The 57112-nt window shown below is 36.8% G+C and carries 66 protein-coding genes and 1 pseudogene (2 of these 67 running past the window's edge); 17 read left to right on the forward strand and 50 right to left on the reverse strand.

Annotated features, from left to right (window positions below):
• Positions 1-45, reverse strand: the start of a protein-coding gene (gene bshC, locus QRE67_RS18095) for a bacillithiol biosynthesis cysteine-adding enzyme BshC (RefSeq protein ID WP_286121614.1). Its footprint begins 1572 nt before the window's first position; the window shows 45 of its 1617 coding nt (coding positions 1-45); the start codon lies at positions 43-45; the stop codon falls past the left edge of the window.
• A gap of 79 nt (positions 46-124) precedes the next feature.
• The gene (locus QRE67_RS18100; RefSeq protein ID WP_286121615.1) at positions 125-1006 is read right to left on the reverse strand and encodes a 2-dehydropantoate 2-reductase; all 882 of its coding nucleotides are present in this window, start codon (positions 1004-1006) and stop codon (positions 125-127) included.
• 337 nt (positions 1007-1343) lie between these two features.
• On the opposite strand from QRE67_RS18100, the gene QRE67_RS18105 reads away from it, so the two are divergent.
• Positions 1344-1817, forward strand: coding sequence for an N-acetyltransferase (locus QRE67_RS18105; RefSeq protein WP_286121616.1), 474 nt, complete (start codon positions 1344-1346; stop codon positions 1815-1817).
• Between the two features lie 28 nt (positions 1818-1845).
• Here QRE67_RS18105 and QRE67_RS18110 read toward each other — a convergent pair whose 3' ends face one another.
• From QRE67_RS18110 to QRE67_RS18130, 5 genes and pseudogenes are all read right to left on the reverse strand, one after another.
• Positions 1846-2367 (reverse strand): RsfA family transcriptional regulator, encoded by a 522-nt coding sequence (locus tag QRE67_RS18110; protein ID WP_286121617.1) that lies wholly within the window; start codon positions 2365-2367, stop codon positions 1846-1848.
• 86 nt (positions 2368-2453) lie between these two features.
• Complete coding sequence (locus QRE67_RS18115) at positions 2454-2771, reverse strand: hypothetical protein (RefSeq protein WP_286121618.1); 318 nt, start codon at positions 2769-2771, stop codon at positions 2454-2456.
• Positions 2755-3159, reverse strand: a pseudogene (locus QRE67_RS18120) (enoyl-CoA hydratase/isomerase family protein). Before QRE67_RS18120 ends, QRE67_RS18115 begins: the two are co-directional and overlap by 17 nt.
• A gap of 161 nt (positions 3160-3320) precedes the next feature.
• Positions 3321-3494, reverse strand: a complete 174-nt coding sequence (gene rpmF / locus QRE67_RS18125) for a 50S ribosomal protein L32 (protein WP_001984764.1) — start codon at positions 3492-3494, stop codon at positions 3321-3323.
• Positions 3495-3556: 62 nt separating this feature from the next.
• Positions 3557-4066: a YceD family protein gene (locus QRE67_RS18130; RefSeq protein WP_286121619.1), complete on the reverse strand. Its 510-nt coding sequence runs from the start codon at positions 4064-4066 to the stop codon at positions 3557-3559.
• Between the two features lie 153 nt (positions 4067-4219).
• Here QRE67_RS18130 and QRE67_RS18135 point away from each other — a divergent pair, with 153 nt between their 5' ends.
• On the forward strand, positions 4220-5461 hold the full coding sequence (locus QRE67_RS18135) for a nucleotidyltransferase (RefSeq protein WP_286125314.1): 1242 nt from the start codon (positions 4220-4222) through the stop codon (positions 5459-5461).
• A 219-nt stretch (positions 5462-5680) separates the two neighbouring features.
• Here QRE67_RS18135 and QRE67_RS18140 read toward each other — a convergent pair whose 3' ends face one another.
• Together QRE67_RS18140 and QRE67_RS18145 are read right to left on the reverse strand one after the other, a co-directional pair.
• On the reverse strand, positions 5681-6706 hold the full coding sequence (locus QRE67_RS18140; protein WP_286121620.1) for a SepM family pheromone-processing serine protease: 1026 nt from the start codon (positions 6704-6706) through the stop codon (positions 5681-5683).
• On the reverse strand, positions 6699-7490 hold the full coding sequence (locus QRE67_RS18145; RefSeq protein ID WP_286121621.1) for a patatin-like phospholipase family protein: 792 nt from the start codon (positions 7488-7490) through the stop codon (positions 6699-6701). The genes QRE67_RS18140 and QRE67_RS18145 overlap by 8 nt, the downstream gene beginning before the upstream one ends.
• A gap of 111 nt (positions 7491-7601) precedes the next feature.
• On the opposite strand from QRE67_RS18145, the gene spoVV reads away from it, so the two are divergent.
• Positions 7602-8834 carry a dipicolinic acid transporter SpoVV gene (spoVV, locus tag QRE67_RS18150; protein ID WP_286121622.1) on the forward strand — a complete coding sequence of 411 codons (1233 nt, stop codon included), beginning with the start codon at positions 7602-7604 and terminating at the stop codon, positions 8832-8834.
• Here spoVV and coaD read toward each other — a convergent pair.
• Together coaD and rsmD are read right to left on the reverse strand one after the other, a co-directional pair.
• On the reverse strand, positions 8826-9317 hold the full coding sequence (coaD, locus tag QRE67_RS18155) for a pantetheine-phosphate adenylyltransferase (protein WP_286121623.1): 492 nt from the start codon (positions 9315-9317) through the stop codon (positions 8826-8828). The genes spoVV and coaD overlap by 9 nt on opposite strands.
• The gene (gene rsmD / locus QRE67_RS18160) at positions 9305-9880 is read right to left on the reverse strand and encodes a 16S rRNA (guanine(966)-N(2))-methyltransferase RsmD (protein ID WP_286121624.1); all 576 of its coding nucleotides are present in this window, start codon (positions 9878-9880) and stop codon (positions 9305-9307) included. Before rsmD ends, coaD begins: the two co-directional genes overlap by 13 nt.
• Positions 9881-10428: 548 nt before the next feature.
• On the opposite strand from rsmD, the gene QRE67_RS18165 reads away from it, so the two are divergent.
• Positions 10429-10818, forward strand: a complete 390-nt coding sequence (locus QRE67_RS18165; RefSeq protein WP_286121625.1) for a DUF7147 family protein — start codon at positions 10429-10431, stop codon at positions 10816-10818.
• A 239-nt stretch (positions 10819-11057) separates the two neighbouring features.
• Here QRE67_RS18165 and QRE67_RS18170 read toward each other — a convergent pair whose 3' ends face one another.
• The 6 genes from QRE67_RS18170 to QRE67_RS18195 all read right to left on the reverse strand — a co-directional run bounded on the left by QRE67_RS18170 (position 11058) and on the right by QRE67_RS18195 (position 14712).
• Positions 11058-11324, reverse strand: coding sequence for a YlbG family protein (locus QRE67_RS18170; protein ID WP_286125315.1), 267 nt, complete (start codon positions 11322-11324; stop codon positions 11058-11060).
• A 138-nt stretch (positions 11325-11462) separates the two neighbouring features.
• On the reverse strand, positions 11463-11912 hold the full coding sequence (locus QRE67_RS18175) for a YlbF/YmcA family competence regulator (RefSeq protein WP_286121626.1): 450 nt from the start codon (positions 11910-11912) through the stop codon (positions 11463-11465).
• 351 nt (positions 11913-12263) lie between these two features.
• Positions 12264-12836 (reverse strand): histidine phosphatase family protein, encoded by a 573-nt coding sequence (locus QRE67_RS18180; protein ID WP_286121627.1) that lies wholly within the window; start codon positions 12834-12836, stop codon positions 12264-12266.
• Between the two features lie 77 nt (positions 12837-12913).
• The gene (locus QRE67_RS18185; RefSeq protein ID WP_286121628.1) at positions 12914-13159 is read right to left on the reverse strand and encodes a YlbE-like family protein; all 246 of its coding nucleotides are present in this window, start codon (positions 13157-13159) and stop codon (positions 12914-12916) included.
• Between the two features lie 12 nt (positions 13160-13171).
• On the reverse strand, positions 13172-13585 hold the full coding sequence (locus QRE67_RS18190) for a YlbD family protein (RefSeq protein ID WP_286121629.1): 414 nt from the start codon (positions 13583-13585) through the stop codon (positions 13172-13174).
• A gap of 89 nt (positions 13586-13674) precedes the next feature.
• On the reverse strand, positions 13675-14712 hold the full coding sequence (locus tag QRE67_RS18195) for a CAP domain-containing protein (RefSeq protein ID WP_286121630.1): 1038 nt from the start codon (positions 14710-14712) through the stop codon (positions 13675-13677).
• 208 nt (positions 14713-14920) lie between these two features.
• Here QRE67_RS18195 and QRE67_RS18200 point away from each other — a divergent pair, with 208 nt between their 5' ends.
• Positions 14921-15286 (forward strand): YugN family protein, encoded by a 366-nt coding sequence (locus QRE67_RS18200; protein WP_286121631.1) that lies wholly within the window; start codon positions 14921-14923, stop codon positions 15284-15286.
• 38 nt (positions 15287-15324) lie between these two features.
• Here QRE67_RS18200 and ctaG read toward each other — a convergent pair whose 3' ends face one another.
• From ctaG to cyoE, 6 genes are all read right to left on the reverse strand, one after another.
• Positions 15325-16230: a cytochrome c oxidase assembly factor CtaG gene (ctaG, locus tag QRE67_RS18205; protein ID WP_286121632.1), complete on the reverse strand. Its 906-nt coding sequence runs from the start codon at positions 16228-16230 to the stop codon at positions 15325-15327.
• 88 nt (positions 16231-16318) lie between these two features.
• Positions 16319-16657, reverse strand: a complete 339-nt coding sequence (gene ctaF / locus QRE67_RS18210) for a cytochrome c oxidase subunit IVB (RefSeq protein ID WP_286121633.1) — start codon at positions 16655-16657, stop codon at positions 16319-16321.
• Between the two features lie 3 nt (positions 16658-16660).
• A complete protein-coding gene (gene ctaE, locus QRE67_RS18215; RefSeq protein ID WP_286121634.1) occupies positions 16661-17284 on the reverse strand; it encodes a cytochrome c oxidase subunit III in 624 nt (207 codons plus the stop codon).
• Positions 17284-19119 carry a cytochrome c oxidase subunit I gene (gene ctaD, locus QRE67_RS18220; protein ID WP_286125316.1) on the reverse strand — a complete coding sequence of 612 codons (1836 nt, stop codon included), beginning with the start codon at positions 19117-19119 and terminating at the stop codon, positions 17284-17286. The genes ctaE and ctaD overlap by 1 nt, the downstream gene beginning before the upstream one ends.
• A 60-nt stretch (positions 19120-19179) precedes the next feature.
• On the reverse strand, positions 19180-20229 hold the full coding sequence (gene coxB / locus QRE67_RS18225; protein ID WP_286121635.1) for a cytochrome c oxidase subunit II: 1050 nt from the start codon (positions 20227-20229) through the stop codon (positions 19180-19182).
• A gap of 92 nt (positions 20230-20321) precedes the next feature.
• Positions 20322-21245: a heme o synthase gene (gene cyoE / locus QRE67_RS18230; RefSeq protein ID WP_286125317.1), complete on the reverse strand. Its 924-nt coding sequence runs from the start codon at positions 21243-21245 to the stop codon at positions 20322-20324.
• 503 nt (positions 21246-21748) lie between these two features.
• Between cyoE and QRE67_RS18235 the strand changes: the two genes are divergently transcribed.
• A complete protein-coding gene (locus QRE67_RS18235) occupies positions 21749-22696 on the forward strand; it encodes a COX15/CtaA family protein (RefSeq protein WP_286121636.1) in 948 nt (315 codons plus the stop codon).
• Positions 22697-22888: 192 nt separating this feature from the next.
• Here QRE67_RS18235 and pyc read toward each other — a convergent pair whose 3' ends face one another.
• The 3 genes from pyc to QRE67_RS18250 form a co-directional block, all read right to left on the reverse strand.
• The gene (gene pyc / locus QRE67_RS18240; RefSeq protein ID WP_286121637.1) at positions 22889-26335 is read right to left on the reverse strand and encodes a pyruvate carboxylase; all 3447 of its coding nucleotides are present in this window, start codon (positions 26333-26335) and stop codon (positions 22889-22891) included.
• Between the two features lie 328 nt (positions 26336-26663).
• Complete coding sequence (locus QRE67_RS18245; RefSeq protein ID WP_286121638.1) at positions 26664-27851, reverse strand: FtsW/RodA/SpoVE family cell cycle protein; 1188 nt, start codon at positions 27849-27851, stop codon at positions 26664-26666.
• A gap of 136 nt (positions 27852-27987) precedes the next feature.
• Positions 27988-28275, reverse strand: coding sequence for an Fpa/YlaN family protein (locus tag QRE67_RS18250; protein ID WP_286121639.1), 288 nt, complete (start codon positions 28273-28275; stop codon positions 27988-27990).
• A gap of 154 nt (positions 28276-28429) precedes the next feature.
• On the opposite strand from QRE67_RS18250, the gene QRE67_RS18255 reads away from it, so the two are divergent.
• Positions 28430-28927, forward strand: coding sequence for a molybdopterin-binding protein (locus tag QRE67_RS18255; RefSeq protein WP_286121640.1), 498 nt, complete (start codon positions 28430-28432; stop codon positions 28925-28927).
• Positions 28928-29109: 182 nt separating this feature from the next.
• Here QRE67_RS18255 and QRE67_RS18260 read toward each other — a convergent pair whose 3' ends face one another.
• Positions 29110-30438, reverse strand: a complete 1329-nt coding sequence (locus tag QRE67_RS18260) for a PhoH family protein (protein ID WP_286121641.1) — start codon at positions 30436-30438, stop codon at positions 29110-29112.
• 212 nt (positions 30439-30650) lie between these two features.
• Complete coding sequence (locus tag QRE67_RS18265) at positions 30651-31106, reverse strand: pyridoxamine 5'-phosphate oxidase family protein (protein ID WP_286121642.1); 456 nt, start codon at positions 31104-31106, stop codon at positions 30651-30653.
• Between the two features lie 141 nt (positions 31107-31247).
• On the opposite strand from QRE67_RS18265, the gene QRE67_RS18270 reads away from it, so the two are divergent.
• Positions 31248-31448, forward strand: a complete 201-nt coding sequence (locus tag QRE67_RS18270) for a YlaI family protein (RefSeq protein WP_286121643.1) — start codon at positions 31248-31250, stop codon at positions 31446-31448.
• 36 nt (positions 31449-31484) lie between these two features.
• Here the strand turns inward: QRE67_RS18270 and QRE67_RS18275 are convergent, their stop codons facing one another.
• The 3 genes from QRE67_RS18275 to typA form a co-directional block, all read right to left on the reverse strand.
• Complete coding sequence (locus QRE67_RS18275) at positions 31485-31760, reverse strand: hypothetical protein (RefSeq protein WP_286121644.1); 276 nt, start codon at positions 31758-31760, stop codon at positions 31485-31487.
• A gap of 14 nt (positions 31761-31774) precedes the next feature.
• The gene (locus tag QRE67_RS18280; RefSeq protein WP_286121645.1) at positions 31775-32077 is read right to left on the reverse strand and encodes a YlaH-like family protein; all 303 of its coding nucleotides are present in this window, start codon (positions 32075-32077) and stop codon (positions 31775-31777) included.
• Between the two features lie 274 nt (positions 32078-32351).
• Positions 32352-34196 carry a translational GTPase TypA gene (gene typA, locus QRE67_RS18285; RefSeq protein WP_286121646.1) on the reverse strand — a complete coding sequence of 615 codons (1845 nt, stop codon included), beginning with the start codon at positions 34194-34196 and terminating at the stop codon, positions 32352-32354.
• Between the two features lie 139 nt (positions 34197-34335).
• Here typA and QRE67_RS18290 point away from each other — a divergent pair, with 139 nt between their 5' ends.
• Positions 34336-34515 (forward strand): DUF5325 family protein, encoded by a 180-nt coding sequence (locus QRE67_RS18290; protein ID WP_286121647.1) that lies wholly within the window; start codon positions 34336-34338, stop codon positions 34513-34515.
• Between the two features lie 44 nt (positions 34516-34559).
• Here QRE67_RS18290 and QRE67_RS18295 read toward each other — a convergent pair whose 3' ends face one another.
• Both QRE67_RS18295 and QRE67_RS18300 read right to left on the reverse strand, forming a co-directional pair.
• The gene (locus QRE67_RS18295; RefSeq protein WP_286121648.1) at positions 34560-35351 is read right to left on the reverse strand and encodes an inositol monophosphatase family protein; all 792 of its coding nucleotides are present in this window, start codon (positions 35349-35351) and stop codon (positions 34560-34562) included.
• Between the two features lie 88 nt (positions 35352-35439).
• Positions 35440-35628 carry a YkzI domain-containing protein gene (locus QRE67_RS18300; protein WP_286121649.1) on the reverse strand — a complete coding sequence of 63 codons (189 nt, stop codon included), beginning with the start codon at positions 35626-35628 and terminating at the stop codon, positions 35440-35442.
• 205 nt (positions 35629-35833) lie between these two features.
• Between QRE67_RS18300 and QRE67_RS18305 the strand changes: the two genes are divergently transcribed.
• Positions 35834-36460, forward strand: a complete 627-nt coding sequence (locus QRE67_RS18305; RefSeq protein ID WP_286121650.1) for a YktB family protein — start codon at positions 35834-35836, stop codon at positions 36458-36460.
• 81 nt (positions 36461-36541) lie between these two features.
• Here the strand turns inward: QRE67_RS18305 and QRE67_RS18310 are convergent, their stop codons facing one another.
• The gene (locus tag QRE67_RS18310) at positions 36542-36811 is read right to left on the reverse strand and encodes a UPF0223 family protein (RefSeq protein ID WP_286121651.1); all 270 of its coding nucleotides are present in this window, start codon (positions 36809-36811) and stop codon (positions 36542-36544) included.
• A 450-nt stretch (positions 36812-37261) separates the two neighbouring features.
• On the opposite strand from QRE67_RS18310, the gene QRE67_RS18315 reads away from it, so the two are divergent.
• Both QRE67_RS18315 and QRE67_RS18320 read left to right on the forward strand, forming a co-directional pair.
• The gene (locus tag QRE67_RS18315) at positions 37262-38734 is read left to right on the forward strand and encodes an aminotransferase class I/II-fold pyridoxal phosphate-dependent enzyme (RefSeq protein ID WP_286121652.1); all 1473 of its coding nucleotides are present in this window, start codon (positions 37262-37264) and stop codon (positions 38732-38734) included.
• A gap of 75 nt (positions 38735-38809) precedes the next feature.
• Positions 38810-39640 (forward strand): protein-glutamine gamma-glutamyltransferase, encoded by an 831-nt coding sequence (locus tag QRE67_RS18320; RefSeq protein WP_286121653.1) that lies wholly within the window; start codon positions 38810-38812, stop codon positions 39638-39640.
• Between the two features lie 37 nt (positions 39641-39677).
• On the opposite strand, the gene QRE67_RS18325 is transcribed toward QRE67_RS18320, so the two are convergent.
• From QRE67_RS18325 to QRE67_RS18335, 3 genes are all read right to left on the reverse strand, one after another.
• Positions 39678-39806, reverse strand: a complete 129-nt coding sequence (locus tag QRE67_RS18325; protein ID WP_017151126.1) for a GapA-binding peptide SR1P — start codon at positions 39804-39806, stop codon at positions 39678-39680.
• A 62-nt stretch (positions 39807-39868) separates the two neighbouring features.
• Positions 39869-39997, reverse strand: a complete 129-nt coding sequence (locus tag QRE67_RS18330; protein ID WP_286121654.1) for a GapA-binding peptide SR1P — start codon at positions 39995-39997, stop codon at positions 39869-39871.
• A gap of 198 nt (positions 39998-40195) precedes the next feature.
• Positions 40196-40492: a DUF3055 domain-containing protein gene (locus QRE67_RS18335; RefSeq protein ID WP_286121655.1), complete on the reverse strand. Its 297-nt coding sequence runs from the start codon at positions 40490-40492 to the stop codon at positions 40196-40198.
• Between the two features lie 137 nt (positions 40493-40629).
• Between QRE67_RS18335 and QRE67_RS18340 the strand changes: the two genes are divergently transcribed.
• Positions 40630-41022 (forward strand): DUF1885 family protein, encoded by a 393-nt coding sequence (locus tag QRE67_RS18340; protein WP_286121656.1) that lies wholly within the window; start codon positions 40630-40632, stop codon positions 41020-41022.
• Positions 41023-41026: 4 nt separating this feature from the next.
• Here QRE67_RS18340 and QRE67_RS18345 read toward each other — a convergent pair whose 3' ends face one another.
• The 5 genes from QRE67_RS18345 to pdhA all read right to left on the reverse strand — a co-directional run bounded on the left by QRE67_RS18345 (position 41027) and on the right by pdhA (position 46346).
• Positions 41027-41254: a hypothetical protein gene (locus QRE67_RS18345; protein WP_286121657.1), complete on the reverse strand. Its 228-nt coding sequence runs from the start codon at positions 41252-41254 to the stop codon at positions 41027-41029.
• 198 nt (positions 41255-41452) lie between these two features.
• Positions 41453-42865, reverse strand: a complete 1413-nt coding sequence (gene lpdA, locus QRE67_RS18350; protein ID WP_286121658.1) for a dihydrolipoyl dehydrogenase — start codon at positions 42863-42865, stop codon at positions 41453-41455.
• A gap of 5 nt (positions 42866-42870) precedes the next feature.
• A complete protein-coding gene (locus QRE67_RS18355; RefSeq protein ID WP_286121659.1) occupies positions 42871-44157 on the reverse strand; it encodes a dihydrolipoamide acetyltransferase family protein in 1287 nt (428 codons plus the stop codon).
• 92 nt (positions 44158-44249) lie between these two features.
• Positions 44250-45227: a pyruvate dehydrogenase complex E1 component subunit beta gene (pdhB, locus tag QRE67_RS18360; protein ID WP_286121660.1), complete on the reverse strand. Its 978-nt coding sequence runs from the start codon at positions 45225-45227 to the stop codon at positions 44250-44252.
• A gap of 3 nt (positions 45228-45230) precedes the next feature.
• Complete coding sequence (gene pdhA, locus QRE67_RS18365) at positions 45231-46346, reverse strand: pyruvate dehydrogenase E1 component subunit alpha (RefSeq protein WP_017151120.1); 1116 nt, start codon at positions 46344-46346, stop codon at positions 45231-45233.
• A 510-nt stretch (positions 46347-46856) separates the two neighbouring features.
• On the opposite strand from pdhA, the gene QRE67_RS18370 reads away from it, so the two are divergent.
• Both QRE67_RS18370 and def read left to right on the forward strand, forming a co-directional pair.
• Entirely contained in the window at positions 46857-47006 is a 150-nt protein-coding gene (locus QRE67_RS18370; protein WP_286121661.1) for a YjcZ family sporulation protein, read from the forward strand.
• A 339-nt stretch (positions 47007-47345) separates the two neighbouring features.
• A complete protein-coding gene (def, locus tag QRE67_RS18375) occupies positions 47346-47900 on the forward strand; it encodes a peptide deformylase (RefSeq protein ID WP_286121662.1) in 555 nt (184 codons plus the stop codon).
• A 132-nt stretch (positions 47901-48032) separates the two neighbouring features.
• Here def and QRE67_RS18380 read toward each other — a convergent pair whose 3' ends face one another.
• Positions 48033-48806, reverse strand: a complete 774-nt coding sequence (locus tag QRE67_RS18380; RefSeq protein ID WP_286121663.1) for a Cof-type HAD-IIB family hydrolase — start codon at positions 48804-48806, stop codon at positions 48033-48035.
• A 597-nt stretch (positions 48807-49403) separates the two neighbouring features.
• On the opposite strand from QRE67_RS18380, the gene QRE67_RS18385 reads away from it, so the two are divergent.
• Both QRE67_RS18385 and rnjA read left to right on the forward strand, forming a co-directional pair.
• Complete coding sequence (locus QRE67_RS18385) at positions 49404-49616, forward strand: DNA-dependent RNA polymerase subunit epsilon (RefSeq protein ID WP_286121664.1); 213 nt, start codon at positions 49404-49406, stop codon at positions 49614-49616.
• 3 nt (positions 49617-49619) lie between these two features.
• Positions 49620-51287 (forward strand): ribonuclease J1, encoded by a 1668-nt coding sequence (rnjA, locus tag QRE67_RS18390; protein ID WP_286121665.1) that lies wholly within the window; start codon positions 49620-49622, stop codon positions 51285-51287.
• A 188-nt stretch (positions 51288-51475) separates the two neighbouring features.
• On the opposite strand, the gene QRE67_RS18395 is transcribed toward rnjA, so the two are convergent.
• From QRE67_RS18395 to ccpC, 7 genes are all read right to left on the reverse strand, one after another.
• Positions 51476-52141, reverse strand: coding sequence for a potassium channel family protein (locus tag QRE67_RS18395; protein WP_286121666.1), 666 nt, complete (start codon positions 52139-52141; stop codon positions 51476-51478).
• 224 nt (positions 52142-52365) lie between these two features.
• Entirely contained in the window at positions 52366-53232 is an 867-nt protein-coding gene (locus QRE67_RS18400) for a cytochrome C oxidase assembly protein (RefSeq protein ID WP_286121667.1), read from the reverse strand.
• 305 nt (positions 53233-53537) lie between these two features.
• On the reverse strand, positions 53538-53996 hold the full coding sequence (locus QRE67_RS18405) for a TlpA family protein disulfide reductase (RefSeq protein WP_286121668.1): 459 nt from the start codon (positions 53994-53996) through the stop codon (positions 53538-53540).
• 74 nt (positions 53997-54070) lie between these two features.
• Positions 54071-54619 carry a peroxiredoxin gene (locus QRE67_RS18410; protein WP_286121669.1) on the reverse strand — a complete coding sequence of 183 codons (549 nt, stop codon included), beginning with the start codon at positions 54617-54619 and terminating at the stop codon, positions 54071-54073.
• A gap of 210 nt (positions 54620-54829) precedes the next feature.
• Positions 54830-55960, reverse strand: a complete 1131-nt coding sequence (locus tag QRE67_RS18415; RefSeq protein WP_286121670.1) for an N-acetyldiaminopimelate deacetylase — start codon at positions 55958-55960, stop codon at positions 54830-54832.
• Positions 55961-56019: 59 nt separating this feature from the next.
• Entirely contained in the window at positions 56020-56742 is a 723-nt protein-coding gene (gene dapD / locus QRE67_RS18420) for a 2,3,4,5-tetrahydropyridine-2,6-dicarboxylate N-acetyltransferase (RefSeq protein ID WP_286121671.1), read from the reverse strand.
• A gap of 71 nt (positions 56743-56813) precedes the next feature.
• Positions 56814-57112 carry the 3' end of a transcriptional regulator CcpC gene (ccpC, locus tag QRE67_RS18425; protein WP_483298687.1) on the reverse strand. It continues 559 nt past the right edge of the window, so 299 of the gene's 858 nt are visible here — the last part of the coding sequence; its start codon lies off the right edge, out of view; it ends in the stop codon at positions 56814-56816.

Below are 57112 nucleotides of genomic sequence, written 5' to 3' on the forward strand. Positions count from 1 at the left end.
CGCTACAACACCTTGTAGTGGAACAGAGATTTCTTTTATTTCCATATAATTCTTCCTTTCATATCCTGTTCTCTCACCAACCCACATTGTAGTCAATGTTTGATGCAAAAGCAAAGAATATCTCTTATACTTCTAATCCCTTTATCGAATGATACAAAAATTGAAGTATGGGAACTTGCTTTTGTTGCTTCTCAGCTTCCCCTATCGTATAACCGATAATCGCATCAATTTCCGTTTTTCGATGATTCTTCACATCAGCTAACATAGAGGAGATATTACTCGATGTACTTTCACATACGTTACAAACGAATTGCCACAACTCTTCCTTTTTCTCCTCTTCTACAAGAAAAATAACTTCCTGAAATACTTGCTCCATCACTTTATAAAAGAATGGATTCGTTAACAATTCTCCATTCTGCACGCCAAATAAAGCTGTTAGCGGATTAATACAAACGTTTACTATCAGTTTATTACACATTGTGCTTTTCCAATCCTCTTCAATCTGAAGTGGAAACAATTCTGAGGAAAAACAATGAAATAACGATTCAAATTGTGCCTTGTCGCCACGAACCAATCCAAACTTTGTAACTCCTACTCCTGTATGGTGTACTGTATCATCATTTTCCTTCTTCGCACCATGCTCTACGATACCAACCGCTACGTTTTCATGCTTCATCTTTTGAAATAGATGAAGGTGAGACATCCCATTTTGTAAAAAAACAAGCCGCTGCTGCCCTTTTATAAAAGGCAGTACATATTCTAAGTGATATTGTTTCACAGCAACAAACATATAATCCACTCGATCATCTGCCACTTTCTCTAAAGGCATAACATCCGGAAATACTGTTTCCGTTTTTCCATGCCGAAAACAAGTTACACCAACCTTCATTAATTTTTCAGCTTGTTCTATCGTTCTTGTATACAATGTAACGTCCTGTTTATTCTTTTTTAGATAAAACGCAAAAAGAAGGCCAATTGCCCCTGGACCAACAACTCCAATTTTCATCTCTACTCACGCCAGAGCCCCCGGGCTAATCGTGTGAAAGGCAAAGCCTCACAATCTGCCCTAAGTCTCCTGACTTCCTCCTCTCCATTCATCATGCTGTAGTACTTTCGATGATTTTTTCGTTTCTTCTAACTCACAATCTGCCGAGTAACAATTCCATTTCATAATCGCCATACCGATAAAAGTTTCACTTTATAGGACTAGTGTAGCAAATTTTTTTTAAAAATAACGAAAGAAACATTCTATTCTATTCATAAAAGTGAAAAAATGAGTTATAATATAATTGAAAATATTTATACTTTTCTTTATTTTCAAGACGAGAAAAGGATGTGATAAAATGACTTTCCCAAAAGTCGAGCGCTTGCTCATCAATTATAAAACATTAGAAGAATTTAAAAAATTTAAAGGCTGTGGCGCTCAAGAGCTATCTATGTTTGAAGAGTTACAATCAAATATTATTGAAAATGATAGCGAATCTCCATTTTACGGAATTTACTACGGAGGATCTCTCATCGCACGTATGAGCTTGTACATGAGGAGACATGGTGAAGCGAATCTCGAAATCACCGGACCTTACGTAGAGCTTTCTAAACTTGAAGTATTGCCAACTTATCAAAAACAAGGTTTTGGCAAAATGCTCGTTAGTTATGCAAAGCAACTACAATTTCCAATTAAAACTATAGCTCGTGTTCAATCCGCTGCATTTTGGGATAAACTAAATTTCAAAAATGCACCAACCGCTGATCAAGAATTTTATATTTGGTATCCAGAAGCTAATGTGAATGCGGTTACAAACGAAGAATCTGCTTAAAATAAAAACAGCTGTATAACAGCCGTTTTTATTTTTTCACTTTTTCTAACATTTCATGCTCATGAATAGCATCTCTTTCTTTTGTTTCTAGTACCATCACATTTCTTTTTCTATCAATGTAATCCAGTAAAGTACGATATTCTTCCTCATATACAGATAAGCGCTTAAGAAGCCATTCTTTTTCTTTTTGTAACAATTCAATTTTTTGCTGTAATTCTTTTGACTCTTTTTCTTCTTTATATTTTTGCAAAAAGACAATGACATCGTTTAATGTAATGGATACTGAAGGAAACTCTGTTTTTTTCGGTTGCTGCACATCATAATTTTCTATTTTTCGTATTTGTTTCGCCTCTTCAATACGTTCCTTATATTGCTTTCTAACGTAAGAATTCCATCGAAATCCACAGGCTGCAGGTGTACGAGATAAATTTCTGCCTACCTCTTTAAAAGCAGACAGCTGCGTTCCACCTTCGCGAATATGCCGGAGTACTACTTCTGCCAGAAGTAAATCTTCATCATCAGTCCATGCATCTTGTCTTGTTGTCGCCATCCTTCTAGTCCTCCTTATGCATTTTTTATTAAACATATGCAGTTACTAGAAAAGATAGAATATCAACATGCAAAGAATATATTTTTCTATTTCTTTTCAAGCATTGCAATAGCCTGACTATGCGCTTCGGATTCCCATAAACGTGCACATTCTGTTATTTCTTCTTCCATCCGCTCTCTTAAGTTATTTTCTCTCCACTTTCTAATCACAACAGCCTTATATGCTCTTTGCACTTTTGCGCTTGGAATTAACATCTCCCCTAACTGACATATCTTCTTTACCTTACCTTCAAATATCTCATGTATAAATCCAGAATTGCGTGCTTTCTCGGCAGAAAAGCGACGTGCTGAGCAAAGTAAAGTCATGGCCTGATCGTATCGAACTTTCTCATGCAGTATGGCCACCCCGCCCTGTTATGATTCCTAAATTTCCCTGTATAAAACCAATGATCGCATCCTTAGAAGCAAAACGATAATCACATGCCGCAGCAAGTTCACATCCGCCTCCAACTGCCGCTCCATTTAGAAATGCTATTGCAGGCACAAGAAGCGTCGTAATTCCCTACAAAACCCTTCCCATTCACTCTAAGCATTACATAAGCCTTTTCCTCTGTTTGCAGCCTGTGAAACGCCTCTAAATCCCCCCTGAGCAAAACGGCCTTCCATTCCCTGTTATTACAACACCTTTTATTTTCATATCCCGTCTTATTTCTTGCAGAGCATGTTCTAAATCATTCATCATCTCATAGTCAAGATGTTCAGGGCGATTTAATGTAACCCAAACAATATCCATTTCTCTGCGTTCTATGAGAAACTTCGTCACATTTCATTTCTCCTTTCACCTCACAAAATTATGTTCGAGAAGAATGAAAAACTACCGCCTCTTTCGTCTAATAGGAAAAAAAGACAAAAAAAATAAACGCAGAAGAATATCTTCTGCGTTTATTTCCGCAATTACTTGCTGATTACTTCTTTACCTTTGTAAGTACCGCATGCTTTACATACACGGTGAGCTAATTTCGCTTCACCACAGCTTGGGCACTCTACCATACCAGGTACTGATAATTTGAAATGCGTACGACGCTTTCTTTTTACTGTTTTAGAAGTTCTTCTAAAAGGTACAGCCATTCTTCCCACCTCCTTAAAAGAAAAAGTTATTTTCATATTGAAGGCCTGAACCAGTCTTCCGATTATTTGTCAAAAAACTTTGCAAGTCCTGCTAACCTTGGATCAACAGTCTTTTCTTCGTTTTTCTCCGAAATCACTTGCCAGTCTTGACCTTTCGACGGTGCTCCACCGGAAACATCATCACTGAAAATTTGCATTGGAATCTCCAAAAGTATATTTTCCTTGATTATAGGGAGTAAGTCAAGTACTTCTCCTTCTAAACGATGGATTTCCGCTTCCGTTTCATACTCTTCTGCTGCTTCTGCGGAAGTTTGAAACACCTCAATTGTTTTCATGTCAAATGGTAATGTTACATCTACTAAAGAGCGAGAACATGGCAAGACCATGCTTCCAGTTATATGTAGATGAAACGTAAACTTGTTGGAGCCAAAATCAACTCTACCTGTTACATGAACAGGTTTAATTTCACGAATATCTTTCTCGACTTCTTTTAGCTCACTTACATCTACCATCTCATCCAATGTCAATCCTGTATTTCTTAATTTGTTTAATTGATGGATGGACCATTTCATATCATATCACCTCAAGGCAACAAACAAAATTATAGCTAGCCATTTTATATTTGTCAATGTTTTTTCTTTACACTATAATGAAGTCATTATAGGAAATAATATATAGATTATCATGTTTTGAGAAAAGATGCTACATCGAAAGGAGAGATTATCATAAAGGCTAGCGGTATTGTTGTTGAATATAACCCATTTCATAACGGTCATGCTTATCATGTGCAACAAACAAAAAAGTTAACACAAGCTGACATTATCATCGCTGTCATGAGCGGAGCTTTTTTACAGCGCGGCGAGCCAGCACTCTTATCAAAATGGTATCGTACAAAGATGGCATTAGCAGGCGGCGTTGATCTCGTCGTCGAACTCCCCTATACATTTGCAACGCAAAAAGCTGAAACATTTGCAAACGGAGCCGTTTCTATTTTAGAAGCTCTTGGTGTCTCTGATATTTGCTTTGGCAGTGAAAATGGACATATCCAAAACTTTTATAACACACTCTCTTTACGCCAAAAAGAACAAGATAATTTTAATCATTTTGTGCAGCAATTTATGAAAGCGGGAAATAGTTATGCAAAAGCAACTTCTGAAGCTTTTTCACACATCAAGCAAAGCATAGCTACCGTTGATATGTCTCAACCAAACAACATATTAGGCTTACATTATATTGACGCTATCCTTTCACAAAAAAGCACAATAAAGGCGCATACAATAAAGCGCTTTGCTTCTCATTATCACGATGAAACTTTTCAAGACGAGCGCATTGCAAGTGCAACAAGTATCCGGAAGGAATTATTTAGTGAAAATGGCTCATTTACAGCCATTTATCCATTTGTACCAAACAGCACCGCCGCTCTTTTAGAGCAATATAAACATACATATCACTGTCTACATAATTGGGAAAAATATTTCCCATTCTTAAAATATAAGCTTATGACAATGTCTCCATCCGAACTACAACATATATATGAAATCGAGGAAGGATTGGAACATCGTATTTTATCTAAAATGCAAGGTACCTCGTCATTTCTTTCATTTATGGAAGCATTAAAAACGAAGCGTTATACATGGACCAGGCTGCAGCGAGCATGTACACATATTTTAACATATACGACAAAAGAAGAAATTGAACAAGCAAACATACAAGAGCATGCAGCATACGTTCGTCTACTGGGGATGTCTCAAAAAGGACAAACCTATATTTCAAATAGCAAAAAGAAAATGGAGCTGCCACTTCTTTCTCATACAAAGACATTCCAGCATCCTATTCTAGATATAGAACGAAAAGCGAACGCTGTTTATTTTTCTATCCTACAAGAACCTTTGCGGACCGAAATGATAAAAAAAGACATCACACATCATCCCATTCGATATGATGAAACAACCGGAAAATTTCTATAAAATGAAATCTCTCCTTGTTAAGTGAACTTTATTCCCCCTGAGCGAGCCCTACGCCCTCTCTGTTGGCTCATTTGATCCAATTAGACTCCAGGGCTCAGGGCTCCACAACCTCGACGAGAACGTTCTTATAGCTAATGTAAGCTGAATAACATATTTTTCTTTATCCCTATATACTCATCTTATTCACTACATAAAAAAACCTCTCTAAAACGAGAGGTTTTATTTTTTTTCTGTCATTTTTTCTAAGTATGCTAGTGCATCATCCAGCGTATCTACCGGCACAATTTTCATCTTTGTTTTAATATCTTTAGCTGCTATGACCGCTTCCTTATAATTCGATTTCGGTGCCCCTTTTTCATTTGGAGCAAAGAATATTTCTGCTCCTGCATCATGAGCGGCAACTACTTTTTGTTGGATACCACCAATTGGACCTATTTCTCCTTTTTCATTGATTGTTCCTGTTCCAGCAATTTCATGACCTTTTGTCATATCCTCTTTTACAAGCTGGTTATAAATTTCAAGCGTAAACATTAATCCAGCAGAAGGACCCCCAATATCATTTGCATCAATTTTCACTTTTGGATCGACTGTTAATTCTTTATCAGTAATAATAGAAACCCCGATTCCCGCACGACTCTTATCTTCAGGAATTGGTTTTAATGTTAGTTTTTCTGTATGCGACTTCTTATCCCGCACGTATTCAATATTTACTGCTTCGCCTTCTTTTTTTCCTTTCATATACGCAATAAATTGCTCCGCTGTTTCAAAAGATTGCCCATCAACAGCTACAATAACATCTCCAAGTTTTAGTTTTCCTTCCGCAGGCATATTTTTTGTAATTCCAGCTACTAATACCCCTTTATTTTGGAATGAAACAGAACGATTCGCCCGCTTGTATGCATTATAAATCGCTGCATTTTGAGAATCTTTCATCGCGTATACTTGGCGAAATTGATAGTCTTCATCACTTTCATTTTGTTGTAAAATCTCTTCTTCCTTAAAAATTTGATTATATTTATTAAATTTTGCGGATAAAAAATTCACAACATTTGCACGTCCCATTGAAACCGTTACGAGCATAAAGTCTCCTGATTCTTTAGTTCCACCATCAACTTGTACATATGGTTCTAACTTTTCTGCCATACCTGGTTTTGTAATATAGTATGGAAGGCGGACATACACAAGTAGCATTGCTAATATAACCCCAATTAAAAGTGCATATACAAACCGAAACCGCTTAAACATTATTTTTCTCCTTCCACTGCTCAATTAATAAGTAAATTGCATGAATATGTCCTTCTGCCTCTTCTTCTCCAACTCGAATAATATCTTCAATATTTGTAAAAGCACGAGAACTAAACTGTTCTACTGCTGGACGCATCATTAAATCTGAAGCAATTTGCCGATTGACAACAAGTTCATGTTGCATAATTTCAATACTCTGCATAATGACATCATAAATGGATGTAACTTCTCCATTCACTTTAATAGGCGATACATCTACAGCAATCACAATATCAGCACCCAGCTCTTTTACGACAGATACAGGAATACGATCAATGACTCCACCGTCCACTAATAACCGACCGTCTATTTTCTCTGGTACAAATACGCCTGGAACAGAAATACTCGCTCTCACGGCATCCGCAATAGAACCGCTTGTAAATACAACCTTTTCCCCCTTTAAAATGTCAGTGGCCACAACTGCAGTTGGGATATCTAACTCTTCTAATTTTTTATTATATGTAAACATTTTAATCATATCTTTTACACGTTTTCCAGAAATAAATCCCATTTTAGGCACAGTAAAATCTAAATAATACTTTCGTTTAAATAATGTCGCCATACGATAGAGCCTCTCTACGTTACAACTTGCTGCATAAAAAGTACCGATTAATGCCCCCATACTGCTTCCAGCAATCATATGAATTGGAATGTTCGCCTCTCGTAATACTTTAATTACGCCGATATGTGCGAAGCCTTTCGCACCTCCAGACCCAAGAGCTAAACCAATTTTCGGTTCTTTCATTTCTCTCACCCTCAAAAATTTTTCACTCTCTTTTCATACTTATGGTCTAAACTCGCCATGTATCCACGTATACTGAAATGAACGTTTTGGGACAAAGGGGGATACGACAAAATGTATGAAAAATGGAAAACAGCTTTTCTCACCATAGCTATGATGTTTCTAACATTTTCTCTCGTACTTCATCCCCAAGCCGCCTTACAATCTTCTATTCGCGGATTAAATATATGGTGGGAAGTTGTGTTTCCTTCACTACTGCCTTTTTTTATTGTTGCAGAGCTATTAATTAGTATAGGTGTTGTGAAGTTTATTGGTATACTATTAGAACCTCTCATGCGCCCGCTTTTTCGTGTGCCTGGCATTGGTGGATTTGTTTGGGCCATGGGAATGGCTTCTGGCTTTCCAGCAGGCGCAAAACTAAGTGCCAGGCTCCGTCAAAGTAATCAACTGACACAAACTGAAGCAGAGCGCCTCGTATCATTCACAAATTCTTCCAATCCATTATTTATTTTCGGTGCTGTTTCAATCGGTTTTTTTAACAATCCAAGATTAGGTCTTATATTAGCCGCAGCTCATTATATTAGCAACTTTGCAGTCGGTTTACTCATGCGTTTTTACGGCAACAAAACAAAGTACATAAAAACAGAAAAACGCATACAAAAACGTCCATTACAACACGCATTTTCTATTCTTCATGAAACACGGTTACAAGAAAAAAGACCGATTGGAAAATTACTTGGTGATGCTATTATATCCTCTATTCAAACATTGCTTATGATTGGCGGATTTATTATTTTATTCTCCGTTTTAAGTAAAATGATTACTGTCTTTCAAGTCACAGCGGCTCTTTCTTTTATTATGCAACAACTTTTAATATTCTTCCAAATTTCACCACATTTTAGCACGCCCATCTTATCGGGTCTTTTCGAAATGACACTTGGAAGCCAAATGATTAGCCAAATCAATCAGACTACAATCCTCGAACAAGCAATGGTAACAAGCTTTATACTCGCATTTAGCGGCCTTTCTATCCAAGCTCAAGTCGCAAGTATTTTAGCAGAGACTGATATTCGCTTTAAACCGTACTTCTTTGCACGAATTATACAAAGTATTCTCGCACCTATCTTTACACTTATATTTTGGAAACCACTTTATGAAAACCTGCATTCTTTTTCACCCAACCAAGAAGATGTTCCTGTTTTTTTATCCAATCATTCTTCCGTCTTTTTAAAGGGGTGGGATTTATTAATCACTTACGGTCCTGCTTTTACACTATTTTGTTTATATCTATATGTGACTTTATTATTCTTACGCCTTATGAATAAAGAAAAACCCCGTTCATCTTAACGGGGTTTTAAACTTTTCTTTTAAAGCACGCTCTACAACAGGAGGAACAAGACCCGCTACATTTCCACCATAGCGAGCCACTTCTTTTACAATGCTTGAACTTAAAAATGAATATTGATTATTTGTCATGATAAAAAATGTTTCAATATCTTCATCTAACTTACGATTCATTGATGTAATTTGCATCTCATATTCAAAATCAGACACCGCACGTAAACCACGTAAAATTGCGTTCGCATTACGCATTTTCGCATATTCAACTAACAATCCACTATGTGAGTCAACTTTTACATTTGGAATATCTTTTATTGCTTCTCGAATTAATTCTAAGCGTTCTTCCACGGAAAAGAACGGTTTCTTGGACGAATTATTTAAAACAACAACATATACTTCATCAAATACCTTTGCGCCTCTTTTAATAATATCCAAATGCCCCAGAGTAATCGGATCAAAACTTCCTGAAGAAATTGCTATGCTTGCCATTCGGTCCCCTCACCTTCATGCTTATAAATCGAAATTGCAGTAATACCATAATTTTCAGCTCTTACCTTTACAAGTCTTCCTATTGTATCCGGTAAGATTACATCGTCTTCATGCTCAGCCATAATTAAACCATCATCGTTTAGTAAACCATGCTGTTCCATTACACCGATCAAAGAAATAATTTTTTGATCTTTATACGGTGGATCTAACAATATAAGATCAAATGACAATTCACGTTTAATCAACGCCTTTACAGCACGCTCTGCATCATTTCTATACACTTCAGCTTGATCGTGTACCTTACAACTTTCTAAATTTTGATGGATTACCTTTATCGCTTTGTTATCACGATCAACAAAAATAGCTTTGTCAATCCCTCTGCTAAGCGCTTCAATCCCAAGCCCACCGCTGCCTCCAAATAAATCAAGTGCGGTTCCGCCTTCAAAATAAGGACCGATCATATTAAAAATTGCTTCTTTTACTTTATCTGTTGTTGGACGCGTTGTATTGCCTGGTACAGCTTTCAAAGGGTGTCCTTTACATTTCCCAGAAACTACTCTCATCTGTTGTCACTACCTTCATTTCAATCTATCGAGCGATTATTGCAAACGAATATCCATTCTCGTAACCGCTATCAAACTCCCTACTTTCAGGAATTATTTTTCTTTATCAAGGGATAATCAACTTCCATTCGTACTACAGAGAAAAGTCAGTTCCCACTAAAATAAAACCCACTTTATTTCACTGAAAAACTACCTTTTCATCGTACAATTTTCTTTCAGTAATCCCATGTGTATATTCATCTTTTTTATCCTATCATAAAATATAAGAAAGAAAAATAAAAAGCCTACGATAAAATTTAATTTCACTATGTATATCTTCAAATAGATTGGACATAAATAAATATAACAACATCACCTTCGATGTTGTTGCCAACCGCGGAGAAGACTTACGTTTCCCCATAAGTTCTTCCTCCGGTTTCTCCTCTCCCTTTTCCTTCTTGCTAGTATATACTAGTGTAAGAAGGGCCCTGCTTTGCAGGGTTTTTTTCTTTGCTTGCTTTTCATTTTAAAAATGAAATGATACAGTAAAAGAAAGAGGAGGAAAAGATATGATTCAACGTTTTATTGAACTAGGAGAAGGATACTCCGATTTATATGAATTACTTGAAATTGCAAAAGCAAATAAGGATCGTGTATCACATATGTTGCAATTTCAAACAACAAAAAATGAAAAAACAGTATGTTCTCTTGCTGTTATTCTTAATCCGACAACAAGCGGTGATTTCCAGCCACTATACATATGCCGCGAGGGAATTCCTGTACTTGAAGATAAAAAAAGCAAACGCATTGTTTTATTTGAAGAAACTGCTGAGCAAATCGGAAAGAAAGTTACTTCTTTCACTGTAAAACCTTCTACAATTTTTCCAGAAAAGGAACTATATTTTAATCATCTCATCGGTATTTTACGAATGAATCATTTCATTCCACCGATGCGGTAAAGTGAAACTTCCATTCGCAAACGGGGTTCTTGCGAATGATTAGTTGAACCAATCGGGCTCTTACGGTTGGTTTGCTTCATCTCCCTGCCCTCGCTTCTTACCAACCGTTTGAGCGGGGTAAAGTGAAACTTCCTTCAGTATGTTTCTCAGCTGAAGGTTAGCCCTCACTAATCGAACTCTTGTCTGTTCATGCTAGACTATAGAAAAGCCCCCACCAATCACGGTGGGGGCTTTTCTATTTAACTATAATCGTATTCTTTCGCACGATCCGGTCGTGAATTCTCAAATTCCGTTTTTAAAAACGGGCGATACGACGGCTCTATTTTTTTTACAAAAGGAAGCTTATTTAACTTTTGCATCATGTGCTCTATTTGTTCCATGTCACAATATACAACTGCATATTTAAACCGCTTTGATATGTAATGAATATTACCATATTTCCTTAAAATCTTAGCATGTTTCAATGAATGTAAATAAACAATCATACTTTGTCGTTGCCCGAACATAATCTTCTCCATCTTCTCCTTTTATATGCTTGTATTCTTGTATCGTATAAACAGCAATCAGAAATTTGTGAAATTATAGTACATTGTAGAACAACCTTCTGTATACGTTTTCTTCAATATCCTAAAAAACGGGGCACATCACCCCGCCTTACAACCACAACCGCCACCAGAGCCACAGCCGCCTCCGCAGCCACCTGCGTCAAAGAACGGATTTCCCGTTGGCACTTTAATAGCAGATGATACTTGAGAACCAATCGCTACACTGACTTCATCTAATAATTTTTGTAAAGTATTTTCTGCCTTTTTAAAAGCAGCTATCTTTTCATGCAAATCCACAGAGCGCTTTAGTTCGCGCATATTTGTTGAAACAAAAGTATAATCAGGATGATATTTTCCAAAGCGTTGCACTTCTTCATATCGCTCTTTCATCGCTGTAAATTGACCAATTAATGTTTGAGCTTCTCGATCTTCCTGTAATGCCTTATAACACTCGCGATAACTCTCTGCTATATCTGAACAAACAACTGCTTTCGCAAGCTGTTCTGCCTTGTCTAAAATCATTACGCCTTCAAGCGTCGCTACGATCATGAGAGACACCTCCGAGTATTCATCATAACATATTTAAAACAGAACTACTAATTTCACTACTTTACTCACACATAAAGTGAAACTTTGATCAGTGGAGGGTTTTTTCATCCCCCACTGATCATTAGCCCTCACCAATCGGGCTTTTACGGGCAGTTTATCCCCCACCTAACTTCTTTGCTTTTTGCTGGATTTTAAGGTGGGGGTATTATTGCCCGCGAATAGCGGGATAAAATAGAACTTCTATCCATAAGGGTTCACTCACCCGTAGAGTGGTATATAATGAAAATTCCATAAGTGGAGGCTTTATCCCCACTTATGGAATTTAAACCAATCGGACTCTTATCGAATATATTACAGACAAATATGTTCCGCAATGTTATATTGTAGAACATCCCATTTCCCATCATTCTCTTTTACATAACTAATACATGCATTTTTTAATGGAGTTTTAAATGTAATCTCATTCGGTGAGATCGCATGTAAAATCGCTTTAATCGCATGAGAATGTGCAACTACAATAATCCGCTTACCCGTATGCTTTTGAGCAACATCTTGCAAAGCCTCAAAACAACGAGCTACGATTTCTTCATCTGTTTCCATATCTTCTACATTTCCATCTGCAATAAGTTGTCGAACTGTAGGAACAGGTTTTCCAGAAGCTTCTCCAAAATCCCTCTCTACAAAACGCTCATCAAGAAGAATAGAATGAATCCCAACAGCATTCGCAATCGCTTGTGCCGTTTCATGAGCTCTTATTAAGGGGCTGCTAATGATAACATCCCATGTCTCTGCTTGCAATGCAGCTGCACTTTGACTCGCTTGCCTTTTCCCTACTTCATTTAGCGGAATATCTTCACGCCCTTGAATAATCTCTTGAAAATTCCAATCAGTTTGTCCATGTCGTACTAAACAAATTTCCGTCATGTTGTAACTCCTTTTTTCAATAATCCGTTTCTATTGTAACAAAAGTTTCGCATGACGGACATATTTTTCCCTTCCAATTATGTTGTATTTTGCTGTTTCATATATTGAAACATGTCAATCATAATAGACGCGACACTTAATTGATTTTGGAATTTCGCTACTTTATCTGGAATGGTCTTTTTAAAATACTGTAATGCAGCTAGCTCAAATGCATCCTTTTCCTTTGGATTACGTGACAATTTCCGATACCAATATGGTTGTTCCCGAATATAGCGTTCTAGATCTTCATTGGATTTTATAAATTCAACAAGTTCTGTCCTCATCCTCTTTTCCTCCTAGTCTTTTTGAAAGAAAAATGGATTATTTTCAGAAGTTCTTTGCTGCGTCTGTGTTCGATTTCCTTGAAACTGCTGAATGACTTGCTGTACACTTCCAATCGCATTCGTTACATTTTCCAAATGTTGCTGCATTTGCTCTGCATCTAACTTTTTGAAAAAAGATACCATTTGTCCCATCAAATCAGCTGTCTTTTCATCACTTTTTTCTTGTACAGGTGAAGCAAGCGCTTCTCCATCCGCTTTATAAGCCTTCCACATTTCATCTTGTTCTCCAAGCAAATACCATTCCTCATAAAATTGTTGCCATGTTTTTTGACCTTTTCGAACATCATAAACCATTTTAGGGTGATGGTTTACAAACTCTTTAAATTGTTGAACAGAAGGATGTAAAGCCCCTTTCGTTGTTGTCATAATCCTCACCTCTTCAGATGTATCTACTATATTGTAAGAAAAAAAAGGCACATGGTTCGCCTATTTTTAGACGATTCATGCACCTTTTCTTATTTTCGAATGAAATTTTGGGTGTAAAATTTATCATACACCCCGACACCTAACTCAGTAAATTGTTCATTTAACAAATTCTTCCGGTGTCCTTCACTATTCAACCAGCCATGCATCGCAGCAATTCCATCATTATGCTGTGCTGCTATATTTTCACCCGCAAGTTGAAATGCTACCTGTCCACGTTGTAATCGATCTCCTAATTCCCCAAACTTTGGCGAGTCATGCGAGAAATAATTATTCTCTTTCATATCTTTACTATGTCCAAATGCCACTTCCGCTGTTTGTTGATCCCATGTTAATAATGACAATTGATGACGACTACGAATAATGTTTGTCAAATCTAAAATTTGTTGCATATTTCCATGTTCTACTTGCGTCATTTTCTCTGCTGACAGCGGCTGTGCGGTTGTTAATTCTCCAGAATACACAAGCTGATATGGCCTTTGCTGAACTAATATTCCATCATCCATATAACGAATTCCAACAAGCTCATGGGTGAAATGATCAAAATATAACTGTGCCCAACCACCTTCTTCCATAGATACAAGTGGTTGTTCCACAATTTCAGTATCAGACAATTCAAATTGGTAGCTGTTCCTTCCTTTTTTTAGGGAAATTTCACGAGAGAATGGATTTTTTTTGTACACTTCTTCATATTTTTCATTCATATGAAATGGCGCTATATCAACTTGATCTCCAGCAGCATAAGCTGTTACAATTTTATGTTCAGCAATACCGAACTGCACATATCGTGATAGATCCTGATTATAGATCCACCATTCGTAGCCATACGCTGAAGGCTCAATTCGGGCAGGCTCTCCCCATTTCGCTAATAAGTTTTCTGAATCCCCACCTATTAATTGCGAAATCGTCTCAGGAAACCCTTCATTTGTTTGTTGTTTTTTCTTAACGATCTTCTGTTCTTGCTTAGAATGAGATGGTTGTAATATATATTGCGAAACGAGTAATTTCCCGTATAAGTCAATCGCTAAAATAAAAATTGTAATGATTACGATACGCAATAACTTCTTCAAATGATATACCTCCTGGTCGAACATCAAATTGAGATATACACAAACACTTTCCTTCTATTTTGTGTGTACCGTATTATTTTCACTATATCATATTTTTATGAAAAAAGCCGAGATTCTCCCTTTTCTCTCAATATGAATTGCGATTTCTTATTATTCATACTATTATAAAATTAAGGGCTTTTTTATATAACAAATAAGGAGGGATTTCATGCAGTTTACAAATTCAAAACTTACAGGGGCAGTTATTGATTTTGCACTTTTAACTGATGTTATGCAAAATCATCATTTCGTACTTGCTGGACAATGGGATTATGAACGTGTTACATACGACTATAAATTTGAAATACTAACAGATGTATACTACTTGCGGGTACGAGGTTTTGCTGTTGAAGGTGATGTCGGCGGTCGACATGCACAAATCAAATTGATTGAGCCACTTTTAGGAAAACATTATTATCCACACGGCGTAGAATATGGTGAGAACGAAAAATTCCCTACAAATGTGCTTCAGAAAAGTGAACAACTGCTTCAAAATATTGAAAAAGAGCTTACAGAATTAGCAATTATAGAGTAAACAAAGAAGGTGTATCAATTTGATACACCTTCTTTGTTTTATTTTGATTGTAAATAAGGAGGTACAGCATGTATTTGTTCTTCATCTTTTTCACGCTCTTTTCGTACCCAATTAAAAAATACATATCCAATAATTGTACCGTACACTATTTCCTGGACAATTTTCATAATAACACCGCCTGTTTGCTGATCTTGTACAATCGACATCCAATGTAAAAAGTCTGGTCCAGTAATATTTAGATCAGTCAATGTTCCAGCAGGGACACATAGTTCCATCGCTTTCATCCACGCGCTCGGATCTGTATATGTAGCAAACAACGATTCACTAGCAAAAATGATTAGCGCACAGGCTGGCGTTAATAATATGCCATTTGCAAACATGTATCCAATTTTCTTTATCTCACTTAATGATTGGTACTCTGGTAATGGATTTAACATTGGCCACCACATGGTCATTGCAGTAAAGAACAATACAGCAAGAAAAATAGGATGGGCAACTTGACTTTGCTTTACAGCATCAAAAACAACTGGCAAATGATAAATAGAAAATAAGCCGTTAAATACAAACAATGCAATAAGCGGTTTTGTAAACATGATTAACATGACTTGGACAGCGCGAAAAGATGTAATATATTGATACAACCAAACTGGTATTCCTAATAATAATAATGGAGGTACCGCAATATACATCACAGCCATCTCAAACATATGTGCACTAAATATAATATGTCCAAGTAAATCAATAGGTCCTCCCTTTACAAAATATAAAAGGGCGATTCCAGTTGTAAAATAAAAGATTTGTTTTTTGCTTACCTTTTCCGCATTATTAAACCGTTCTCTATACGGTCCAATAATGAGAAAGTAACAGATAAGGATAGCAACCATAAACAGTAAAAAGATTGGACTCCATAACGCTTCAAAACCAAATATCCATAAGTTGCTCATTACTATCATACCCTCCTTTTCTGCATGAATTTTTTACCTTCATAGGAAAAAGGGAGTGAAGAAAACTTCAACCCCCCTCCTTTTCTGTTTAAATCCACACAATCGTCATAAAAGCCAAAACTGTTAACAACCCTATTAACAATCCTGAATATAAGAAAAAGGATGCTGCTTCATGACCCTTATGATTCATATGCATGAAATAATATAACTGAAAAATAACTTGAATGACCGCTAGCAGTAAAATAAATGGTACGGAGAAAAGAGGACTAAATGTTTTCGGATAAGCGACTGCTACAAAAGCTACAATCGTTAAAAAAATCATTAATCCGAATGTGACAACTTGATGTCTCATTTCCTCTGCACTTTTTCTTCTGCGATACACGAGATCTACCTTTGGATTACTAGTATTTGTTTGTTTTGTCGCCATTGTTTATCCCACCATTCCCATCAAGTATACTACAGTGAAAATAAACACCCAAACTACGTCGATAAAATGCCAGTAAATTGACGCGACGTAAAACTTTGGAGCATTATATAAATTTAAACCACGCTTCGCATTACGAAAAATTAACGTTAAGATCCACAATAATCCAAATAACACGTGTAATCCATGTGTCCCAACAAGTGCATAAAACGCTGAACCGAATGCACTACTTCGCATCGTATGTTTAAATTCATGTGCATAATGATTGAACTCATAAATTTCAAACCCTAGAAATCCCGCACCAAGCAATACCGTTACAATTAACCAAAACTGCATTTTCTTAAAGTTAAAGTTTTTCATATGATACATCGCATAAACGCTCGTTAAACTACTTGTTAATAAAAGCATTGTCATAATAAACACAAGTGGCATTTGGAACATTTCTTGCGATGAGGGGCCACCATTTGTAGAATTTTTCAAGGCTAAATATGTTCCAAATAAGGAAGCGAACAAGACAGTTTCGCCTCCAAGAAACAGCCAAAATCCAACAAACTTATTTTTCCCCTCGAGGGTTGCTTTTTCAGGCTCTGCTGGAAATGTTTCATTTGTTAATTTTTCCTCTACATGCATTACGCCTTGCCCCCCTTATCATCTAAATCTTCTTTATGAATATGATAACCATGGTCATCAATTACCGAACGAAGGAACATCGTACCAAATGTGATGATAAGTCCGATAATCGCGACCACCAACCAAAATTTATCTTTTCCACCTTGCATATACATTGCACCAAATGCTGCAATAAACAATCCAAGTGAAATGACAAATGGTGAGAATGAAGCATTTGGCATATGAATGTCACTAACAGGTTCTGCTGGTGTCATTTCCTTATTCCCTTCACGCTTTTCAATCCAAAATGGATCTAACCCACGAACAAATGGTAATTGCTTAAAGTTATACTCTGGTGTAGGTGCCGGCATTGTCCATTCTAACGTACGAGCATCCCATGGATCGCGTCCTGCTTTCTTTTTAGATAATGACGTTTTGACTACGTTGTATAAGAGAACAATCGTTCCAAGCCCCATAAAGACTGCTCCAATAGAACTAATTAAGTTACCAAGCTCCAACCCTTGCCCCTCTAAATACGTGTAATAACGACGTGGCATACCTATTAAACCAAGGAAGTGTTGAATAAAGAACGTTAAGTGGAAGCCAATAAAGAACAACCAAAACGTAATTTTCCCAAGTGTTTCATTTAGTACTCTGTTAAACATAAGTGGCCAATAATAGTGTGCACCTGCTAATAATCCAAATACAACCCCACCAACAATTACGTAGTGAAAATGTGCAACTACGAAATAGTTATCATGGAACTGATAATCAGCCGGAGCTGATGCAAGCATAACCCCTGTTACACCACCCATAACGAATGAAGGGATGAAGGCAACCGCCCATATCATTGGCGTTGTAAAACGAATACTTCCGCCCCACATTGTAAACAGCCAGTTAAAGATTTTAATACCGGTCGGAACTGCAATCGCCATTGTCGCAACTGAAAAAATGGCATTTGCGACAGGTCCCAGACCAACTGTGAACATGTGATGCGCCCAAACCATAAAGCCTAAAAATCCGATTAACACTGTTGCAAATACCATAGATGAATATCCAAATAAGCGCTTCTTAGAAAATGTGGCAAAGATTTCTGAGAATATTCCGAAAGCTGGGAGTATAAGAATGTATACTTCTGGATGACCGAATATCCAGAATAAATGCTCCCATATAATCGTATTTCCCCCTAAAGCTGGGTTGAAGAAGCTTGTGCCAAATAAGCGATCTAACATAAGTAATCCCAATCCAACTGTTAATGGCGGAAAGGCAAATAAAATGAGTGAAGATGTTACAAATGTTGTCCATGTAAACATCGGCATGCGCATATATGTCATTCCAGGGGCACGCATATTAATAATGGTGACAAGGAAGTTAATTCCCCCTATCAATGTTCCAATCCCCGAAATTTGAAGTCCTAATACATAAAAATCAACACCATGTCCTTCCGAAGCAAGCGCTAAAGATGCATAGGATGTCCATCCTGCATCAGGTGCTCCTCCTAAAAACCAACTTAAATTTAAAAATACACCACCAAAGAAAAATAACCAAAATCCAAGTGAATTTAAAAACGGAAACGCAACATCACGTGCTCCAATTTGAAGCGGTACAGCAGCGTTCATAAATGCAAACACAAGCGGCATGGCTGCGAGAAAGATCATTGTTGTACCGTGCATCGTTAATACTTGGTTATACGCATCTCCAACGAGAAAATCATTGTTTGGAATTGCCAATTGAAGACGAATAAATAGTGCTTCTATTCCGCCGATGATAAAAAACAATCCACCTGCAATTAAATAGAGAATGGCAATTTTTTTATGGTCCACTGTTGTTAAATAATCCCATATAACAGCGCCCATCCCCTGTTTTTTTGCTACAGAACTCACGTTTTCAACCTCCCCTTCGCAAATAATCCCTCTTTATTTCTTAACTTTTAACGTTTGCAAATAAGCATTTAATGCATCTACTTGATCATCCGTTAGGTTGCCATATTTACCAGTCATTTTATTGCCTGGTTTCATAGATTCAGGATCCTTTAACCATTTCTTCAAGTTTTCCTCATTATTTTCGGCAATGCCGGCAACCATATCGCGATCGGCAAAGTTTGCTAAGTTTGGTGCGATACGTGCTGAAGGTGGTCTACTATCATTTGATTCAACTGCATGACAACCAATACAACTTTTATTGAAAATTTCCTGTCCTTCTTGCGCTTGTGTAGAAGCTACTTCTTTCTTGCCATCAAGCTTCTTCATATCAGCAATCCAAGATTTGTACTCGCTTTCATCAACAGCTATTACTTTAAATTGCATTAAAGAATGCGAGGGTCCACAAAATTCTGTACAAAAACCATTATAAGTGCCAGATTTATCTGCTTTTAACCACATTTTGTTGACATTATCCGTATTTGTGTCCATTTTTCCAGCTAAAGATGGGACCCAAAATGAATGTTTAATGTCGGCACCTTTCAAATTTAAATACACTTTTTTACCTGTAGGGATGACTAAATCTTGCGAAGTTACTAATTTTTCGCCATTGTAAGAAAATTCCCACCAATAAAGATTCGCTGTTACATCAACAACGATTGTATCTTTATCAATATTCTTTTTCTCCATCGCACTTACATCAGCAAGTTTGAATGTATATGTAACAGTTGGAACGGCCAATACGAGTAAAAGTAAAATCGGAATGACTGTCCATATAATTTCTAGCTTGTGATTTCCTTCAACTTGCTTCGGGATATAATCTTCCTGTCCCTTCTTTTGACGGAAACGCACAATTACATACAAGAAAATAATTGTAACTACAAGTACGACACCTATCATAATTGCACTTGCTAACAGCAATAAATCATATTGCATTTTTGCTACTTCGCCTTGCGGAATCAAAGTAGATTGAAAGGCTTTACCGCATCCCCCTAACAGTAAAGCCAGCAGTGAAACGAACGAAAGCAGTCGCCACTGTTTCTTCATACAAACAACCCCCACTTTCTTTGTTTATTAGATTGTACTTTATAGTAAGTAAAGTAAATCTCAACGTAAAGAAATCCCCTCATGTCGTTGTCTTAGAAGAATGTAACTACAATCATTGACACAAATAAGATTACCAAGTAATTCAAGGAGTAAACAAACATTTGTACGGACCATTTGATGTCATCTTTCTTACGGAAACCATAGAAGCCTAATACGATCCAACCGACGTTAAGCAATGTTGCAATTACCATAAATGTTACTCCAAGTGCACTCATATAAAATGGAAGCGGTAATAAACATACTGTCCAAATCATAATTTGACGTTTTGTAATATCAAATCCATATACAACAGGAAGCATCGGAATGCCTGCATTGCGATATTCTTCAACACGTTTCATCGCAAGAGCGAGGAAGTGTGGAATTTGCCAAATGAACATAATTAAAAATAGCATCCAAGCAATTGGATGATCTAAACTTGGATCAATTGCCGCCCAGCCAATTAAAGGTGGAACCGCTCCAGATACACTACCTACTACTGTATTGAGTGTATATGCTCGTTTCGTCCATAATGAATATAGAACAACATATGTGAAAGCACCAATAAAACCAACCAATGCTGCCATCGGCGTTGTAAGTAATAAGAATACCAATCCAAGAAGTAATAATACAATGCCTAATGTGAATACAAATCCAGGTTTATATTTTCCAGTTACTGTTGGACGGTTTTTTGTCCGTTCCATTAAGTGATCAATATCTCGATCAATATAGTTATTTAAGCAGCATGCTCCTGCCATAATTAGTGCAGAACCCGCGATTACAAAAAACATTTTATCTAATTGGTTCAAAAAATTTAATCCATTAAAATGTAAAGCCAACCATACCCCTGTAAATACAGTAAGCGTATTTGATTTTACAATTCCAATCTTAACGAGCGCTAATAAATCTTGTACACGAGTTGTTTCCGGTACTTTCGTTACAGCTGACTCATCATGCAATTCACTTGTTGCATGGTTCATCATTTCAACCCCCTCTTAAAACTTTCATCCTTCTTTTGCGTCTTCACTTCATGGAAGTAGCACGGCTTCTATATAGCAATATTATTACAGTAGAAATGTTGTTTTCTCATTCTACTACTAATCTACGCTAATACTCGAGTATATTAAAACATATTTCCCGAACAATTTGTGAAGAAAACATGAACTTTTTGTGTCGAATCACAAAAAAGTTTTACCTATTACTCCATATCATAACACGAGATTCTCTTCTATAATAAACTATTTTGTCATATTTGGCATGCATTCTCCCCCATTTCTTTTCATAATAAAGGTATTCCCCCCCTAAAATCAGTAATTTTTATTCCAATTTTTGTTTTTTGAAAGCACTTTATATCTCTTTCTCATACCTTTGCTATTTTATTATTTTTTATATATCATAGGACTGTAGCGCATTTAATTCCAAAAACATTGATGGGATTAAAGTATTTCACAATAACTTCATAACAGAAAGATGGTGAAACAGATTGCAACGTTTTATTAAATGGTTAGCAGTCATTACAAGTCTCGACCTATTATTTGTTTTAATGGGGGGAGCATTGGTTACAAAAACAGGTTCCGGGCAAGGGTGCGGTAAATCTTGGCCACTTTGTCATGGTGAATTCGTTCCTTCTAATTTATCAATGGAAACAATTATCGAACTAAGTCACCGTTTAACATCAGGATCTGCGGGAATTCTCGTTACACTTCTTTGTATCTTATCCTGGAAATATTATAAACATGTACAAGAAACAAAAACGCTCACTATTCTGTCTTTCGTATTTTTAGTTGCGCAAGCATTGATGGGAGCAGCCGCAGTTGTTTGGGGACAAATGCCTGCCGTATTAGCTATTCATTTTGGTATTTCTTTAATTTCATTTGCTTCCGTAATTTTACTAACGTTTCTTATTTTCGAAATCGACAAGAAGTTTGATGCTCATTCTCTTATTATGGACAAAAAAATGAAGTTTCATATTTATGGTGTAACAATTTACAGTTATATTGTCGTCTATACAGGAGCGCTAGTACGTCATGAACGTGCAAGCTTAGCATGTCCCGATTTTCCTCTATGCAGCAAGAATCAACCATGGCCTACCCAGTTACACGAATGGATTCAAATGGGACACCGTGTTGCTGCTATGTTAATTTTCGCTTGGATTTTGTACGCCACAGTGATTGCAATTCGTCATTATAAACAACAAAGAGTTGTCTATTGGGGTTGGATTACATCATTCATTCTCGTATCTCTTCAAGCAATTGTTGGTGTTTTAGTTGTATATACAGATGCAAGCTTGCTAATGGCACTTCTACACTCACTCTTTATCTCTTGCCTCTTTGCTATCTTATGCTATTTAGTCATGCTTGGTACGCGAAGCAAAGCAAATGCAGTAGAGACAAAGGATACATCTACTACACAAAATAAACAATCCTTATAATACGTGTTCAAAAAGGAAGATACGGAGTGTAGATTAAACTACATGAGTGCCGGAGTAGCGACGTAATGAAGAAATGTGATAGCTATCTTTACCGGACTTTTTGAAAATCCTCTTAGAATAACTTGCCGTAGTGGCAAGTTATTCTTTTTGTATACAAAAAGAGCTGCTTGTTAGCAGCTCTTTTCTTGTTGATTATTGCTCTAATTCAATCAGTAAATCTCCTGTTTGAATTGCATCGCCATCTTTTACATACAATTTTCTCACTATACCATTAAATGGCGCTTGAACCGTAGTTTCCATCTTCATCGCTTCTGTAATTGCCATAGAATCGCCTTTTTTCACTTCATCGCCTTCATTCACAACGACTTTAATCACAGTTCCTGGCATTGTCGCACTAATATGATTTGGATTTTCACGGTTTCCTTTCACACGCTGTGCAACTGTTGCTTTAACACTTTCATCTTTCACAACAATCTCACGTGGTTGTCCGTTAAATTCAAAGTAGAGGACGCGCGTTCCATCCGGTTGTGGCTCACCAATTGAAACTAATTTAACGATTAATGTTTTACCACGTTCAATTTCTACGCCAACCTCTTCACCAAGTCTCATACCGTGGAAGAATGTTGGCGTATCAAGTACAGATACATCGCCATAAAGTCCCGCTACCTTTTGGTAATCCATAAATACTTTTGGATATAAAGCATATGCAACAACATCAAAAATAGTCACTTCGCGACCAATTTTATGGAATAATTCTTCTTTTAAAGCATTGAAATCAACCGGTTCTAACAATTCACCCGGTCTTACCGTTAATGGTTTTTTTCCTTTTAAAATGATTTCTTGTAGTTCTTTTGGGAAACCACCATATGGTTGACCAAGATCACCAGAAAACATTTCTATAACAGAGCCTGGGAAGTCTAATGAATGTCCATGCTCATAAATATCTTGTTCTGTTAGATGATTCTGTACCATAAACAGTGCCATATCACCAACAACTTTTGATGATGGCGTTACTTTTACAATATCACCAAACATATCATTTACACGGCGATACATAACTTTCACTTCATCAAAACGATCTCCTAGCCCAACTGCTTTGGCTTGTTGTTGAAGGTTACTATATTGTCCGCCTGGCATTTCATGCATATATACTTCTGTATGAGGTGCATTCATACCACTTTCAAATGGCGCATAATATTTACGAACATCTTCCCAGTAATGTGAAAGTTTCTCTAATGAATTCACATCAACATCCGGCTGTCTTTCATTTCCACCTAATGCATAGAATAACGTGTTCGCACTTGGTTGTGATGTTAATCCTGCCATTGAACTTACTGCCACATCAACAATATCAACGCCTGCTTCAATTGCTTTCGTATACGTTAATACACCATTTCCACTTGTATCGTGCGTATGAAGATGGATTGGAATCGATACTGTTTCTTTTAATGCTGAAACTAAATCATAAGCTGCATTTGGTTTTAATAATCCAGCCATATCTTTAATCCCTAAAATATGTGCTCCTGACGCTTCCAATTCTTTTGCTAAGTTTTTATAATAATTCAAATCATATTTACTACGCATTGGATCATGAATATCCCCTGTATAGCACATTGTTGCTTCTGCAATCTTGCCGCTGTCTCTTACAGCATCAATTGTAACTCGCATACCTTCCACCCAGTTTAAGCTATCAAAAATACGGAATACATCAATACCAGCCTGCGCTGAACATTCCACAAACTTTTGAATTAGATTATCTGGATAGTTTTTATATCCAACTGCATTCGATGAACGAAGAAGCATTTGGAATAGAACGTTCGGCATTCTTTCACGAAGCGCTAATAATCGTTCCCATGGGTCTTCTTTTAAGAAGCGATACGCAACATCAAACGTCGCACCGCCCCACATTTCAGATGAGAATAAATTCGGCAACATTCTTGCTGTTGGTTCAGCAATTTGGTGTAAGTCTTTTGTACGAATACGTGTCGCAAGTAGAGATTGATGTGCATCACGGAATGTTGTATCCGTTAGTAATACACGTTTTTGCTCTTGCACCCATTTTACTAGTCCATCTGCTCCGCGTTCGTCTAAAATTTGTTTCGTTCCACTTTGAACAGGTTCATAATGTTTTACGTGTGGAATGCGAGCCTCTGAGAAAATTGGTTTCTCTTGCTTTCCTACTCCAGGGAAACCATTTACTGTCACCGTACCAACGTAGCTTAACATTTTCGTTCCACGGTCTTTACGTTTTGGAAATACGAAAAGTTCTGGTGATGCATCAATAAATGATGTATCATACTTCCCTGATAAAAAGTTTTTATGTTTAACTACATTCTCTAAGAATGGAATATTTGTTTTAATACCACGAATACGGAATTCTTTTAAGTTACGCTCCATTTTCGCAGCAGCTTGTTCAAATGTAAGTGCCCAAGTTGTTACTTTTACAAGTAATGAATCATAGTATGGTGTAATAACAGCTCCTTGGAAACTGTTCCCTGTATCTAGACGCACACCAAAACCTCCACCAGAACGATACGCCATAATTTTTCCTGTATCAGGCATAAAATTATTAAGCGGATCTTCTGTTGTTACACGAGATTGAATTGCATATCCATGCACAATAATATCTTCCTGTTTTGGAATGCTCACTTTTGAACTATGTAAAGAATGTCCATCAGCAATTAAAATTTGAGACTGAACAATATCAATTCCTGTAATCATTTCTGTAATTGTATGTTCTACTTGTACACGTGGGTTTACTTCAATGAAATAGAAATCATCACCTTTTACAAGGAATTCAACTGTACCCGCATTTAAGTAATTTACATTTTTCGTTAACTGAACTGCCGCTTCACAAATACGATCACGAAGATCATCAGAAAGCGATACACTTGGTGCAATTTCTACCACTTTTTGATGGCGACGTTGTACAGAGCAATCACGCTCATATAAATGCACAACATTTCCTTCTTCGTCCGCTAATATTTGAACTTCTATATGTTTAGGTTTTTCAACGAACTTTTCAACATAGACTTCGTCATTACCAAAAGCTGCTTTTGCTTCTGATTTTGCACGATCATAGGATTCTTTTAGTTCATCGCTGTTGCGCACAATACGCATACCGCGACCGCCACCACCAAGGGAAGCTTTAATAATAATCGGGTAATCATACTTCTTAGCAAACACTTCAACTTCTTCTACTGAATTAATAGGTCCATCGCTACCAGGAATAACTGGAATACCCGCTAACTGCGCTTGTGTTCTTGCCTTTACTTTATCTCCAAACATATCTAAATGTTTACTTTTTGGTCCGATAAAGATAATCCCTTCTTCTTCACAGCGTCTCGAAAATTGGATATTTTCTGACAAGAAACCATATCCAGGGTGAATAGCATCTACCTTATTGCTTTTTGCAATCTCAATAATGTTTTCAATATCTAGGTATGCATCAATTGGCTTTTTGCCTTCCCCTACTAAATAAGCTTCGTCTGCTTTATAGCGATGGTAAGAACCGCTATCCTCTTTTGAATAAATCGCAACTGTGCTTAATCCAAGTTCTGAACAAGATCGAAACACACGAATTGCAATTTCTCCACGGTTAGCTACTAATACTTTTTGAATACGTTGCAGCTTTGTCATGATTTTCCCCCTCTACTTTACTACCACTCTAGAGATTACATATTTTCACGTTCTAGTGAGCGTGAAGTTCTTCACTTTCTTTTATACATCATAATTAGAAAGCTTCACTTATTTTTATACATCATACCTTATTTTTCAACAAATGATAAGTTTTCTGATCAATTTGTTTCACAAAAATAGTATAGCATAACTCTCTATTTTCTGACACCCCTATTGTAAAACACATTTCATTAAATGTGTCATACTTTTATTTCGAATTACATTCAAAGTATAACGTATTAGAATGGTTAAATAAAAAAGCTTTGTGTCATCAAAACACAAAGCTTTTTTATTTAACAACAACAAGATGCCGTTCACCTTGTTGTTTCTTTTCATTCAATTGTTCTTGCTGCTTTTCTTGTCGTTTCACATAACTACCTAAGTTTAGTAATATTCCCATCGCAATTAAATTCGCTAATAGAGAACTACCTCCAGAACTGATAAACGGTAAAGGTACACCAGTCAGAGGTAACAATCCTGTAATACCACCAAGATTAACAAAAGTTTGTACACCTATCATACTTCCAATACCTATTGCTACTAAACTTCCAAATGGATTTTCACACTTTTGTGCAATTCGGAAAGAACGAATAACAATGAGAAGTAAGCAAGCTAAAATAATCGCTACACCGATAAAACCCAGTTCCTCTGATATAATTGTCATAATAAAGTCTGTATGCGGTTCGGGTAAATAGCCATATTTTTGTATACTATTTCCTAGTCCTCTACCATCCAGTCCACCTGAAGCAATTCCAATAAATGAATTGATAAGCTGAAAACCTTCCCCTTGTGGATCAGCAAATGGATCTATAAAGGTCGCGAATCTTGCTTTTTGAATGTTTGTTAGTCCATACTTTCCGATAAAAAATAAAAGCGGGCCCCAAATCAGAGATGTTAAAACGATACGCTTAAACCACAAATCTACACGAATCCCAGAACAAAGGAACATAATTCCCACCGTTCCTACAATTAATAACGCACTTCCTAAATCAGGTTGTTTATAGATTAAACACAACGTTATCAGTAAGAAAAGAACTGTTCCACCTGATCCATGCCAAACTGGTGTATCCGTATCTTGTCTTTTGGCAAAAAATCTCGCCAACACAATGATAACACCAACCTTAACAAATTCAACTGGCTGAATACCAAATACCCATGCTTGTGCATTATTAGCGGTTGTCCCGAGCCATAATACTAAAACTAGCAGTATAATACTTCCAACACATATCCCAACCGTAACAATTCTTTTTCTCCATACTTGAAATGGTATAAACATTACAAAACTTAATGAAATGCCACCCATAATGAGCGCTTGTAGTTGTTTACGAAAAAAGTAATTGCTTGGTAAATCTAGTTTAGCAAATTTTGTAATAGCTAAAATAGAGCTTGCACTGTATACCATTATAACTCCCAGTACACATAAAATAACAAGAGGAAGCAATAATGAATAATCCATTGACTTCCATACTTTTTTCATTCAATATCCTCTTTCTATTTTCATTTTAACTGTTGTATTCCATATGTAGTGGAATTCTTCCTGCTTTATTATACAAATTCATTTTTCGTACAAAAAAGCTCAAACTGGTCAGTTTGAGCCCCCTTATTTGAACCCGTTATTGTTGTTTGTTAGTAAAAGCTTCATGAAGTGCTGATAGCTCTCGTTCGAGCTCTCCTAAAATGTCTTTTCCTTGCTCTTCTGCAATAAGACCAAGACGAACCGCAAAATCAACCTCACGGGATAATCCAAACATTTGTGTGTCCAACACTTCTTCATATAATGGACATTGCGGCATCGTAAGGTGGTCCATTTGCACCTTAATAAGTCTTAAAATCTTCTCCGCATCTGCTTGTAGAAGGGCAAGTGCCTTTTCCTGATGATTTGCTAATGTCTCAGACGCCAAATTGATTCCCTCCGTTTCCGTCCTACTCTCCCTATCCTATCTATTAATATTAGCGATAGTTTTAATAAATTGCAATAGAAACATTTTTTGTGACAATCGTCTCTAGTGCTATTATACTGAAAAGTGGGAGTATAATACAAATGGGGGAACAACAATGAGTGAAATTTTATTTATAAACGGGAAAGTACGCTTTTCTATTACCATTGATCCAAGCGTTTGGATTTTTGATGATCGAAAAGTAGACTTAACAACTTATTTTACAGAAACAAGAGACGAACAGTCTGAATTAGAGACCTATCTGAAACATACTTCAGAGCATTGGGATCGAGAAATTCGTGATGGAGCAGCTTTCCCACCTATCAATAAAAGTGTGAAAAAGTTCAAAAAGGAACAAATGATTACAGGCACGTTCGGCATACCTCTTCAGCCATTTTTACAAAATGCCGAGATTACAAGTGGAGCAACGCACGTTGAAATTCACACAACACTTGATACGATAACAATTTCATTAGAAGCAGCCAAAACTGCTATTCTTGGTTTTTCAAAAGACGGAAAACCGTTAAGAGAAGATGGACCTGTTCACCTATACTTTGGTGATGGCTCCAATGCTAGCAATCCAATTCGAAATATCCGTAGATTTACAATTATCTAAAAAAGGAGTGGGCGAAAAGCCCACTCCTTTTTATCCCGCTATTCGCGTGCAGTAATATCCCTACCTCAAAATTCAGCAAAAACAAAGAAGTTAGGCGGGAGATAAACTGCCCGGAAAAGTCCGATTGGTGAAGACTAATAATCAGTGGGGGATGAAGCCCCCCCACTGATTAAAGTTTCACTTTATAATAAATCTGCTGCTAATTGTGCCAAGTTAGAACGTTCACCTTTTACAAACTTCACATGCCCGCTAATTTTTTGCTCTTTAAACTTTTCTACAACATATGTTAAACCATTATTATATTCATCCAAATACGGATGATCAATTTGTTGTGGATCTCCCATTAGCACAATCTTACTTTTTTCGCCAACTCGCGTTAATATTGTTTTCACTTCATGTTTCGTTAGATTTTGCGCCTCATCAATAATGATAAATTGATCTGGAATACTTCGTCCTCGTATATACGTAAGCGCTTCTACTTCAATGGATCCCATACCTGCTAAAATTGCATCTAATTCTCCAGGCTTTTTTGTATTAAATAAATACTCTAGATTATCAAAAATAGGTTGCATCCACGGTCTCAACTTTTCTTGTTTTTCTCCTGGTAAATATCCAATATCCTTTCCAACAGGAACGATAGGCCGGGCAACGAGAAGTTTTTTGTACAATCCTAAATCTTCTGTTTGCATAAGTCCTGCAGCTAGTGCAAGTAAAGTTTTACCAGTACCAGCCTTACCCGTTAATGTCACGAGCGGAATATCTTCACGAAGCAACAATTCTAGCCCCATAATTTGCTGTACATTTCGCGGACGAATACCCCAAACTTGCTCATTATGAAAAACAAGTTTTTTTACGTTTTTCCCTGAATGATCAACAATTCCTAGCGCAGAGCTCGAACCACCTAATGCATCTTTCATAACGATGAACTGATTTGGATAAAAAGGATGATTCGCAATTTCAGATAAAGGAAGCTCTCCTTTTTCATAAAAATAATTTAATGACTCTTTTGGTATGTAACCTTCCAAAAATCCTGTATATATATTTTCCACTTCAATTACACGGTCACTTAAATAATCTTCAGCTTGCAAATCAAGAGCATCCGCTTTTACTCTAACTAACACATCTTTACTTACTAAAATGACAGACTTTCCATTCTCTTTCGCCTGCTCTTCTAATGATAAATTTTTTGCAACTGCTAAAATTCGATTATCATTTGTTTTCTCAACAAAGATATCTTGTAATTGAACAAATGAACGGTGATTTAATTCAATACGAAATGTCCCTCCATTTTCCAGAGGAATACTTTCATGCAATTTTCCAAGTTCACGGAATTTATCTATTAATTTAGATACATATCGTGCATTTCTTCCAACCTCATCCATATAGCGCTTTTTCGAATCCACCTCTTCTAACACAACTGCTGGAATAACTACTTCATTCGTTTCAAAAGAAAAAATAGATAACGGATCCTGCAAAAGTACATTCGTATCTAACACATAAATTTTATCCAACCTGTTACCCCCTGACTCCACTTTTAAATTTGTAGAACAAGGGTTTCATCCATTATATGGACGAACCATTGTTATAATTATATGTACTGTATAAATGAGGTAGAATAGAAATTCATATAAAGCGAAACTTTTCTTCATTCCCAATAAGAATTAGCGCGGGATCAAGTAGAAGAAAAAGAATGAACCACGCATAGTGCTCACTCTTTTTTTCTCTACCATTCTTTCATCGCTGTTAAAACTTGATTATCTAGTTTTGCAGCAGCACGAGGATCGTATGTTTTTTCATATTTTGGTTCAATAGTAAGCTTTGCTCCATAAAACATCACATCACGTACTTCTTGAACAGATACTTCTACTAAAGTTAACTTGAGCGGGATTCCTTCCATTCGATCTGCTACAATCTTTGCTTCACCGCTAATGGAAAATACAGATTCATTTGCCATTACAGTTAATACAAGCGTTGCATGATGGCGTAAATTTTCCACAATACGAGAACGTTGATCAACTGCAAATCGAATCCTTGTCTCATTCATTGCATATACCCATGAAATAGCACTTACATTTGGAACAGCTTTTTCGTGATCAGTCGTTGCAATTGTAACAATGTGCTCCTCACGTAAAGATTGTACTAAAGAATTTGTTAATGTAGGCTCTACCACATTTGCCATATTTCCACCTCCAATTTTTCTTTATCTTTATGATAACGTATTTTTCGAATTGCGAAAATATTATTTTTTTCTCCTATAGTTCAAAAACATTGAACTTACATGATATACTAATATTGATAGAATTCGTATTGAGGTGACGAGATGAGAGTCAAATGTATTCTTTGTGATAAAAAAGAAGAGTTAGATGACGAAAACCCTATAGCCAAACGGCTTCGTAACCGTCCTATTCATACATATATGTGCATGGAATGTACAGAGCGTATCGCAGAACGCACAACGGAACGTCATGCAACTGGAAAATTTCACCTCTATCGTGATAAGACGGTAGAAGATGAGTGGTAAAATGTGAAATAAGCCCTTACTTATTCCGATAAGGGCTTATTTATATTTCTCTGGTTCCCGGTCCATTTGATCTAAAAAACAATCAATTAGTTCCAGTGGAAATCTTGTAGATTTCTTTTCACCTTCTTGTTCATATGTAACAAAATACATATCCTCTTTCTTTTCCACTGCCACATCTTTTACATGATGATCTTCATGTAACATATTGCGAAACAGTAAATATGTTTCTTGTGCAGCTTCATCATGTGGACGAGCTTCCGCAACAGTTTTAATCGTTAGCCAATTATATAATGCATCTTGTACAGACCGCATCAAATATTCCCCCTTTAGCTTACTTTTTGTTGCTTCGCTTGACGTAAACGTAATTTATAAATACCGAGCACAATAGCTGCAACAACAAGTCCTTCTCCTACTGGTAAAAAAACCGCAAAAAAAGTTAAAATAGTGCAACCAGCTGCTAATACTGTATAAATTATGACATTTTTTAATATGGATAGCTTTCTAGCAAACCCTAAATTATACACGATAGCACTTAATATGATCATTGTACCGTAAAGAAGCCACATACCCACTTCAGGATTCCCATCAACATTGCATAACTTTGCAAAAAATGACATTCTCTCTGCCACTACACTTCCCTCCTTTATCTAGCGCGAACGGACAATGCGTCCTCCATCTCAACACACAAAAGAATCAAAGAAGATAGATGGAAGATAACTGCTCATAAGAGCCTGATTCATTCCACTCACCATCAATGCCTACTTATGGAAGTTTCACTTTATATGTCGCCTACTATAAGAGTACCTTGCAAAAAAAGTGCTGTCTAGATAAAAGATTAAATTTTCGAAAAAATATAATTTCAAAAAAAGCTACCTTTTTATAAAAAGGCAGCTACACATTCTTTTATGCTTCTACAGATTTCTTTTTCTTAGCAGATCTTTCGCGCTCACTCTTATCAAGAATCTTTTTACGAAGACGGATTGATTCTGGTGTTACTTCACAGAATTCATCTTCGTTTAAGTATTCTAGTGATTCTTCTAATGTCATAAGACGTGGTTTTTTCATTGTTGCCGTTTGATCTTTTGTCGCAGAACGAATGTTCGTTTGTTGTTTCATTCTTACAACGTTAACTGTTAAATCGTTCTCACGTGTATGTTCTCCAACAATCATACCTGCATACACTTCTGTACCTGGTTCTACGAAAATAACACCACGATCTTCTACTTGACTAATACCGTATTGTGTTGCTTTTCCTGTTTCTAATGATACAAGAACACCTTGACGACGTCCGCCAACTTGGCCAGCGTGTGCTGGTTGATAGCTATCAAACGTATGGTTTAAGATACCATATCCACGTGTTAATGTTAAGAATTCTGTTGTATAACCGATTAAGCCACGTGCTGGAACCATAAACGTAAGACGGACTTGACCGTTTCCGTTATTCACCATATCAAGCATTTCACCTTTACGTGCGCCCATTGATTCCATAATAGAACCTGTATACTCTTCCGGTACGTCAATTTGTACACGTTCTACTGGCTCACATCTTACGCCGTCGATATCTTTAATAATTACTTCTGGTTTAGATACTTGTAATTCATATCCTTCACGGCGCATATTCTCGATTAAGATAGATAGATGTAATTCTCCACGTCCAGATACAATCCAAGCATCAGGAGATTCTGTATTATCTACACGTAAACTAACATCTGTTTGTAACTGGGAACGAAGACGTTCTTCAATTTTACGAGATGTAATATATTTTCCTTCACGACCTGCAAATGGGCTGTTATTTACAAGGAATGTCATTTGTAGTGTTGGCTCATCGATACGTAATAATGGAAGTGCATCTTGATGCTCAACTGGACATACAGTTTCACCAACGTTAATGTCTTCCATACCAGAAACAGCAACCAAGTCTCCAGCTTTTGCTTCTTCGATTTCTTGACGTTTTAATCCCATATACCCAAATAATTTTGTTACACGGAATTGTTTTACACTACCGTCAACTTTCATTAAAGCAACTTGTTGTCCTACTTTCATTGTACCGCGGAATATACGTCCAACTCCAATACGACCAACATAATCATTATAGTCAAGAAGCGCTACTTGGAATTGAAGTGGCTCTTCGCTATTATCGATTGGCGCTGGAATATGGTCAACGATTGTATCGAATAACGATTTCATATTTTCTTCTTGGTTTGCTGGATTTGAGTCCAAGCTTGCAGTTCCGTTCATTGCTGATGCAAATACAACAGGGAACTCTAATTGATCTTCGTTTGCACCAAGTTCAATGAATAAGTCGATTACTTCGTCAACTACTTCATCTGGGCGAGCAAAGTCACGGTCAATTTTGTTTACAACAACGATTGGAGTTAAGTTTTGCTCTAACGCTTTCTTTAAAACGAATCGTGTTTGTGGCATACAGCCTTCATATGCATCAACAACAAGTAAAACACCGTCAACCATTTTCATGATACGCTCTACTTCACCACCGAAGTCAGCGTGTCCTGGTGTATCTAAAATGTTAATTCTTTTATCTTCATAATGTATCGCTGTATTTTTCGCTAAAATCGTAATACCGCGTTCTCTTTCTAAATCATTTGAATCCATTGCACGTTCTTCTACGTGCTCATTTGCACGGAACGTCCCCGCTTGACGTAATAATTGGTCAACAAGTGTTGTTTTACCATGGTCAACGTGGGCGATAATTGCTATATTACGTAAATCTTGTCGTTTTTTCAACATTTCCAACTCCTAGTGTCTTTTTAATCCTTCTCTATTATAAGAGTGAAGGGGATACATGGCAATCAAAATAAAATCTAGAATGAAAATATAGTTGTATTCTTACTTTTGTGAAAGTAAAATGAAATTGGAGGGTGAAGATATGGAACACATTCAATATCGCTTTTTACTGACAGCCATTATCGGTGTTATTTTCTTGATTGGTATCGGAATCATGATTGCCGAAGATAGTCCAATCGGTATTATTATTTGCATCATTGGTACATTTGTTACTATCGGATATGGATTTATGACAAAACGCAAAATGCGAAAATCACAGTAACATCAAAAAGTAAGAAGCGATTTTATCAGCCTCTTACTTTTTTATTACTGTGATACATATTGTAATAACTCATCATATACTCCCGGCTTGGCAACCAATACGCTACTCTTTTCAACAATGGAAAGCGGGGTACCTGTAAATGTCGTTACTTTACCACCGACTTCCTCCACAATGATCATTCCCCCGCCAAAGTCCCAAGGAGACAATCTCGGCGTTACATAGGCGTCCAATCGTCCTGTTGCAACATATACCATTTCTAATGCTGCACAGCCATACGAGCGCGTTCCCCTTGCCGCCTTCACAAGCTGTGTCATTTTCTCCATATTCAGAAGTGGATTATCTGTAAGCCACGTTGCATTTAAGGCAATGATCCCATGATTTACTGTACCTTCCTCTAGAATAGGAATTAATATTCCGTTACAAAAGGCTCCTTCTCCCTTTACAGCATGATAAAGTTCATCATGTACTGGATCATATATGAGGCCAACTTTTCCGATACCATTCTCATATATACCAATTGAAATTGCAAAATTTCTTTTTTGATGCACAAAATTCATCGTGCCATCAATTGGATCAATTAACCAAACAACCCCATTTGAAGAAGTAATGTCATCTCCGTACCCTTCTTCTCCTAAAATATAATGGTTTGGAAATGTTTCTTTAATTTTCCCAATAAAAAACTGTTCTATTTCTCGATCCATATTTGTTACTAAGTCAGCGGCATTTGACTTTGCCTCCACAATAAGCGCTTGCTGCATGGATGCCATCAATCGTTCACCAGCTTCTCGAATCCACTGTTTTGCGTGTTTATCAATCTCTTTCCATACCTCTTGCATGTTTAAACACTCCGATCTGTACTGTTCACAGAAAAAACGAACCCTTTATAAGGTTCGCACCAACAAAAATTTTATACATATACTATTATTACGCTTCTAAACGGATCATTTCAAGTCTTAACACTTCTAATTTTTGCACACACTCTTCTTTCTTTAGATTATCATTTTCCATCATCGCATCATATAGCGTCGCTAATTCATAATCTAATTCTAATCTTAACACCGGAATTCTCTTTTCAGCATCTGTTCTCTTTAACGCATTAATCACCTGTCTCATTTTGTTTGCCTCCTCCCAATATTCGCCTGCCCTTGGACTAGAATTAACTCAATTTTCTGATTTTTTGTTTTATACTATATTATGTTGGATAAATCATCTATGCAACAAATTTATGTTTTTTTACTTAAATTTTTTTGAGCTCTTTTTTTATGAATAGTACAAGCTGTGCTAAAATGAAAACAAACTAGGAGTTGGAGGAACCGTCATGACATTACAAACATTTAAAGAAAATGACTTTGCAGTCTTCTCTGTCGATGGTCTTGAAGAACGAATGAACGCTATTAAAATGAATATCCATCCGAAATTAGATGCTCTAGGCGAGCGATTTTCTCATTTTTTATCCGAAAAAACTGGTGAATCTTTTTTCTACCATGTAGCGAAACATGCACGTCGTAAAGTCAATCCACCAAACGATACTTGGGTTGCTTTTTCAACAAATAAACGCGGATATAAAATGCTACCACATTTTCAAATTGGTCTATGGGGTACCCATGCTTTCATATACTTTGGATTAATCTATGAGTGTCCACAAAAAGTGGAAGCGGCTCATGCCTTCTTAGAACATTTAAATGATTTAAAAACAAATATACCAAATGATTTCGTTTGGTCCATTGACCATACTAAACCGGTTGTGAAACCACATAATACGCTCGAAACAGACGATTTACAAAAAATGATTGAACGCTTAGCTACTGTCAAAAAAGCAGAGCTATTAGTTGGTATTCACGTTTCCCCAGAAGAGTTTGCAACACTTACCAATGAACAATTTATTGCAAAAATCGAGGCAACGATGCAATCACTCCTTCCTTTATATATAATTTGTAATCGATAGTATAAAACGGACAATATTTATATTGTCCGTTTTGGTTGTTTATCCATTATAGCACTTTGGATTTTATTTTTCAAAATTTTTTTACATTTTAACGATTGCTTTTTCTTCTACTTGTTTTGCCTTTTGAATCGCTCGATATATCGAATAGCCACTTACCTCTTGAAACTCTTTATCAATTTTCTTCTCTTCTGCTTTCGCTGGTACAATTTCTTTAAAACGGCGGTATAGGCTCATCAGTTCTTCTCTCGCAATTCCTTTTTCATACACCTTTTCAATCGCTTCGTAAAATGTAACGATCGCGACCATTTCATCATTTGACCAATTATAATCAAGCGGATATTGATATTCCATGTTTACACCTCATTTATTTCCTGTTGTTTTATAGTTGCTCTACTTCATAAAGTGAGACTTTCATTCCCTATATTTGTAGCCACTTTGCATTATACACTATTTCTCTTTTTTTATGGAATTGCCTCCTTTATTAGTAGCTACTCACGAGCAATAGAATGCCTCTATCTTCTTTCATTTTTGTAAGTAGTACAACTGTAAACTTACTATCAATTATATGTATGATGAAAACCAATATTTTTTTCTATACATCTATGATTATTGGTGATATAATGCTTTTGTTTTATAGCAAATAAAGTGAAACTTCCATTTCCTAATTTTTCAACATAGATGGTGAGTAGAACGAATCAAGTTCTTATAGATGGTTATATATAATAGGAGATAACTTTCTTATTGAACAAGATAAACATAAAACAAACATTATAAATATCACGAAAAGAAGGGGTGTATAGATTGTCCCAATACGAAACACCATTGTTTACTGCTTTAGTAGAGCACAGCAAGCGAAATCCAATTCAGTTCCATATTCCAGGTCACAAAAAAGGTCAAGGCATGGATCCTACATTTCGCGAATTTATTGGGCATAACGCATTATCGATTGATTTAATTAATATTGCACCGCTCGATGATTTGCATCATCCAAAAGGTATGATTAAAGAAGCTCAAGATTTAGCTGCAGCCGCATTCGGTGCAGATCATACCTTTTTCTCCATACAAGGAACCAGCGGTGCAATTATGACAATGGTGATGAGTGTTTGTGGTCCTGGCGATAAAATTCTCGTACCACGTAACGTTCATAAATCTGTTATGTCAGCTATTATTTTTTCAGGTGCAAAACCGATTTTTATTCACCCTGAAATTGATCCGACACTCGGCATTTCACATGGGATTACAATTCAATCCGTAAAAAAAGCACTTGAAGAACATTCAGATGCAAAAGGATTGCTTGTTATCAATCCAACCTACTTTGGATTTGCTGCAGACCTGCAACAAATTGTAGAATTAGCTCATTCCTACGATATACCGGTATTAGTAGATGAAGCTCACGGTGTTCATATTCATTTTCATGATGAATTACCGATGTCAGCTATGCAAGCTGGTGCAGATATGGCAGCAACAAGCGTTCACAAATTAGGCGGTTCATTAACACAAAGTTCTATTTTAAATGTTAAAGAAGGTCTTGTGAATGTAAAACATGTACAATCCATTATTAGCATGCTTACAACCACATCAACTTCTTATATTTTGTTAGCTTCTCTAGACGTTGCAAGAAAACGCCTTGCGACTGAAGGGAAAAGTTTAATTACACAAACAATTCAGCTAGCAGAGCATGTCCGAAGCGCTGTAAACAGCATTGAACATCTTTACTGTCCTGGCAAAGAGATGTTAGGTACAGATGCAACTTTTAGCTATGACCCAACAAAACTAATTGTATCTGTAAAAGATTTAGGCATTACAGGCCATGAGGCAGAGTTATGGTTAAGGGAGCATTACAATATCGAAGTAGAGCTTTCAGACTTATATAACATTTTATGTCTCGTTACATTAGGGGATACAGAGAATGAAACTAATGTGCTCATCCATGCTTTAGAAGAGCTAGCAACTACATTTAAACATAGAGCTGACAAGGGCGTTCAGGTACAAGTTGAAATTCCAGAAATCCCTGTACTTGCTCTCTCTCCTCGAGATGCCTTTTATTCAGAAACAGAAGTCATTCCGTTTGAAGAGGCTGCTGGTCGTGTTATAGCTGATTTCGTTATGATTTATCCGCCAGGTATTCCAATCTTCACCCCTGGTGAAATTATTACGCAAGAAAACTTAGACTACATTCATAAAAACTTAGACGCCGGACTACCGGTACAAGGTCCTGAAGATATGACATTACAAACATTACGTGTCATTAAAGAATATAAGCCTATCAGTTGATAGGCTTTTTTTTCACCCTTTTTTCTTTTATTCATACGATACTAAAGAATGTAACGTATAGGTGGGGATACAATTATGATTGTGATTGGTCGCTCTATTGTACATCCTTATATCACGAGTGAAAATGAACCATTTTTTGCTGAAAAGCAACAAATTTTAGCCATAATGACCGGGAATCAAGAAGTATATTCATTTCGAACAGCTGATGAACTTAGTTTTGATATTAATCTACGAATCAACATTATTACATCCGCTTTAGAACTTTTTCAGAGTGGGCTCCAGTTTCGTACATTCCAAGAATCATATTGTAATCCTGAGTTTTGGGAGCGTACACCACTCGGAGGTTTTCAACTTCGTTCAAATGTAGCACCATCTGTTGCCATACGAGATATTTTTAAAAATGGGAAAAAGTATGGAACGGAATGTGCAACAGCAATGATCATTATTTTTTATAAAGCCCTTTTAGGGCTTTATAACGAAGAAACATTTAATCACTTATTCGCAAACCTTCTACTATATACATGGGATTATGACAAAGATTTAAAGCTTATAACAAAAACAGGTGGAGATATCGTTCCTGGCGACCTTGTCTACTTTAAAAATCCACAAGTAAAACCATCAGCGATTGAATGGCAAGGAGAGAATGCCATTTATTTAGGGAATTTCTTTTTTTACGGGCACGGTGTAGGAGTACAAACAGAAGATCAAATCATTTACTTATTAAACGAACGAAGAATCCCGTACGCCTTCATATCAGCATACTTAACAGATTTTATTACACGCATAGACAGTCGCTTCATGAGCCAATATGCTTCCCCTAACAAGCTACAAACAAAGCTGAGCTTTACTCCCATTCGAGATGATGCAATTGTTGCAACAATCGGTCATACAACTAGTATCTATTAAAAAAACGCCTGCAGTTGCAGGCGTTTTTTTTATATTATTAGGCTTTAGTATGCTCCTTGTGATCACATTCGCAATGAGATCCACATTTCCCGTAAAGCACTGTTGTTTTTTCATCTTCAAAGTGTGCGATTGTACCTTCACAAACTTGACATACGATAGTTCCCATCTTAAAATTCCCCCTAAGTTTATGGTCCCAAAAACTTTTATATTTACAAGCGTCCTTTATAATTACTGGGCTTTAGTATGCTCCTTGTGATCACATCCGCAAGATCCACATTTTCCGTAAAGTACTGTTACCTTTTCATCCTCAAAGTGTGCGATTGTGTCTTCACAAACTTGACATACGATAGTTCCCATCTTAAAATTCCCCCTAAGTTTATAATCCCAAAAACTTTTTTGTAACCGCTTTAACTTTCTGTCTTCATTTTAATATGTTATACTTTTTTCGTCAATAGTTTTTTAGTATGTCACATTAATTTATTTTCATTTTAATTAGTATGGGATAATGAAATAAAAAAACAGTCATATCTTATCTGTACGACTGCTTTCTATCTCTTATTCTTCATATTCGGCATGCAAAGAAGTAGGTGGCACTAAAAACTTAAAAAATTGCGCGAGATCATCCGCTTCTTCCTCTGATTGTAATTTAAAGACCTCTTGCAGATGTTGAACATTATCTACATCATCCTGTCCAAGGAGAGTCGCTCGGCCTGTTTGCATGCAAACAACAAGCGGTTTTCCAAAAAACATATTTGTATAAATCACCCCGAAATCATAACGGTTTTCATTTGTCATAAATCCAAGGAAACGAACTTTTACGTTTTCATGTTCATCATACAGTTTTTCAAACATTTACTTCCTCCTTTTTTCTTCTGAAAGTCGCCCATTGTATATATTAAACAAAAAAAAGAAATATCCCTTTTAAATTGTCAAAAAATTTACAACAATGCTAAAATAATAATATATATTACGTCAGGGGGAGAACGATTATGCAAGATGCATTTATTAAACTTGTACCTAAATCTAAACAACAATCTGTCTCATTAGAAGATGTGAAACAACTTTTTCATTACTATAAAACAATTACGTCTCAAACAGGTGTACAAGTAAACTTTTCCTACACTAACGCTGCCTTTCCATATGAAATACTTGATACGTCAGACACTACACTTCAACTAAAATCTGGTCATGATCGATATGATTCTATTTATGTGGGCGTTGGAACAGAAAATGAGCAAGCATTCGTTCAAATTTCGTTGCCTTCTACTGCAACATTTGGAGATAAAGGAAAAGCAAATGAGTTTTGTCGTTTTTTAGCAAAGAAATTAGAGGGGGAATTACAATTATTTAATGGAAGAACGATGTATTTTTACAAACGTTAATTCGTCAAAAAAGAAACGAAATTACGAAAAATAATATACTGTGTGTAAGTGTGAGAAACAATGCCTGTTTTCTTGAATACAGTACAACACACGCAATCACATATGCTAAATAAAAAAACACAAAAAAGAGCATCACTTTATAATGGAATTTATCACCGTTCGATAAAGATAATACAATTGAAAATCCACTCCATAAAAGGAAATGATAAAATATAACATGTATTATTTTCATGAAACCTTCTCCTTTGACATGCTCTATATTATTACAATATATGGGGTTTAAATGAAATCATTACATAATATAAAAAGATGCCCCGCTATTCTCAAGATGAGTCTAGTGAGGCGTTTTTTTATATGAAACATTCGCTTACAATATAACAAAGAAAACCGCCTCTTAGCATATAAGAGACGGTTTTTTTACTTAGCTTTATTATTTTACAATGTGAATTGGCATTCCAAGAGCAACTTCTGCTGCTTCCATTGTGATTTCACCTAATGTTGGGTGAGCGTGGATTGTTTGAGCGATATCTTCAGCTGTCATTCCAGCTTCGATAGCTAAACCAATCTCAGAGATAATATCAGAAGCACCTGCACCTGCAACTTGTGCACCTACAAGAAGACCATCTTCTTTACGAGTTACAAGTTGTACGAAACCATCTGTGCTATTTAAAGATAATGCACGGCCGTTAGCAGCGAATGGGAATTTAGAAACTGCTACTTCCATTCCAGCTTCTTGTGCTTGTTTCTTCGTATAACCAACAGATGCTAATTCTGGATCAGTGAAGCATACAGCTGGAATTCCGATATAATCGATTGCTGATGCATGACCGCTAATTGCTTCAACAGCTACTTTACCTTCGTAAGAAGCTTTGTGAGCTAATGGTGGTCCAGGAACGATATCACCGATTGCGTAGATGCTTGGTACGTTTGTACGACACTGCTCATCGATTTCGACGATGCCACGGTCAGTCATTTTAACACCAACTTGCTCAAGACCGATTTCTTGAGTATTTGGACGACGACCTACAGTTACTAATACATAGTCAGCTTCTACAGTTTGTACTTCGCCTTTTACTTCGAAGCTAACTGTTACGCCGTTTTCAGTTTCTTCAACGCCTTTAGCCATAGCTTTTGTATGAATTTTAACGTTTCCTTTTTTCTGAAGGGCACGTTTTACAACTGTGCTCATTGCTTTTTCGAAACCAGCTAAGATTTCGTCGCCAGCTTCTACTACAGTTACTTCTGTACCAAAGTTAGCGTATGCAGTTCCTAATTCCATACCGATGTAACCGCCGCCGATTACAACAAGTTTTTTAGGAATTTCAGGTAAGCTTAAAGCACCAGTAGAGTTGATAACGCGTTTAGAATATTTGAATCCAGGAATTTCGATTGGTGTAGAACCAGTTGCAAGAACAGCATTTTTAAACGTATATGTTTGTGCTGCATCTTCAGTCATTACACGTAATGTGTTTGCATCTACGAAGTAAGCTTCGCCGCGAATGATTTCAACTTTGTTACCTTTAAGAAGGCCTTCTACACCGCCAGTTAATTTCTTAACTACGCCGTTTTTCCATTCTTGAACTTTTGTAAAGTCAACTGTTACGTTCTCTGCAGTAATACCCATGTCATCAGAATGTTTTGCATTCTCATAACGATGACCTGCATTGATTAATGCTTTAGAAGGAATACATCCTACGTTTAAGCATACGCCACCAAGGTTAGCTTTTTCAATAATCGCTACCTTTTGACCTAATTGTGCTGCACGAATTGCTGCAACATATCCACCAGGACCTGCACCAACAACGACTGTATCTAATTCAATTGGGAAATCTCCTACTACCATTGTTATTACGCCTCCATTACTAATAATTGTGGGTCGTTTAATAAACGTTTAATTTGGTTTAATGCTTTTTGAGCAGTTGCACCGTCGATTAAACGATGGTCAAAGCTTAGAGATAATGCTAATACTGGAGCTGCAACGATTTCACCGTTTTTCACAACTGGTTTCTCAGCAATACGACCGATACCAAGGATTGCTACTTCTGGGTGGTTGATAACTGGAGTGAACCATTGTCCACCTGCAGAACCAATGTTTGTAATTGTGCAAGAAGCACCCTTCATTTCTGCTGGAGCTAAACGACCGTCACGAGCTTTTCCAGCAAGTTCATTGATTTCGTTAGAGATAGTGAAGATAGATTTACGATCTGTATCTTTTACAACTGGTACTAAAAGACCTTTGTCTGTATCAGCTGCGATACCGATGTTGAAGTAATGCTTGTGAACGATCTCTTGAGATGCATCATCTAAAGCAGTGTTCAACATTGGGAATTCACGTAATGCAGATGTTAAAGCTTTTACAACGTATGGAAGGTAAGTTAATTTAATACCTTTGTCAGCTGCAACTGCTTTGAACTTTTTACGATGAGCAACAAGTTCTGTTACATCTACTTCATCCATTAATGTTACGTGAGGAGCTGTATGTTTAGAGTTAACCATTGCTTTTGCAATTGCTTTACGGATACCGCTCATTTTCTCACGAGTTTCTGGATATTCACCAGCTGGGATTGGTTGTGCTTTTGGAGCTTCTTCTTTTGCTGCTGCTGGAGCTGCTGCTACTGGAGCTTCCGTTTGTGTTACTGCTGCTTGTCCACCGTTTGCAAATGCATCGATATCAGCTTTTACAACGCGACCGTTTTTACCAGTACCAGCTACTCTGTGAATATCTACGCCTTTTTCACGAGCATATTTACGAACAGATGGCATAGCAATTACGCGCTCGTTAACTACTTCTTCAGTTGCTGCTGGAGTAGCTGCCGCTGCTGGAGCTTCTTCTTTTGCTTCTTCAGCTTTTGGAGCTTCGTCGTGATCGTCACCTTTAAATTTAAGGTTTTCGTATCCAGGAGCGTCAAATTTAATAAGAACATCTCCTACTACTGCAACAGTGCCTTCTTCTACAAGTACTTCAAGTACTTTACCTTTAACTGGAGAAGGGATTTCTACAACTGCTTTATCATTTTGTACTTCAAGAAGTACATCATCTTCGTTTACTTCATCGCCTGGTTTAATAAACCATTTTACGATTTCACCTTCGTGGATACCTTCGCCGATATCTGGTAATTTAAATTCAAATGCCACGGATTTCGTCCCCCTGTGCAATTTATGCATTATTATTGAACAGTGCAAAAGAAATCAGCATGTGCTGATTTCTTTTGCACATGAAACTAAAATTAGAAGTTCATTACTTTGTTAACAGCTTCAACAATATCTTTATGGTTTGGTAACCATACGCCCTCAGCTTGAGAGAATGGGAATACTGTATCAGCAGCTGCAACACGTACAACTGGTGCTTCTAAGTTTAAGATTGCGCGGTCGTTAATTTCCGCTACAACGTTAGCTGCAATACCAGCTTGCTTTTGAGCTTCTTGAACTACAACTACGCGGCCTGTTTTTTCAACAGAAGCAATGATTGTTTCGATATCTAATGGTTGAACTGTACGTAAGTCAACAACCTCTAAAGAGATACCTTCTTTTTCAAGTTCTTCAGCAGCTTTTAATGCCGCATGTACCATTGCACCGTATGCGATAACAGATACATCTGTACCTTCGCGTTTCACATCAGCTTTTCCTAAGTCAACTGTGTATTCGCCTTCTGGTACTTCTTGACGGAATGAACGGTACAATTTCATATGCTCTAGGTAGATTACTGGATCGTTGTCACGAATCGCAGAGATTAAAAGACCTTTTGCATCGTATGGAGTAGATGGAATAACAACTTTTAGACCTGGTTGTTGTGCAACTAATCCTTCTAAGCTATCAGCGTGTAATTCTGGAGTATGAACGCCACCACCGAATGGAGAACGAACTGTAATTGGAGCAGTCCAACGTCCACCAGAACGGTAACGTAGACGAGCCATTTGACCAGAAATTGAATCCATTACTTCATATACGAAACCAAAGAATTGGATTTCCGGAACTGGACGGTAACCCTCAAGTGCAAGTCCAACAGCAAGACCGCCGATACCAGACTCTGCAAGTGGAGTATCCATTACACGGTCTTCACCGAATTCAGCTTGTAAACCTTCAGTAGCACGGAATACACCGCCGTTTACACCAACGTCTTCACCAAACACAAGTACGTTAGGGTCATTTTTCATTTCAACGCGTAAAGCATCAGTGATTGCTTGAATCATTGTCATTTGAGCCATGGCTTACTTCGACTCCTTTTCTTTGTAAATTTCATATTGTTCAGCTAAGTTGTAAGGCATTTCTTCGTACATGATTTCCATTAAATCAGTAACTTTTTGTTTTGGAGCTTGGTCAGCCTTAGCAATTGCTTGTTTGATATCTTCTTTTGCTTCTTCGATTACTTTTTCTTCTACTTCTTGAGACCATAGGCCTTTGTTTTCTAAGAATGCACGGAAACGTACGATTGGATCTTTTTGTTCCCATTCGTTTTCGATATCTTTTGTACGGTAACGAGTTGGATCATCGCCAGCCATTGTATGTGGACCGTAACGGAATGTTAAAGTCTCAATTAAGGTAGGACCTTCACCGTTTACTGCGCGCTCACGAGCAAAAGCAGTTGCTGCGTATACAGCTAATGGATCCATACCGTCTACTTGAATACCGTAGATACCTGCTGCAACTGCTTTTTGTGCTACAGTTTTTGCTGCAGATTGTTTTTCTACTGGAGTAGAGATTGCATAACGGTTGTTTTGAACAACGAAGATTGCTGGAGCTTTGAATGCACCTGCAAAGTTCATTCCTTCGTAGAAGTCACCTTGAGAAGCGCCACCGTCACCAGTGTAAGTAATTGCAACAGATTTTTTACCACGTAGTTTCATACCTAACGCAACACCAGCAGTTTGGATGATTTGCGCACCGATAATGATTTGTGGAGCAAGTGCATTTACATTTTCAGGCATTTGGTTACCCATGAAATGTCCACGAGAGAATAAGAATGCTTGGTATAATGGTAAACCATGCCATACTAATTGTGGAACATCACGATATCCTGGTAAGATGAAGTCTTCTGCTTCAAGTGCGAAATGACTCGCTAATTGAGAAGCCTCTTGTCCAGCTGTTGGTGCGTAGAAACCTAAACGTCCTTGACGGTTTAAAGAAATAGAACGTTGATCTAGTACGCGAGTATACACCATACGGCGCATTAATTCTTTTAATTGATCATCAGTTAATTCAGGCATTGCTGCTTCATTCACAACTTCGCCTTTTTCATTTAAAATTTGTAATGTTTCAAATTGAGCTGCGATAGCTTTCATTTGCTCATCAACATTAAATAGGGTCTTTTTTGTTTTAGTACCCATTCCGTTCACCTCTTCCTCTCTTGAACCATATTCTGAAACGCTTTCACTGGCACTTGGCTAGAAAAAAACGCAACGATGTAAACCGACGAGGATGCTTGTCGGTTGAGAATAATTTTGTGTACCTAACAATCTGTACTAATGCTTTTTCAAAAACATATTAATACAATCTTGATCACGTTTTTTAGTTTACAACTATTCTAATCACGATGTCAATTACTTTGGTTACGATTTTTTATGAATATCACTGAGGTTCCCACTACAAATACGTGTTTTTATTTTCACATCTGTATTAGTAGGCAATAACCTCCTGTTACATTATTCCCTATTCAGCCATATTTTGATCGTAGAATAATATGTAAACGGTTTAATTCTTTTTAGTTTTTCTCTCTTTATTATAAAAATATGCAACCACTTCTTCCTTTTTAGGCAAATGTCTACACATTTCCAATTCCCCCTCCATACATTATAGTAACCGCAGTGTTAGCGGAAAATGATGAAGGAGGTCATCTCATGTACGGACACACGTATTGTTATCCAACAACTTGCTCATACCCTACGTATGGCTATGGTGGTTGCGGCGGAGGATCTGGACGCGGCTTTGCCTTAATCGTTGTGTTGTTTATCCTTTTAATTATCGTTGGTGCTGCTTGCATTCGTTAACGTAAAACAAAACAACTATAAAAAGAAATAGGCGGCTTTGCCGTCTTTTCTTTTTCAATTCTTGAGAATCAGTAACTTTTTTACACTACAAATGGAATGATTGAAGAAGAAAGAATAAAGTGAAAGCTAATGATCAGTGGGGGTCTTCATCCCCCACTGATCATTAGCTTTCACCTAACTCCTTTGTTTCTTGCAGAACTTTGAAGTGGGGGGATTACCGCCCGTGAATAGCGGGATAAACCTGAAACAGGTCAACTATTCCGCATGAATAGACCGTTCACTTTATCATGACTTTTTTCATGTCCTTTGGTAGACTAAAGAGGAAAGGAGAGATTGCATATGCTTACAATGGATAATGTAATTCGCGAAGGAAATCCCATTTTACGAGCAGTGGCAGAAGAAGTACCTCTGCCAGCAAGCGAAGAAGATGTACATACACTACGAGAAATGATTGAATTTGTAATCAACAGTCAAAACCCTGAAATGGTTGAAAAATATAACTTACGTCCAGGAATTGGGATAGCTGCACCACAAATCGGCATTTCAAAAAAGATGATTGCTGTTCATGTTACAGATTCAAATGAAACATTATATAGCTACGCTTTATTTAACCCTAGAATTGTGAGTCACTCTGTTGAACGTACGTACTTATCAGGTGGTGAGGGCTGTCTATCCGTAGATCGTGAAGTGCCTGGCTATGTTCCCCGCTATACACGAATTACAGTTAAAGCGACAACAGTCGATGGTGAAGAAATAAAATTACGTTTAAAAGGGTTACCAGCAATTGTATTTCAACATGAAATCGATCATTTAAACGGTGTTATGTTCTATGATCATATTAATAAAGAAAACCCATTAGCAACTCCAGATGGTGCAAATCCACTCGAAAGATAAAAACTCCCACTTTAAGGTCTTACCGTCCATTAAAGTGAAATAAAAAAGGTAGAAGCTCCTGCTTCTACCTTTTTTATAACTAATAACAGAATAGTCCATTTCCCCCTGTGTGAAATGGTTACCATATCACTTTTATAATAAACGGGCCCATTGTAAGCCGTGAAGAATACCATCCTCATCAACATCTTTCGTGACATAATTAGCAAGCTTTTTCAATTCAGAATGCCCATTCCCCATTACGATGCCTGTTCCTACTGCTTCGATCATCTCTAAATCATTTAGACCATCTCCGAAAGCATATACTTGCTCACGCTTGAAACCTAATTTTTCAATAAATTTTTCAATCCCTTTTGCTTTGGAACCACCATTTGGGATAATATCCATAGAATACGCATGCCAGCGTATAAAATGAAAGTCCTGATAATCATGAATAAACTTCTCTTCTTCACCAGCTTGACAGAAAAGAAGCGTTTGATAAATATCCCGATTTTCATAAAAGTTTGGTTCATATACTGGGTGTTCAAATTGCAGACTTCCGAAGCTTTCTTTTACATAATCATGATATTCTACTGTCGCTTTCATATCCTCATGATCTAAGTAAACAAGAGGATATCCCTCTTGTTTTGCGAACGTCGTAAACGTACGTAACGTATCAGGGTGTAATGGGTTTTTATATACAACCTCATCTTCAAATACAACATATTGTCCATTGAAACTTACATAGTTATGAATATTTAGTTCCTTGCGAATATCTTCAAACATAAAAGGTGCACGGCCTGTTGCAATTGCTACATGCACTCCTTTCTCTTGCAATGCACGCACTGCTTCTTTTGTAGATTGCGGGATTTTTTTATCATGATCTAGTAATGTTCCATCAATATCAAAAAAGACGATTTTATCATTCATTTGCAAAATCCTTTCTAACACTTCTATGTACCTATCTGGATTATTTCTTTTCAAACACTAAAAAAAAGTATAACATATAAAACATCTGTGAAGAAAGCGGTCACTTTCTGACCTTATTTATGAAATATGCATATACTATCAAAAGAATACTGGTACCGGTTCGAATGAATTTTCTTTTCTAATATATCTCATACTATAACCATAAGCAGGAGCTTACTGCCTGTTTGAGCGGACTAAATAGTACACACGATATCACCTTACAAAAGCGAATGAAATGCATCGAGCCCATCCGAATAGCAAGCCCCTATTTATCTCCCATGATTTTTCAAAGCATGAAGATGAAGGGCTACAGCCCGTTAAAACGGGATAGATATGCATGTTTGAAATAAGGAAAGGAAGAAGCAATCATGCTGAAGAAGATGAAGAAAAAGTTAAAACAATATTTAAACGATTTAGTTCGTAAAAAGACAATCGCTTAAATCGTGCCCATTTCGGGCTTTTTCTTCATTCTCATTCGAAAAAACATGAAAATCATCACTGTTTGCTTTATAATAGGTAACAGATAATGCAAAACATAGAAAAAGAGAGGTTTTTCCAATGATTTTTAAAGTATTTTATCAACAAAAAATGAATGAAGTTCCTGTACGTGAAAATACAAAGGTACTATATTTAGAAGCTGAATCCGAAAAAGACGTTCGTACAAAATTACAAAAGTTCGCATATAATATCGAGTTTGTCCAATCTGTTACTGGCGCTCATCTTGAATACGAAAAACAAAATGCTGATTTAACATTAACGGAGATTGTATAATTTATGAAATTCCTAAAAAATGATCAAGCGGCTGTTTTCGCCCTTGGCGGACTGGGTGAAATCGGCAAAAATACATACGCTGTTCAATTTCAAGATGAAATTATTATAATTGATGCTGGAATTAAGTTTCCAGAAGACGAACTTCTAGGGATTGACTATGTTATCCCTGATTACACTTATTTTGTACGAAACGAAGATAAAATTAAAGGTCTATTCATTACACATGGTCACGAAGACCATATTGGTGGTATCCCTTATTTATTACGTCAAGTTAACATCCCGATTTACGGTGGGAAATTAGCAATTGGCTTACTAAAAAACAAATTAGAAGAACACGGATTACTTCGTAAAGCGAAACTTTACGAAATTCAAGAAGACGATGTAATTAAATTCAAAAAGACATCTGTTTCATTCTTCCGCACAACGCACAGTATTCCAGATTCGTACGGTGTTGTCGTAAAAACACCGCAAGGACAAATCGTTCATACAGGTGACTTTAAGTTTGACTTTACACCAGTTGGCGAACCAGCAGACTTAACGAAAATGGCGGAAATCGGTAAAGCCGGTGTTCTTTGTCTACTCTCTGATAGTACAAATAGTGAAGTACCAAACTTTACGATGTCTGAACGACGCGTTGGCGAAAGCATTCAAGATATTTTCCGCAAAGTTGAAGGTCGTATCATCTTCGCAACATTTGCGTCAAATATTCATCGTCTACAACAAGTTGTCGAAGCAGCTGTAGAAAATAATCGTAAAGTTGCCGTATTCGGTCGAAGCATGGAATCAGCAATTGAGATTGGTCAAAACCTTGGTTATATTCGTTGTCCAAAAGATACATTTGTGGAAGCGTCTCAACTGAATCGTATACCAGCAAATAAAATTGTTATTTTATGTACAGGTAGTCAAGGTGAACCAATGGCAGCACTTTCTCGCATCGCTAACGGTACACATCGCCAAATTCAAATCATTCCTGGTGATACAGTTGTATTCTCTTCTTCACCAATTCCAGGAAATACAGTCAGCGTAAGTCGCACAATTAATATGTTGTATCGTGCTGGTGCTGATGTCATCCATGGTAAGCTTTCAAATATTCATACAAGCGGACATGGCGGACAAGAAGAGCAGAAACTAATGCTACGTCTTATTAAACCTAAATACTTCATGCCAATTCACGGTGAATATCGTATGCAACGCATGCATTTAAAGCTGGCAAATGATTGTGGCATTCCTGAAGAAAATTGTTTTATTATGGACAATGGTGATGTTCTTGCCCTACGTGAAGATGAAGCAAATGTCGCTGGGAAAATTCCATCTGGTTCTGTTTATATTGATGGAAATGGTATCGGTGATATTGGTAATATCGTATTACGCGACCGTCGTATTCTTTCGGAAGAAGGACTCGTTATCGTGGTTGTAAGCATTGACATGAAAGAGTTTACGGTTGCAGCCGGACCTGACATTATCTCTCGTGGATTCGTTTATATGCGTGAGAGCAGCGATTTAATTAACGATGCACAATCATTAATTACAACTCATCTAGAAAAAGTAATGGAGCGAAAAACAACACAATGGTCTGAAATTAAAAATGAAATTACAGATACATTGGCACCATTCTTATACGAAAAAACGAAACGTCGTCCAATGATTTTACCAATCATTATGGAAATATAAGAAAAAGGACAATGCTCATGATGTTGAGCATTGTCCTTTTCTATATTAGGCTTCTTTATCCCGCTATTCGCGGGCAGTAATACCCCCTTCGAACAAGAAGCAAAGAAGTTAAGTACTGCCCGTAAAAGCCGATTGGTGAGGGCTAATAATCAGCGGAGAATGAAACCCCCACTGATTAAAGTTTTACTTTATCTCAAGAAGTGTTTAAAACGATCTACTTCATCATCATGACCAATTACGATTAAAATATCTCCGGATTGGATATTTTCTGTAGCACGAGGAGAAACAATTACTTCCTTCCCTCGTTTAATCGCTACAATGTTTAATCCAAACTTTGCACGAATATCTAATTCGATTAAAGAATGCCCATCAATCTTTTTATTTGCAATAATCTCCACAATACTATGTTCATCTGAAAGTTCTAAGTAATCTAATACGTTACTTGAAGCAATGTTATTTGCAATTCGTTTGCCCATATCCCTCTCAGGATGAACAATATGATCCGCCCCTATTTTAGTTAGCACTTTTTCATGATAATCATTTTGAGCTTTGACAGTAATATTCTTCACACCAAGTTCTTTTAAAATCAACGTCGTTAAAATACTCGCATTCAAATTATCACCAATTGCAACTACAACATGATCAAAGTTTCGAATTCCAAGACTTTTTAAAACCATTTCATCTGTTGAATCTGCAATGACTGCATGAGAAGCGATATTCGCAAATTCATTGATTTTATCTTCATCAAGATCAATTGCCATTACTTCCATACCTAATTGAGCCAATTCACGACAAATACTACCTCCAAAACGCCCAAGACCGATGACAGCAAATTCTTTCTCTTTCTCACTCACATGAATCCCTCCAATAACATCAAGTCCTATCTACTATCATTGTAGCATAGTTTATCCCGCTATTTGAGGGCAACAATACCCTCACCTCAAAGTTCTAGTTAGGTTGGGGATAAACTGCCTGTAAAAGCCCGATTCGTGAGGGCTAATGATTAGTGTGGGATGAAGAAACCCCTCACTGATCCAAGTTTCACTTTATATTTGCTACAAAGACTACCGATTCATACTTACTTTTGCTTTTGTATATAGAAATATTGTTGTAAATAAAAAGCAATGATACAAACAAGCATCCCAAAAATAAAGATGTTGCCGAACGAACTAAACGTTTGAAATACAAATAATAGTGTTTCTTGTCCAAAAAAGGCAAATAAGAGCTGTGTAAAAGCAAATAAGAGTGCCCATTTATAATGATGCTGATGAAATAAATAATGAGTTGCTCCCAAGAATGCACCAAAAGAAACTATAAAGATCCACCATATTTCCAAAAAGCTTTTCCAACCCACAAAATTATATCCGTTTACAACAAGCGCAATAATTGCAATGACCAGCATTGTCGGAACACTCCAGAATAGCGCTTGATTCCGAAAAAATTTAACTCCGTTTGTATCACCTTTTTCGCTTGCACAATACGTTAAAAAGGTTGTACTGATATACAGAACAGAAAAAATCGTTAACACAATGATTAGCCAAAAATGAAGCTGAAAATACTCATGTTCTATATTTGTAACAATAGCTGCTAACATACATGGCATAAGCATCCCTGTCCAGCCGTCAATTTTTCGCTCATTCCAAAATACAGCATTTCCAATCCGAATACCTAATAGCATAAAAATAATCGTACCGATTACAAATAAAGTTGTCTTATTTCCAACTAAGCTTGTGGAAAAAGCAATTAAACCAATAAATAAAAAAAGAACAAATCCATTCATAATTTCTAATACAGGGGATAAATAACCTTTCACCCACTTATATGTTTCTTCATACTCGCGTTTATTCGTTAGGCGATATGCATAAAAGCTTATCCCAAAATAAACCGCTGCAATAATAACATATGCATATAAAAAGAAACATAAAATTACACTGCCAATTTGCACCTTATTCCCCACCCTTTTTCTATGTATCACATTGATTTTACACATTTTCTATATAAAAAGTAAACCAAAACATATAGTGGAACTTACATTAGTGAGGTTATTTTCCTCATATGAATCGTTAATCTGACAAACAAGGCTACCTCCTAACTTTTCCTTCCTTCACACTCTCAAGAAAGACGATTACAGCACAAAAAGTAAGAGTATCTTTCTCAAAATAAAAACCTCCTAACAAAGAGGAGGTTTTTAACGAACTCTATAAAAGCCCCGCTTATGCCCATTCACTTTAAAGCGGGAAATTTTTTTACTTATTCATCTTCTTTTTTTGCTTCATCTAACACACGATTTACTCGTTTTGTTAGCATTTTCATGCCGCTTCCACCTGCTTGGAAATGACGAAGCATACCATTTTTATCAAATACATAATATGCTGGTACATATTCATTTTCAAATGCATTTGTAATCGCATGTTGATTATCCACTAAAATAGGCTGTATAATTTCGTGTTCTTTTGCGACTGCTTCTACTTGTTCTAGATCTAAATCTTCTTCTGAGCGTGGCATATGAACCGCCACAACATTTAATTCTTCTTTATATTCATCACGGAATTCATTAATACTTGGCATAGCCTCTTTACATAAGTGACAACTTACTGACCAAAAATGAATGAGTGTTGGCTTTTCACCAATTAGCGATTCTCGCACTACTTCTCCATTTAATATTGTTGTTGCACCGTCTAAAGAAGGCATTGGTTGACGTAATTTCATGATTTTCCCCCCTTACAGATGTAGAGAAAGGTCTAACAAAAATATTGTTAGACCTCCTGTTGTTTACATTAAGATTAAACGTTTAAAGTTGCTTCACCTGGTTTCCAGTTTGCTGGACAAAGTCCACCAGTTTGAAGAGCTTGAAGAACACGAATTACTTCATCAACTTCACGTCCGATGTTGTTGTGATGTACAACTTGGTACATTAATTCGCCTTCTGGGCTAATGATGAATAAACCGCGAAGTGCGATACCTTCTTCTTCAAGTAATACGCCGTAATCACGAGCTACTACATGGTTTGTATCAGCTGCTAATGGATATTTTAAATCACCTAAACCGTTTTTCGTACGGTCAGTATTAATCCAAGCTAAATGAGTGTGGATTGTATCAGTAGATACACCGATTACTTCTGCATCTAAATCTTCGAACTCATCGTAACGCTCAGAAAGTGCGATGATTTCTGTTGGACATACGAAAGTGAAGTCCATTGGATAGAAGAAAAGTACTGTCCACTTGTCTTGTTTCATAACTTCTTCAAGGCTTACTTTACCAAATTCTTTGTTTGGCATAACAGCGTCCATTTCAAAGCGTGGCGCTTGTTTTGCTACCATACGTTCTGCCATATGTATCAACCTCCGTAAATTTTTTTATCGTATATTGTCTACTCTTGTATTATATAAGAGAAATCAATTTTTAGTCAATGTTATTTGATAATTATTATAAAATAACTCGCTATCAACTTTTTCCTCCACCTACCATTATAAAGTATTGTTCTAGAATTACAAAAAAAATGCATTGTAAACAATAATTTTTCCTATGGAAAAGAGCAGGTATTATCCTCTGTTCCCTTTCCATTTTACATATTGATCTAAAAATGCAATTGTCTGTTCAATCGCTTCTTCGTTTGGTTGTAGTTTCGCATGATGTAAGCCATATTCAGAATCTACACCAAGCCAAAACATAAACCCTGGAATATCACGAAGCATGTATCCAAAGTCTTCTCCTGTCATCGCCTCAGTACATGTAATCAAGTTCATATCTGTTTGTTCCGCCGCAAATGACATAAATTCTCGCGTTAATACTTCATGATTATATACTTGATGGTACATCGCTCCGTAATCAATAAACGCTTCACATTGAAACGAAGCTTCAATTCCTTTAACAATCGCTTCAATACGACCTTTTACCCGTTTCATCGATTCAACTGATAATGTTCGAATCGTTCCTTCTAAGCGAGACTTTTCTGCAATAATATTTTGTACAGTTCCGCCCGTAATTTTACCAATTGTAATAACTCCACTATCCAACGGGTTCACATTACGACTAACAACGGATTGAAGCTGTGTGACAAGGTAACTTGCAGCAACAATCATATCATTCGCTGTATGCGGATATGCTGCGTGACCACCTTTTCCTTTCAAATCAATATATAATTCTGATGTATTTGCAAATAGCAATCCTTCTTTTGTTGCTATTGTTCCTACTGGATATTCGGGTGCAATATGAAGGCCCAAAATCATGTCAGGCTTCCATATCTTCAGCTCTTCACTTTCTAACATAGGTAGAGCGCCACCTGGCCCCTCTTCAGCCGGTTGAAAAATAAAGACAAGGTTATCATCTATCCTCTCCTTTACAGCAGCTGTTAAGAGTCCTAGACCGATTGTTGTATGCAAATCATGACCACACGCATGCATCATCCCTTCATGTATAGAAGAGAATTCATATCCTGTTTCCTCTGAAATCGGTAAGCCATCAATATCTGCACGATAACCGATTGTTTTCTCAGGATTTTTTCCATTTACTTTTACAATTACACCGGTTTTCCATGTTTTCACTTCGAGATATTCACTCGGAAGGGTATGGATATAACCTAAAATATATTGCTGCGTTTTCCATTCTTGAAACCCTAATTCCGGGATTTGATGCAACTCTCTACGCATTTTCACAAATTTACTGACTGTCATGTTTCCACCACCATTTACAAAAAAGCGTAAGAGCGAATTTGCCCTTACGCTTTCTGTTTTTATTTTTCTGGGTTTAATTGACGAAGCTCTTGTTTAATTTCTGTTTTTGCTTTTGTTTTTTCATCAATTTCTTTAATAACGCGTGCTGGTGTTCCTGCAACAACTGTGTATGGTGGCACGTCTTCTGTTACAACTGCACCCGCTGCAACAACTGCACCTTTACCTACTGTAACACCTTCTAAAACAACTACATTCGCACCAATTACAACATCATCTTCAACGATAACTGGTTTTGCAGAAGGTGGTTCGATAACACCTGCAAGGACAGCTCCAGCACCAACGTGACAGTTTTTACCTACTGTAGCACGTCCACCAAGTACCGCATTCATATCGATCATAGAACCTTCACCGATTACAGCACCAATGTTAATTGTTGCATTCATCATAATAACTGCATTGTCACCAATTTCAACATGGTCACGAATAATTGCACCTGGTTCAATACGTGCTGTAATACCTTTTAAGTCGAGCATTGGAATTGCAGAGTTACGACGATCATTTTCTACAACGTAATCTACAACGTGCTTTTTATTTTCTTCAAGAAGTGCCTTAATTTCAGACCATTCTCCAAATAATACACCTGATTTTTTATTTACAAAAGCTTGTACTGTTTCCGGGAATGTAACTTCTTTTAAATCCCCTTTTATGTATACCTTTACAGGAGTTTTCTTCTCACTTTTTTGAATAAACGAAATAATTTCGTTTGCATCCATCATTTTCATGCTTGTTGCCTCCTAAATCCATTTATAATGTTACTCTACCAAACGCAAGAGCTCCTCGCAAGACAATAATCTTATTTTTCGGCTTGAATTTCTTCGATAATTTCTAAAAATGCTTGCACTTGTTTTAGTTGCCTTGCTGATTCACTTGTCAATAACCACGTTTCGCGCGTCAATTGTACCGGTGTTTTATATGTCTTTTCTCTCACTTCTTTTAAAACAGTAGAAGGTAAAAGTGCATAACCAATCCCATTTAAAACAAGCTGCTTACATGTTTCAATTTGATCGACAACAATCGTTCGTTTTGGGGGATTAGAAAACAAACCATACCACCAATTTTGTATTTGTCCATAATATGTCGAATCACTTTTAA

Origin of the sequence: Bacillus sp. DX3.1 (assembly GCF_030292155.1) — a bacterium.
In the GTDB taxonomy this organism is placed as follows: Bacteria; Bacillota; Bacilli; order Bacillales; family Bacillaceae_G; genus Bacillus_A.

What these genes read in the sequence shown, in the direction of transcription:
- QRE67_RS18300 (WP_286121649.1), bottom strand. Translation starts at nt 35,628, where the DNA reads ATGAGACAGGTGATTAATGCGTTAAAGAGAACAGATGCTGAAAAGAGA.
- QRE67_RS18380 (WP_286121663.1), bottom strand. Translation starts at nt 48,806, where the DNA reads ATGAATGATAAAATCGTCTTTTTTGATATTGATGGAACATTACTAGAT.
- QRE67_RS18325 (WP_017151126.1), bottom strand. Translation starts at nt 39,806, where the DNA reads ATGGGAACTATCGTATGTCAAGTTTGTGAAGGTACAATCGCACACTTT.
- QRE67_RS18100 (WP_286121615.1), bottom strand. Translation starts at nt 1,006, where the DNA reads ATGAAAATTGGAGTTGTTGGTCCAGGGGCAATTGGCCTTCTTTTTGCG.
- ctaG (WP_286121632.1), bottom strand. Translation starts at nt 16,230, where the DNA reads ATGAGCAACTTATGGATATTTGGTTTTGAAGCGTTATGGAGTCCAATC.
- QRE67_RS18370 (WP_286121661.1), top strand. Translation starts at nt 46,857, where the DNA reads ATGTACGGACACACGTATTGTTATCCAACAACTTGCTCATACCCTACG.
- coaD (WP_286121623.1), bottom strand. Translation starts at nt 9,317, where the DNA reads ATGGCAAGCATAGCAATTTCTTCAGGAAGTTTTGATCCGATTACTCTG.
- QRE67_RS18310 (WP_286121651.1), bottom strand. Translation starts at nt 36,811, where the DNA reads ATGGAATATCAATATCCGCTTGATTATAATTGGTCAAATGATGAAATG.
- QRE67_RS18255 (WP_286121640.1), top strand. Translation starts at nt 28,430, where the DNA reads ATGAGTGAAATTTTATTTATAAACGGGAAAGTACGCTTTTCTATTACC.
- rnjA (WP_286121665.1), top strand. Translation starts at nt 49,620, where the DNA reads ATGAAATTCCTAAAAAATGATCAAGCGGCTGTTTTCGCCCTTGGCGGA.
- QRE67_RS18130 (WP_286121619.1), bottom strand. Translation starts at nt 4,066, where the DNA reads ATGAAATGGTCCATCCATCAATTAAACAAATTAAGAAATACAGGATTG.
- typA (WP_286121646.1), bottom strand. Translation starts at nt 34,196, where the DNA reads ATGTTGAAAAAACGACAAGATTTACGTAATATAGCAATTATCGCCCAC.
- QRE67_RS18290 (WP_286121647.1), top strand. Translation starts at nt 34,336, where the DNA reads ATGGAACACATTCAATATCGCTTTTTACTGACAGCCATTATCGGTGTT.
- cyoE (WP_286125317.1), bottom strand. Translation starts at nt 21,245, where the DNA reads ATGAACCATGCAACAAGTGAATTGCATGATGAGTCAGCTGTAACGAAA.
- pdhA (WP_017151120.1), bottom strand. Translation starts at nt 46,346, where the DNA reads ATGGGTACTAAAACAAAAAAGACCCTATTTAATGTTGATGAGCAAATG.
- QRE67_RS18320 (WP_286121653.1), top strand. Translation starts at nt 38,810, where the DNA reads ATGATTGTGATTGGTCGCTCTATTGTACATCCTTATATCACGAGTGAA.
- ctaF (WP_286121633.1), bottom strand. Translation starts at nt 16,657, where the DNA reads ATGGCGACAAAACAAACAAATACTAGTAATCCAAAGGTAGATCTCGTG.
- ctaD (WP_286125316.1), bottom strand. Translation starts at nt 19,119, where the DNA reads ATGGGCGCTGTTATATGGGATTATTTAACAACAGTGGACCATAAAAAA.
- pyc (WP_286121637.1), bottom strand. Translation starts at nt 26,335, where the DNA reads ATGACAAAGCTGCAACGTATTCAAAAAGTATTAGTAGCTAACCGTGGA.
- QRE67_RS18330 (WP_286121654.1), bottom strand. Translation starts at nt 39,997, where the DNA reads ATGGGAACTATCGTATGTCAAGTTTGTGAAGACACAATCGCACACTTT.
- QRE67_RS18110 (WP_286121617.1), bottom strand. Translation starts at nt 2,367, where the DNA reads ATGGCGACAACAAGACAAGATGCATGGACTGATGATGAAGATTTACTT.
- dapD (WP_286121671.1), bottom strand. Translation starts at nt 56,742, where the DNA reads ATGAAAATGATGGATGCAAACGAAATTATTTCGTTTATTCAAAAAAGT.
- coxB (WP_286121635.1), bottom strand. Translation starts at nt 20,229, where the DNA reads ATGAAGAAACAGTGGCGACTGCTTTCGTTCGTTTCACTGCTGGCTTTA.
- QRE67_RS18335 (WP_286121655.1), bottom strand. Translation starts at nt 40,492, where the DNA reads ATGTTTGAAAAACTGTATGATGAACATGAAAACGTAAAAGTTCGTTTC.
- QRE67_RS18190 (WP_286121629.1), bottom strand. Translation starts at nt 13,585, where the DNA reads ATGACAACAACGAAAGGGGCTTTACATCCTTCTGTTCAACAATTTAAA.
- QRE67_RS18200 (WP_286121631.1), top strand. Translation starts at nt 14,921, where the DNA reads ATGCAGTTTACAAATTCAAAACTTACAGGGGCAGTTATTGATTTTGCA.
- QRE67_RS18185 (WP_286121628.1), bottom strand. Translation starts at nt 13,159, where the DNA reads ATGAGGACAGAACTTGTTGAATTTATAAAATCCAATGAAGATCTAGAA.
- rpmF (WP_001984764.1), bottom strand. Translation starts at nt 3,494, where the DNA reads ATGGCTGTACCTTTTAGAAGAACTTCTAAAACAGTAAAAAGAAAGCGT.
- QRE67_RS18305 (WP_286121650.1), top strand. Translation starts at nt 35,834, where the DNA reads ATGACATTACAAACATTTAAAGAAAATGACTTTGCAGTCTTCTCTGTC.
- QRE67_RS18410 (WP_286121669.1), bottom strand. Translation starts at nt 54,619, where the DNA reads ATGGCAGAACGTATGGTAGCAAAACAAGCGCCACGCTTTGAAATGGAC.
- lpdA (WP_286121658.1), bottom strand. Translation starts at nt 42,865, where the DNA reads ATGGTAGTAGGAGATTTCCCAATTGAATTAGATACAGTCGTTGTTGGT.
- QRE67_RS18275 (WP_286121644.1), bottom strand. Translation starts at nt 31,760, where the DNA reads ATGCGGTCTGTACAAGATGCATTATATAATTGGCTAACGATTAAAACT.
- QRE67_RS18175 (WP_286121626.1), bottom strand. Translation starts at nt 11,912, where the DNA reads ATGATCGTAGCGACGCTTGAAGGCGTAATGATTTTAGACAAGGCAGAA.
- spoVV (WP_286121622.1), top strand. Translation starts at nt 7,602, where the DNA reads ATGTATGAAAAATGGAAAACAGCTTTTCTCACCATAGCTATGATGTTT.
- QRE67_RS18415 (WP_286121670.1), bottom strand. Translation starts at nt 55,960, where the DNA reads ATGACAGTCAGTAAATTTGTGAAAATGCGTAGAGAGTTGCATCAAATC.
- pdhB (WP_286121660.1), bottom strand. Translation starts at nt 45,227, where the DNA reads ATGGCTCAAATGACAATGATTCAAGCAATCACTGATGCTTTACGCGTT.
- QRE67_RS18165 (WP_286121625.1), top strand. Translation starts at nt 10,429, where the DNA reads ATGATTCAACGTTTTATTGAACTAGGAGAAGGATACTCCGATTTATAT.
- QRE67_RS18245 (WP_286121638.1), bottom strand. Translation starts at nt 27,851, where the DNA reads ATGAAAAAAGTATGGAAGTCAATGGATTATTCATTATTGCTTCCTCTT.
- QRE67_RS18140 (WP_286121620.1), bottom strand. Translation starts at nt 6,706, where the DNA reads ATGTTTAAGCGGTTTCGGTTTGTATATGCACTTTTAATTGGGGTTATA.
- QRE67_RS18180 (WP_286121627.1), bottom strand. Translation starts at nt 12,836, where the DNA reads ATGACGGAAATTTGTTTAGTACGACATGGACAAACTGATTGGAATTTT.
- QRE67_RS18405 (WP_286121668.1), bottom strand. Translation starts at nt 53,996, where the DNA reads ATGAAATTACGTCAACCAATGCCTTCTTTAGACGGTGCAACAACAATA.
- QRE67_RS18340 (WP_286121656.1), top strand. Translation starts at nt 40,630, where the DNA reads ATGCAAGATGCATTTATTAAACTTGTACCTAAATCTAAACAACAATCT.
- QRE67_RS18270 (WP_286121643.1), top strand. Translation starts at nt 31,248, where the DNA reads ATGAGAGTCAAATGTATTCTTTGTGATAAAAAAGAAGAGTTAGATGAC.
- QRE67_RS18385 (WP_286121664.1), top strand. Translation starts at nt 49,404, where the DNA reads ATGATTTTTAAAGTATTTTATCAACAAAAAATGAATGAAGTTCCTGTA.
- QRE67_RS18265 (WP_286121642.1), bottom strand. Translation starts at nt 31,106, where the DNA reads ATGGCAAATGTGGTAGAGCCTACATTAACAAATTCTTTAGTACAATCT.
- QRE67_RS18170 (WP_286125315.1), bottom strand. Translation starts at nt 11,324, where the DNA reads ATGTTCGGGCAACGACAAAGTATGATTGTTTATTTACATTCATTGAAA.
- rsmD (WP_286121624.1), bottom strand. Translation starts at nt 9,880, where the DNA reads ATGAGAGTAGTTTCTGGGAAATGTAAAGGACACCCTTTGAAAGCTGTA.
- def (WP_286121662.1), top strand. Translation starts at nt 47,346, where the DNA reads ATGCTTACAATGGATAATGTAATTCGCGAAGGAAATCCCATTTTACGA.
- QRE67_RS18345 (WP_286121657.1), bottom strand. Translation starts at nt 41,254, where the DNA reads ATGAAAATAATACATGTTATATTTTATCATTTCCTTTTATGGAGTGGA.
- QRE67_RS18105 (WP_286121616.1), top strand. Translation starts at nt 1,344, where the DNA reads ATGACTTTCCCAAAAGTCGAGCGCTTGCTCATCAATTATAAAACATTA.
- QRE67_RS18295 (WP_286121648.1), bottom strand. Translation starts at nt 35,351, where the DNA reads ATGCAAGAGGTATGGAAAGAGATTGATAAACACGCAAAACAGTGGATT.
- ctaE (WP_286121634.1), bottom strand. Translation starts at nt 17,284, where the DNA reads ATGCATGTAGAGGAAAAATTAACAAATGAAACATTTCCAGCAGAGCCT.
- QRE67_RS18145 (WP_286121621.1), bottom strand. Translation starts at nt 7,490, where the DNA reads ATGAAAGAACCGAAAATTGGTTTAGCTCTTGGGTCTGGAGGTGCGAAA.